Consider the following 54,847-nt stretch of genomic DNA (forward strand, 5'->3'; position numbering starts at 1 on the left):
TGGTGGACCTGCTTGGAGACAAGAAGAACTGCAAGCTGGTGATATTATTCTAAAAGTATCACAAGAGGGAGATGAGCAAGCTACAAGCATACAAGGAATGCGTCTTGATGATGCGATTAAACTTATAAAAGGACCTAAAGATACCAAGGTAATTCTTAATGTAAAACGTAAGATAGACGGAAGTATTAAGGATATAGAGATCACTAGAGATGTGGTTTTATTAGAAGAAACCTATGCACGATCTGCGGCTGTTCTTAAAGATGATCATACGTATGGCGTTATAAACCTTCCAAGTTTTTACTTTGATACAGACAATGCTGGAGGCCGAGATGCTGCATCCGATATTAAGCAAGAAATCATTCGTTTAAAAGAACAAGGAATGGAAGGTCTTGTGATAGATTTACGCAATAACGGAGGAGGATCGCTGAAAGCTGTGGTGGACATGGCAGGACTTTTTATCAAAGAAGGCCCTGTAGTTCAAGTAAAATCAAGTGATGATACCCCTGATATTTTGAATGATGAGGATAAAAGCATTTTATGGGATGGTCCTCTCGTTATTCTTGTAAATGAAAATTCGGCATCTGCAAGTGAAATTCTCGCGGCAGCTATGCAAGATTATAAAAGAGCCATTATTATAGGAGGAAAGCAGACTTTTGGAAAAGGGACTGTACAACGTTTCTTCCCACTTAATAGATGGTTACGTTCTAATGATTATGGGGATATAGGATCACTTAAAGTAACGATACAGAAGTTCTACCGTGTTAATGGAGGATCTACACAACTTGAAGGGGTTAAAAGTGACGTTGTTGTTCCAGATTTGTATAGCTATATAGATATTGGAGAACGCGATCAACAAAATCCACTGCCTTGGGATAGAATAAAGGCAGCTAGTTATGATGCTTGGGATGGATACATTGACTATGAAAAAACAATAGAAAATAGTGTGGCTCGTATCTCAAAAAGTGAACAGCTTAAATTGATTAATGATTATGCAAAATGGCTGAAAGAAAGACGTGAGGATACAAAATGGGACTTAACGTATGAAGGATATAAAGCCAAAGTATTGAAGAGTGAGGAAGAAACAAAACGCTTTGATGCCATTGATGATTATACCTCTAACCTTACATACCAATCACTACCTTACGAGTTAAAACTTTTTGAAAACGATACTGTTTTAAAAGATAAAAGAGAGCGTTGGCACAAGAGCCTTGCTAGTGATGTGTATGTAGAAGAAGCACTTAATGTCCTAGAAGATTTAAAAATAAATAATATAAGAAAGAGTAAAATTGCGGGAATAAAGGATTAATTCATGTCGCAAACCACAAATTCACTCACAAGCTTAGCGCTCCAAAAGTTTAAAAAAAACTTTTGGGGCGTTTTGAGTTTGGTGTATATCGTACTTTGTGGAATGATTGCTCTTTTTGCTTATATATTTGCTCCAGATAATAGTCAGAATGCAAATCAGATGCATCTCTCTATCCATTCTAGAGGACCTGGCTTTTCAGTGACCATGTTAACCATTCCTTCCTCTACAGAGGTAGCATCATTTACGATGTCTTCTCTTTTTTTTGGAAAGCAGAATAATGACACAGAAATTCCTATCACTTCGTATACAATTGAAAAAAATGCGATTGTATACACGCCCTATGCTGGGGATGACATTGAGGGGATTGCGAAGCGTTTAGAAATGAAGGAAGGTGTAAATGTGTCCGCTTTCGCGAAAGCGCATATAGCTTCAAGAAAATTTTTACTGGGTACTGATAAATACGGAAGGGACTTGCTAAGCCGAATGTTTGTCGGTGCTCGCATCTCATTTTCTATTGGATTTGTAGCGGTGTTTATTTCGCTCATGATTGGATTGTTTATGGGGTCGTTGGCGGGATATTTTGGAGGGAGAGTAGATGCTGCGATTATGTGGGTAATTAACGTCACTTGGTCGATTCCTACCTTATTACTGGTCATTGCTATTACCTTGGCCTTAGGCAAGGGGTTCTGGCAAGTATTTATAGCCGTAGGGCTTACGATGTGGGTCGAAGTGGCTCGTGTGGTACGAGGGCAGGTAATGGGCGTAAAGCAGATGCAGTATGTTACCGCAGCAAGAGCACTGGGGTACACACATGGACGTATTATTATAAAACATATTTTACCGAATATTATGGCGCCACTTATTGTGATATCTGCAGCAAATTTTGCAGGTGCGATTCTTATTGAAAGTGGATTGAGTTTTTTAGGAATTGGCGCACAGCCTCCTACGCCAAGCTGGGGAGCAATGATCAAAGATCATTATAGCTATATTATACTAGGAAAACCTTATTTGGCGGTGATTCCTGGGCTTGCTATTATGCTACTTGTCATGGCATTTATGTTGGTTGGGAATGCGCTTAGAGACGCGCTGGATGTGAAGCGTTGATGTGTGAATTTTAATAGTATCTATTCTAAAAAAATAAGGCAAAGTTTATTTACTTTAACACCTTGCCTTATCATATTTAAAAGTATTCTTAAAAGATTATGCAGGACCGCCACCAGTAAGACAGGCATGTACATCTTGAGTTCCTAAGCAGCATCCATTACTAAGAGGGAAGCCACCACAACCTCTACATTCTCTTGGTGTGTAGATAGGACATCTAGAGGAATTTAGACCTCCTTTAATTTCTTTTTGTTCTTTGTTGTTCAGCTTCTGAACTCCTTGTAATTTTGAAATGTTTTTTAACATAATAGTAGTATTTGTAGATTAATGGTTTGGTGAATTGATTAGAGATACTCACCATATATCTATCCTAACAATTTGCGTCGTTTATATAAATATTAACACGCGGTTTGCTGGCAATTGTCAAAACAATCTCCTAGTTCTATTCTGTCTCTAGAAACTAGCATACAATGATCATAACAGGCAATACAGGCGTTGCCCCCCGTAATGACTTGTTGATCTTTACTTCCTAAGATTCTTACTTCTTTTATTTTGGATAGATTTTTTAGCATATTAATGGGTTTTGATGTCTGTATACATTTCTTAAAGTATACGCATATATTTATATTTTTTTATACATTAATCAACACACATTCCATCCATACAGCATCCTCTTCCATCGGGACTATTTGGATTGTCATAACATGGACACCCTTCGCTTTCTGGGGTACAAAGGAAGATGTTACATCCTATCATCCCTCCATTGATTGATTTTTGTTCAGCGTTGTTTAATAGCTTACCTAATTTTTCTAAATTTTTCATGGTTAAATACATTTTGAATTTTAATGATCACCTTGATCTATTAAAGACACTCAAGGCTTGTGTCTATCCTTGCAAGAATATTTTTAAATCTGATTTTGTAGTAATTTGATAGTCAGATTGTTGTTTTATTTGGGTTGTTTCCTAAAAATAAATAAATATTGTATTTAAATTGTTGATAATCTGAATTTTAACATCATTAAACTATGAGTTTTAACATTTTCTCCTGTTTTTACAGTGCAATATGTTGTTTTTAATTAAAAACAGAAAAGCGAACTACAGATGTGTAGTTCGCTTTTTACAATAGAAATCAGAAACAATTACATAATGACTAAGCTATAAGGCATTCTCTAGCATATAAGTCTGAATCATTATGAGCTCCTGCACAGTCTGTATTTGTAGTTTCGACACATTTGCCACACTGGCCAGTCATTTCACTACAACATTGCCATCCTTTTTTAGCTGACATGGGTAGTCTTCCACCAACAATATTTTTTTGTTCTACCTTGTTTAAGGTTTTTCCTAAGTTTGAAATATTTTTTAACATGATTCTATTTTATTAAATTAAGTTTACAATGAGTATTTAATGACATTCACGACTTATGTCTTTCTTTAGAAGAATATTTCTAAAATAGCTTTGTAGTCATACAATCTATTAGAAATATAATATTCCAAGGTGTAACCTCGGAATATTATATCTAAACTTAAGTATTAATCACACTGATCATGATTTGTATAACATTGGTTGTTGACACATTTTCCACAAATACCGCACTCCCAATCTTGGCTACAATTTCCAGCCCATAATTTTCCTCCGTTTATTGTTTTTTGTTCTGCCTTTTCTAAGGTCTTTCCTAAGTTTAAAATGTTTTTTAACATGATTTATTATTTTTAAAATTACAGTTGCTGTGAACATTTAGAGACACTCACAGATTGTGTCTATTCTTCGCGAGAGAATATTGTTCATACCAATAGCCCTTTTTGAGGGCTATTTTTATATAGCTTTTTGAAGTTGAGACGAAAAAGGAATCATAGTTTCTTTCAAGGTATGTTCGTACAATTCTTCTATAAAATATTTTAAATCTTCACGTGCATATTCCGAAGGGAATGAGTGCCCATTAATTAGAATTTCTGGTGTGAAGTTGATTCCATTTTCTTTAGTCCAGTGTTGTTGGTTTATTAATGTTTGTTCATATAATGCATCTTCAGTACAATTCCCCCAGTTGTTTAACCAATTGTTAGGAAGCATACCGTTGTAAATATCATGCATAGAGCGTAAGCATTGATCTGGTCCTTCTTTATGAAAGATTTCAGTGAGTCGACTTGTTATTTTATAAACGTCAGATTCTTTATTAATTACATTTACGCTAATACGTATTGTAATGGCTACTAGGTTTCCATAATGTTTTATAATGTCTTCTACTAATGCATGGACAGATGTACAATGTTTACAGAACGGACTTGTAAAAATAACGATGGATACAGGCGCATGTATGTTTCCAAATATAATTTCTGAGGCTTCATTAATATGCGTCTCTTTTTTTGGTGTTTGGGTAAGTAACGTTTCAAAAAGGACAAAATTTCTTTTGAATTTTGTAAAGTCAATAGTTGCTTTTTTTAGTTTTTTTGATGCAAGGAATATAGGTTCGATATATAACCAAGCGACTACGGTGAGTGTATATACAATTCCTATTACCAGTAGTGCATTTATTTGTATACGATCGTTAATTTGAAAAACACCTATTCCGGTGTGTACGACTAATATTCCTGCGATAACAATGCATAATGGGCACCACGCTTTCGCGAAAGCGTACTGATAATACACCGAATAGAGCGTAATAGGAGTCGCTATAAAACTAAGTATGTATAAAGGGGTGATGGCATACTGTAGCATAGATAAGATGACGACAGAACAGGAAAGTCCTGTGAAATATAGTAGGCTTAGATCACTTAGTTTTACTCCAAATAGAGAAGCGCCCTTAGATGATAAAACGGTGTTGCAATTTTTAGTTGTATTTGCATTTGAACAGAATGCATTTCCTATACTGGTTGCTATGCCTGACTGTTGTTTTATGATCACAACACTGACAAATACTCCTAAAAAAGCGATGATGCCATAGCCTATTGTAGCGATAGTAAGTTGTGTTTGGTAGAGCAGGCCTAAAAGCAAAAACCCTAAACCTACAGATAGGCCTGTTCTCAAATATGTCGCTTTTTTGTTTTTTACAGATGGGCGGTCTGTTTCTTTTTTTTCTACAGCGACGATAATACCTGTGAAGTAGTGTAAGAACGCTTCCTTAGAATATTCTTTCTTGTCTTTAGCATCATAATAGGTAATTAATGAATTTCCTTTCTTTACAACAATACCAAAGAGTTGATCTTCTTCCATTTTCATACACGTAAGAAACACCTTAGGAAGTTGATCTAATACCTCTTCTGTTGCAGGTACAACCATAGCAAGATGATCAATGTTGAAATGCGTTAGAACTCCAGTAATGGCATGAAGACTTGGATACGAAGGATGACTTTGAATTTGAAATGTAAGTTCTTCCTGATCAAAAGCAATTTTATTTAATTTTAGTAATTGCTCAACTTGGTAAATAACTGAATTGTTCAAGGGCTTATTTTTGTGTTCCCTTTGTTGTTCCAGTAATGTGAGTTTTGTTACCCTACAATTTTATTTTTTATTTTTTTAAAATATAAAAGTGTCATAAAGACGAATATGACGATACATAAAACACCAAAAATAAGAGATGTGTTGTTCGTGTATAAAGAGTTTTCTGCTTCTCCTATCAAGATAAAAGGAGCCCAATAATAAGGAGATTGTTGTGATAGATTACTTGAAGAGATATACGCTAATTTTGCTTTATGTAAGGCATCTGATTTTGAATTTCCTTCTTTTAAATGTGCGTAAAAAGAAGTCATAATTTCTGAAGTAGCCTTGTCATTAGTTTCCCATAAGCTAGATACAACGGTATTTGCTCCTGCATAAAAGAAGCCTCTAGCCAAACTCATGACACCTTCTCCAGGGGCTATATCACCTAGAGTTGTGTTACAGGCACTGAGAGTGACTAACTCCGCTTGATTTTTATAAATATAAAGTTCTGATGCGATTAAATCCTCATCTTTAAATGCAATCCAAGGATTAGAAGTACCATCTGCATGGGTCGCAAGATGGATAATCTTAGCGTCTTTAGATTGACTTAAAAAAGCTTCTTTAGTAGCTTCTTTATTAATAAATTTATCTCCTTGAATCATTGTGTGAATCGCTTTTAACTCTTGCTCACTCTTGTTGAGGTTTTTTAGACTGTCTCTTTCAAATGTGATAGGAGCAAACCCAACAAAGGGTTTATTCGAATTCCTTGTTATGGATGCATTATGGAGTAAAAAAGACATAGAATAGGCATAACTTATTCTATAATCTTCTATAAGGTATCTAGAGGTCTCTTTTGAAGAAATAAGCGCTTCAAACGGAATGTTTTGTAGCTTTCCATCGGGTACGATCATGAGATTAGAATGACGTGCGATTGTCGTTGTAATATCTTTTGGTAAAAGATGTGCATAAAGAGTATGGGCAACTTTCTGAAAAGAATCTTTGTCATTATTATTTTCGAACGGTTTAGAAATACTCGTTTGAAATTCTTTAATGAGTATATCTATTTCTTCTGTATTGTCAATAGGATGAATAGCAATCTCTTTTTTTGAAACAAGGACCACATAGTGATTTTCTTTTTTATCATCTGTATTCCAAATATAAGAGATTACAATACTCTTATCATCTATATATTTTTGAACTTCTGAAGTAGATATAATTTGCGTTTTAGTTTTTGTAGAAAAATATTCTGGATACGCTATTTTAATAGAATCTGTAAATTTTTCTAAGATTTGCGCTGTCTTAAAGAGACTATCTTTACTTATTACATCAGTGTTTTTTTCTAGCGTAACTATTCTTTCTTTTAATATCTGTTCTCTTGTACTAATAGCATCAGGAAGTAGCGATTTTGTGTTATTATCAAGAATGCTCTCTGTGAGTAAAAACGCTTTATTCTTTTCTGTAAAATAAAATGCTAGCTCTATTTTATTAAGAATGGCACATGCTTTTACAGCTCTTAAATAAATATAGGACGCTTGATTTCTCCAAAATAATTTAGAAAGATTTTGATTAGATCTTTGTTGGATCGCGCTTATTAGATGATCTGCAACCTGTAGGTTTTGTAGGGCAAGTTCCACGTATGATATATCTTGATCTACGTCATACAACTCTAATAAAATAGTTGCTTTCTCACTAATGATATTTAAAATAACATGTTGATTCTGTAAGCCTTCTAAATCTGATAGATTTGGAATAGCATACGGATCTATTTCAAAGCCAGTAATTTTTTGAAAAGCAATTGTATTATTTAAAAGTGCTTTTTTATATTCTTTATTGTGTGAATAATAGTCAGAAAAATTAAGATATATATCTGAAATATTTTCTCTATTGTATTCAGTCTGAAATTGTAGTCCTGTATTTAGGTAATGAAAGATACTGTCTTTATAAAATTTATTTGTACGCTTTTGTTGTTTAAGAAAAAGATTGCCAATATTTAAATGTAGCGTTGTGACTTTGGAAGAATCTTGATTTTCTTTAGATATTTCTAATGATTTAATATAGTATGATTTTGCATTTTCAAAATCATAATTTTCATTAGTGTTGTAATAACTTGCCACTGTATTGTAGAGTATAAGGTGGTCAGAGGAGTTAAGGTATAAAGAGTCTTTTAACTCAAGTGCTTTATTAATGTAATAGAGTTCTTTGCTGTAATTTTCTTTACTGCGATCTTTTGTAGTAGCTATATCCTCATAAACTTGCGAGATATTAACATATGTGTGATATAATTCTAGGAGATTCTCTTGTTTTTCAAAAACAGTAATTCCCTGATTAAAAAAGATAAGTGATTTGTAGTAGTCATTTTGTTTATTATAGATAAGACCGATATCACAATAGGATCGTCCTACTTTTTCTGGGTTATTATTTAAAGTAATAACTTTGTTATAATTAGGAATGGCATCTTCATATTCAAAATTTAACCTTTGGAAAAAGGCTAGGTTAAATAGTGCATTGCTATAGGCTTCGTTGATAAGATTGTTCTTTTTATAATAAGAAGCATCCTTAGCAGCATATAGTATGGCTTTGTCATAATCTCCTTCTATAAAGTATTGAATAGAAAAATCATGAGTAATTAAAATGGCTTCTTCTATGGCATTTTCTTTTTCTGTTAGAGAAAGAAGACTATCTACCTTATGTTCTATATGTGTAAGTGATTGTGTGTTCTCTTTTTTTAGGGTAGTATAGGAATCAAAAAAACTCTGCCCATTCATCACACTTGATATAAGCATCATGAATAAACAGAGTATATGAAATGACAATTTGAAATTCAAATTATTTAGTATTAAGGTACAGGGTTACAATGATCTACATTGATATGTACCTTGCTTACGCCACTGTTACTTTCTAGATGACCTTTAGGATCTCTAGGACCTCCGCACGTGTTGCAGGGTTGAATACTTGCATACCAAATTTCAACTTCATGATTGGTGTTGGGACAATACTCAAAAGAAGATAGATTAATAAAACCATCATTTGTATAGGTAGCTCTAATCGCATTTACCTCTGCATGGGTTAGATTTGGTACATACGTAACCTGAATAGGTGTTAATGTTTGTTGAGAGATTGGATTAGAAGCTCTTTGCTCAACTTGCTCAAAGGTAGTTTGTTCGATAATTTCTTCGTTTTCTACACTGCATCCTATTGTTAAAATAAGGATAAAAAGGGTAGTTAGGGGCTTAAAAAATGTACTTTTCATAAAAAAGGGTTTAGGGTTAAAAATTACTATTAATTATTCTCTAGTTACAGAACCCTTTTGTTTGTTACCCTGTAAATATAAAAGTTTATTTTTGTTTCTCTAATTAATCTTTACAAATGCCTAATAATACAAGTTATCTTAAAGCTTTACTAGAAAATGACTCTAAAATAATAGGCATCATCTACACCAAAATCTTTCCTAAAGTAAAAAAATTTGTTATCCAGAATAAAGGGCAAGAGGCAGATGCTGAAGATATTTTTCAAAAAGCATTATTACAAATTACAGTTCGTTACCGTAGAGAACCTTTTGAAATCAAAAGTAGTTTTGAAGCTTATGTGTTTACAGCATGTAAAAATTTATGGCGTAGAGAATTAAATAGATCCAAAACGAGGGTAACAGATGATGGGATCATGGAACTTCCAAGTGAAGAACGAGATATGGCACTCGCAGCTTTTGAACAAGAACGTTGGGAATTGTTCGCAGAAAAGCTAGAAGCCATATCAGATAACTGTAAAAAAATACTCAAACTGTTTTTTGCGAAGGTTTCGTATGCACGCATTGTGAAAGAAATGGGTTATACCTCAGAAACTGTAGCAAGACAACGTGTGTTTAAATGCAAAGCCAAATTGACTCAAACCATTATAAATGACCAACGTTATAATTCCTTGAAAGAATTATGAATCCAGAAGAAGAAAATATCTACATAGAATCCTATTTGTTAGGAAATCTATCAAAAGAAGAAGTAGCCATCGTGGAAAAACGGATGTCTGAAGATGTACGCTTTCGCGAAAGCGTACTCTTGCAAAAAGAACTTTATGCATCTCTTGATGAAAGTGATTGGAGTTTTGCAAAAAACGTAACTCCTGAAAAAATTCAGGAATATGAAACCTTGTTTAAGAGCAAGGAAACAGCGCAACTCAAAGAAGCGATTCTTAAAGCACAATCTGATTATAAAAAGAATACATCTAAGAATGGACGCTCTTTGTTTTATTACTTGAGTGCTGCAGTTGTTATTGTTATGATTACTATAAGTGTATTATTATCGAAAGATCAAACTTCTCAAGATTTATATGTTACGTATTACACGACATCAGATATCCCCTCTTTAGTATCTCGCGGGGGAGAAGATGATAGCGAACTCATTAATGCAGAACGTTATTTTGAAAATGCAGAATATACAAAAGCGCTTGAAATTCTTATACCCAAAGTAGCTACCGTTACTAAAAATAAAGCTAGTGTATTACTTTATAAAGGGATTTCAGAAATGGAGTTGGGGCAGTTTGAAAAAGCACATACTAGTTTTGATCAATTGATTCATAGCGACTTACTGGACGCTCCTATGGGATTATGGTATAAGGCCTTACTGTATTTGAAAATGGATGCTCCAGAAAAAGCAAAAACAATACTTCAACAAATTAGCTCATCTTCATCAAATTATAAATACACCGAAGCAAAAGAACTTCTAGAGAAATTGTGATTGTTCATCGTGTAGACGATCTTTGCCTGAATGAAAAGAAAATATACCTATCCGCTTCTTGTGATCCTTTTTACGTTAGGCTATTTAGCCTTTGAAAAATATGCGCATCAAAAACTAGATGAACCTATTATAGAGGCTGGTGCACAAGTAAAAGAAGATACAAATACTTATTTTTTACCTACTTCTACAACAGGGCAAGTCATCCATCATCAGTATTACTCCTTAAGTTATAGTGAGACCCATGAACAAGCCGAATGGGTAGGCTATGAGCTTAAGAAATCGCAAGTAGTTAATAACGATTTTAAGCGCCCTTATTTTGAAGTAGACCCCGCTGTAGAAACTAAATCGGCACATTGGCGCAATTATAAAAATTCGGGCTATGATCGAGGTCATTTATGCCCCGCTGCCGATCGCGAGTTTAGTAAAAAGGCATACAACGAAACATTTCTCACGAGTAATATTACGCCTCAAGAACACAATTTTAACGCGGGTGTTTGGAATCGATTAGAACAAAAAGTGCGGTATTGGGCAAAAAAGTATGATGGTGTTTTTGTGGTGACTGGTGGCGTTCTAAAAGATAAAAATACTACTATAGGAACCGAACAGGTTACAGTCCCCAATTCGTTTTATAAAATTGTATATGATCGCTCTTCTGGCACACCCCGAATGATTGCCTTCCTGATGGATCACCAAGAATCTGATGCGCCATTATACAGTTTTGTGACTTCTGTAGATCAGGTAGAACAACTCACGGGAATCGATTTCTTTCCAAGCCTAGAAGATGCCTTAGAGCAACAATTGGAAGCTTCTTCAGATTATAAAGGATGGAGTTTTAGATGATTCTTGTACGCTCCTGACTGGCCAGCAAGGCAGGAGCGTATAATGACGCTTAAAATTGTTTTTTTAATTTTTAAATGGTGTTTCTCAAAAATAACAGGAGGTCTATTATCCATATTATAACAGCGTAGCGATCTATTTTCTTTTATAGATGGCTGAGCGATATTGAGTGTCGAAAATACATAGCGACTGAGAGGCACAAAATTGTATCGAAGTCACCATTCATTCACTCGATTTCCATCTAATTTAATAAGAGTAAAAGAAATTATATATGCATGGAAAGTTCGCTATAATTTGTGTTAGAAATCTACAAATTTTAGTGAACAACCACCCCGTTTTTTTTGATTAGTTATGAGTAGTCTATTATCTATATTCTAAGAGCGAAACGATCTATTTTCTTTTATAGATGGCTCAGTGATATTGAGTATCGAAAATACATAGCGACTGAGAGGCACAAAATTGTATCGAAGTCACCATTCATTCACTCGATTTCCATCTAATTTAATAAGAGTAAAAGAAATTATATATGCACGGAAAGTTCGCTATAATTTGTGTTATAAATCTACAAATTTTAGTGAACAACCACCCCGTTTTTTTGATTAGCTATGAGTAGTCTATTATCTATATTCTAAGAGCGAAGCGATCTATTTTCTTTTATAGATGGCTGAGCGATATTGAGTATCGAAAATACATAGCGACTGAGAGGCACAAAATTGTATCGAAGTCACCATTCATTCACTCGATTTCCATCTAATTTAATAAACGTAAAAAGTAGTATAGTAAACCCCCAAAAGCCGGAACCGCCGTAGCTGAAGAAGGGGAGCGGTATTCCTATAGTAGGAAGTAGACCTGTAACCATCCCTACATTTACCGTAAAGTGTATAAAAATAATACCCGCAACACTATAGCCATAAATACGACTAAAGTCATTTTTCTGTTTTTCAGAAAGCTGTATAATTCGTAGAATGAGAAGCACAAAAAGTACAACCACGAGCGCACTGCCTAAAAATCCCCATTCTTCTCCTACAGCGCTAAAAATATAATCGGTGTCTTGTTCAGGTACAAATTTACCTGTTGTTTGAGTTCCTTGTAAAAAACCTTGACCAGTCCACCCACCATTCCCAATGGCAATTTCACTTTGACGCGTATTATATCCTATACTTTGGGTGTCGACTTCCTTACCTAAAACAATATTAAAACGATCTCTGTGACGCTGTTGGAATACATTTTCAAAAATATAATTTACAGAAAAAGAGAATAAAGTACAGGCTGTGATAATGCCGATATACATCAATTTGGAAGGGCGCTTTTTTCTGTTTTTTAGAAAAAGTAATAAGGCAATAATTGCTACTCCAAGTGCAATATATAACGGTCCAAATAATAAGGTAAGCACAAATAAAGTAATCACAGAAGCACCAAAAATAAGATATACAGCAGCAATTCCTTCTCTATATAATGGGAAAAAGAAGGCAGCATAAACAAGAGCACTCCCTGGATCTGGCTGAGGAATAATTACAAGTGCAGGAATCGCAATGATAAGAAAAGCTCTGAGTTGATCGCGTAAGGTCTTTATATTAGTCTGGATGTCACTAAGGTATTTTGCTAAGGCAAGGGCTGTGGCTACTTTGGCAAATTCACTAGGTTGCAATGTAAAAGAACCAAAGGCAAACCAACTTGTAGCGCCGTTTATATTTTTACCTAACGGAAATAGGAGAAGTAATGATACAATAGCAACCACATAAATCAAACTAGAAAAACGTTCAAAAAATTTACTGTCTAGAAATAAAATAAAGGTAATGATTACAAATCCTAAACCAATCCAGATTAATTGTTTGAAATGTAGATTATCTAGGCTAAAAAAGTTCTCTACTTCAGGATTATAGGATGCCGAGTATATACTCAACCACCCTATGCTAATTAACGCTAAATACAATACAATAAGCACCCAGTCAAAACTACCTACACTTCGGGATCCAGTACTCATGGTTATTGATTTTCTTCAGCCAAAAATTTAGCACTTATTTTTTTTCCATCATTTATAGGGAAAGGTCTACCTAATAATGGTTTTTCGTATTCCTCCTCAAGGCTATGAGTAAGCACCCAGTTCTCTAGATCTTTTCGTGTCACTTCTCCTTTAATGTATTTTTCGATCATAATAGAGGCAATACGACCTCCAAATCGCGAACCCCAATATCCATTTTCAACAAAAACGGCGATAGCTATTTTAGGATCGTCTTTGGGGGCAAAAGCAATAAATACTGAGTGATCTGTGAGTTGTACCGTTCTTCCGTCAATTTTCATTTTGTTTTCAGCGGTACCTGTTTTTCCACATATCTCTATACCAGGTACTTTTAGAAAATTTGCAGTACCTGCACTATAATTGTATACATTATTAAGTCCCTCTATAACAGGTTCAAAATGTTTTGGGTCAATGGTAGTGACTTGTTTCTCTTTGTAAATGGAAGGAATGGTATCTACACCTCCAATATTTTTTATAATATGAGGCTTATAGTACCAGCCTCTATTAGCAATAGCCGCTGTAAAATTGACCATTTGCATAGGGGTCATTAATATTTCTCCTTGACCTATGGCATTTGAAATCGTTGCCGTAGTTCCCCATCTATACGTAGGATAATTATATATCTTATTGTAACGGCTTGCACTAGGGATTAACCCTCTTCTCCCCGTAGGAAGATCATATCCCATAAAATTGCCAAGTCCAAAACTTTCTAAATGTTTTCTCCAACTTTCAATACCCTCTTGCGGGGTATTATACTTGTCAATAGTATTGCGGTATACACTAGCAAAGTAGCTATTACAAGAATAAGCAATGCCATCTATAAGTTGTACAGGACTTTTATGATGGTGGCATCCCAATGGTTTTTTCCCCCCGTATCGGTAGCTTCCGTTACAATACACTTTATTTTCTGTAGTTACAACACCTTCTTGTAATGCAATAAGGGAAGTTAGTGCTTTGAAAGGAGAACCAGGAGCGTATTCTCCCAGAAGCACTCTGTCAAATAAAGGCTTTGCAATACTATCTGCGTCTAACCTAGTGTAGTTTTTAGAGCGTTCTCTTCCTACGAGTAAGGCAGGATCATAGTTGGGTGCTGCCACAAGGGCAAGAATTTCTCCAGTAGCTGGCTCTATGGCAACAATTCCTCCGCGTTTATTGACCATAAGCGCTTCTCCATATTTTTGAAGTTCTGCATCTATGGTTAATTGAATATTACGACCTGCAACTGGAAGTGTATCTAATGCTCCTTCTTTATAAGAGGCAATTACTCTATTAAATCGGTCTTTCTGAAATCTTTTAACGCCTTTTACACCTCGTAATACTTCTTCATATTGTTGTTCAACCCCTTGTCTTCCTATTAAATCCCCTGATTGATAATAAGGGTCATTTTTAATCATACTCTGGTTTACTTCTTGGATATACCCTAAAAAGTTAGCGCCAAAATCTATTTGATAATCTCGTAAAGAACGCTTTTGAATATAAAAACCTTCATATTTATGCATTTGCTCTCCGAGATACGCATAGTCCTCGGTAGACATCGTGGGAACTATCACTGCAGGAAGCCATGAGGCTCTTTTTCTTGCCCTTGTAAGTTCTCTAAGTAATTTATCTTTTTCAATCCCCAATAGTTTACATAGTCCTAGCGTGTCAAAAGGCTTTATATCTTTGGGGATAGCCATAAGGTCATACGATGGCTGATTAGAAACCAGTAATTTATTATTACGATCATAAATATGGCCACGTTGGGGATAATCATAAACTACTTTTATCGCATTGTTTTCTGATTTTATAGTAGCCGTTGTATCGTAAACCTGCAAATAGAAAAGCCTTCCCATAAATAATAGGCCGGTGCTAAGTACAATAGAAAGAAGTAATAATTTTCTCATTCTTTACGACTACTAAAAAGGATATTAAACAAGAGACATAAAATACTAGTGAATATACCTGTAAATAACGTTTTTTTCAAGATGTAAAGTATGTTTGAAGTGTTAAAAACCTCTAAAGAAAAGAGTACCAAGTGATGTATAAAAACAAGACTCGAAATGTATATGATTCGTTCGTATAAAGAAACGTTTGGAAGCTTAATAGCATTATACTCATAACTTACGCCAAAGGTAAGTCTAAGAGCAACGGGTCTAAAGTAAGCTATAAAAAGACAAGCAGCCGCATGTATGCCTCCACTATTTCCAAACATGTCTAACGTAAGTCCTGTCAAAAAAGCAATACACAGATACAGAGAGCGGTTGGCATTGAAAGGAAACACCAGAATGAATAATACGTATGGATATGGATTAATATATCCCAAAAAATCAATGTTATTAAACACAAAAATCTGTGCCAATAGTAGGGTGATGAAACGGATACTATTTGTGAGAAAGCTACTCTTCATCAGTATCGGTGTTTTCTAATGTTTTAATCTCTTTGATATCTCTATTTTCTATAACGTATACATGACCTAGGTTAGTCATGTCATTAAAAAGGCGTACAGATAATTCATAGAAATTTTTACTGTTGTCTAGTTTGAAATTTTCAATCGTTCCTACTGGGATTCCTTTCGGGAAAATAGCCGATCTCCCACTTGTTTCTATGGTGTCTCCTACTTTTACAGGAGCTTGTTCTTGCATGTCAATAACCGTTACTAGATTAGGATCTTCTCCACGCCACTCTAATGTGCCTTGATGATCTGATGAGCGTAACGTTACATTGGTTTTAAAATTAGTGTTGAGTATGGAGAGTACCGTGCTGTACTTGTTGGATGTTTTTTCGATAAACCCTACAATACCTTGACTTGTGATAACACCCATTTCTGGTCTAATACTATCTCTACGCCCTACTTTTAATGTGATAATATTATCTGTTTTGGAATAAAAATTCTTAAGCACTTTAGCAGGGGTGTAGGTAAATTGGCTTTCCGTTGCATTATAAAGCGTCAAAGAATCAACGGTAGGCATGAGTGAGCGAAGCCTTGATTCATTTTCGCGTAAGCGGGCATTTTCTTCTAATAACTGTTTATTATACGTTTTAAGATAAAAATAACCTTGTATGTTACTCACAGATTCATAGACACCTCCTGATAGGAAATTGGCCGAATTGATGAATTTACTCTTGTGATAGGAGTGTGATTGAATCGTAAATACAAGCGATAAAAAAAATAAAAAGGCAAACAGTAGGAAGTTCTTATTCCTTATCAAAAAATTGATGATCTGTTGCATGGGTCAACGACTAGTTATTTGATGAGTACGCTTTTGTATTTTGGGATATTCTTGAGGCAGATTCCTGTTCCTCGTACAACGGCTCTCAAAGGATCTTCTGCAATATATACAGGAAGATCTGTTTTTTGAGATAAACGTTTGTCAAGACCTCTAAGCATAGATCCTCCACCAGCAAGATAAATCCCTGTGTTGTAAATATCGGCAGCGAGTTCTGGAGGGGTTTGTGACAAGGTTTCCATTACAGCATCTTCAATACGTAAGATAGATTTGTCTAGTGCTTTTGCAATTTCTCTGTAGGAGATTTGTACTTGTTTTGGTTTTCCAGTAAGTAGATCACGTCCCTGTACACTCATTTCTTCTGGCGGTACTTCAAGATCTTCGGTAGCCGCTCCTATCTGAATTTTAATTTTTTCGGCACTGCGTTCTCCCACATAAAGGTTGTGTTGTGTGCGCATGTAGTATACGATGTCATTTGTAAATACATCTCCTGCAATCTTAACAGATTTATCACACACAATCCCTCCTAAGGCAATCACTGCAATCTCGGTGGTTCCCCCTCCAATATCTACAATCATGTTTCCTTTAGGTTGCATAATATCAACCCCGATACCAATGGCAGCTGCCATGGGTTCATGAATCAAATACACTTCTTTCCCATTGACACGCTCTGCACTTTCCTTTACTGCTCGCATTTCTACTTCGGTAATTCCAGAAGGAATACAGATCACCATACGTAGGGCGGGGGGGAATAATTTTTTCTTAAGGGCAGGGATTTCTTTAATAAACATACTGATCATTTGCTCACTTGCATCAAAATCAGCAATCACTCCATCTTTAAGCGGACGAATGGTTTTTATGTTCTCATGGGTTTTTCCTTGCATCTGTGCCGCTTCTTTTCCGACAGCAATAATCTTCTTTGTAGTGCGATCGCGGGCAACAATAGAGGGGCTATCTACCACCACTTTTCCGTTATGTATAATCAATGTATTTGCAGTACCAAGGTCAATGGCAATGTCTTCTGTAAGGAAATCAAAAAATCCCATAGGGCGGGTAGGGTATTAAAATTTTAAATCGGTTTGTCGTATTCTCTAAATGTACAAATAATATTATGTTTTTTACGCTTTCGCGAAAGCGTATTATCACCTAAAACAATTAATGTTTAAAATGGCGTATACCTGTCATGACCATTGCTAGGCTGTGCTCGTTGCAGTAATCTATCGTAAGTTGGTCCTTTATAGATCCTCCTGGCTGAATAACTGCTGTAATTCCTGCCTTATCTGCAATCTCTACACAATCTGGAAACGGAAAAAATGCATCACTTGCCATTACCGCTCCTTTTAGATCAAAATTAAACGAAGTTGCTTTTTCAATCGCTTGACGTAAGGCATCTACTCTTGAGGTCTGACCCGTACCACTCGCACAAAGTTGTTTGTTTTTACAAAGCACAATGGTATTAGACTTTGTATGTTTACATATTTTTGAAGCAAATAGTAAGTCTTCTAACTCATTATCTGTTGGTTTAGTATGTGTAGCGTGTTTTAAATTGTCTTCTGAGTCCGTTTGTGCATCTCTATCTTGAACCAGCGTTCCATTAAGACAGGTGCGCATCATAGTTTGCGGTAATGCAGTTTCTTTCTGAATAAGGATAATTCTGTTTTTCTTTCCTTTCAGAATAGCTAATGCGTCATCATCATAAGAAGGAGCAATGACTACTTCACAAAATAGCTTGTGGATTTCTTCGGCGGTAGCTTTGTCTATGGTATTGTTTGCAATCAGTACCCCTCCAAAAGCACTTGTTGGATCACCAGCCAATGCATCTACATAGGCGGTATGCATCGTATCACGTTGTGCAAAACCACAGGCATTGTTATGTTTTAGAATGGCAAAGGTAGGGGCTTCTCCAGTAAACTCGTTCATTAAGTTCACAGCTGCATCTACATCTAATAAGTTGTTGTAAGAAAGTTCTTTTCCATGAAGTTTATCAAACATGGCGTCAAAATCTCCAAAGAAGAAACCACGTTGGTGAGGGTTTTCTCCATAGCGAAGTACCTTTCCTTTATGCTCGCTTACTTTTAAGGCAGGAATCTCATGATCTGCATTAAAGTAATTGAATATAGCCGTATCATAATGAGAAGAAACACCAAAGGACTTCGCAGCAAATCGCTTACGATCTGCTAGTGTTGTGGTTCCTTCGCCATCAGTCATGAGTTGTAATACGTCTGCATAATCATCTACAGAAGATACACAAAGTGTGTCTTTAAAGTTTTTTGCAGCAGCACGAATTAAAGAAATTCCTCCAATGTCAATCTTTTCTATAATATCTTGTTCTGACGCTCCTGAAGCGACTGTTTTTTCAAATGGATATAAATCTACAATGACGATATCTAGCTGTGGAATCTCGTATTCTTTCATTTCAGCCACATCTCCTTCATGATCTTGTCTATTAAGAATGCCTCCAAATACTTTAGGGTGTAATGTTTTGACGCGCCCTCCTAAGATAGAAGGATAGGATGTAATATCTTCAACAGGGACGACAGGGATTCCTAGATCGTTAATAAATTTTTGAGTCCCTCCGGTAGAATATAAGGTAACTCCTAAGTCATGAAGCTTTTGAACTAGGGGTGCAAGGCCTTCTTTACTAAAAACAGAAACTAACGCGGAACTCGCTTTTTTTACGTCGCTCATTATAGAAATTTTATGTGATTTTGGATATGGGGCAAAAATAGCGATTTAACAGGTTATAGAAGGAGGTTTGATTGTATAAATTTGGCACTTTTGTAACATATTTTACCGATAGACGTCTTATCTTTAAATTTTCCAAAATATATCGATGTTTATTTACTTCCGTGTACTTAAAGAAAGCTTCCGTTTTGCAGTAAATGCATTACGTAATAATAAGCTCCGAACATTCCTTTCTCTCATGGGAGTCACGGTGGGTATTTTTTCAATCATTGGGGTACTTGCTGCGGTAGATTCTTTAGAAAGACAAATTAAAAGTAGCCTTTCATCACTTGATCAAAGCACTATTATATTATGCCACGTGTCTTTTGGGCCTACAGAAGTCCCTCGATGGAAAAGAGAGCAATTTCCTCTAGTTACATATGAAGAGTATCAGTATCTTAAACGTAGCCTATCCAATACAAAAGCAATTTCCTATGTACTAAATGTGCCTTCGCAAACCATAAAATATAACGATGAAACCCTTGAGCGTGTTCAGGTTGGAGCCACAACACATGAGTATTATGATATAGAATCATTACAGTTTCAAGAAGGTCGATTTTTTAATGAATCAGAATCTATAAGTGGATCTAATGTTATTGTTATTGGAGATGAAATCAGAAATCAACTTTTTGGAGAAGGTGGAAATGCGATAGGGAAGAAAATAAAAATATTTAGTCGAAAACTTACGGTTATAGGCGTCCTTAAAAAAGAAGGAAACGCCTTAGGAGACTCAAAAGATGAAGCTGTAATCCTCCCAGTTAATTTGACGAGAAAAATTTACGGAGATAATAATAGGTCTACATTCCCTCAAGTAATTATACTTCCAGAGTCAGATGTAGATAATGAAGAGTATCTCGCTTTGCTGGATCAAAAATTACGTTTAAAAAGAGGAATCAAAACAAGTGATATAAGTAATTTTTTTACAAATCAATTTAAAGGCCTTGCTGATTTTATAGATGGAATTATCAGTGTTCTAAAAAGCATAGGTTGGGGCATAGGAGCATTTGCTTTATTAGTTGGTGGTTTCGGAATAGCAAATATTATGTTTGTGAGCGTTAAGGAGCGTACCAATCTTATTGGGATTCAAAAGGCGCTTGGTGCCAAACGCCGTTTTATCTTATTCCAATTTCTATTTGAATCAATACTCCTCTCTATTTTTGGAGGTCTTATAGGGATGTTTTTAGTATGGCTTATTGCAGTAGGTTTAAACTCATCTGGAGTTACAGGTGATTTTAAATTTGTGCTTTCATTGGCTAATATTTTTCTAGGACTTTCAGTGACCTTTTTTATAGGAATTGTCGCTGGAATTGTTCCTGCCATAAGTGCTTCACGATTAGATCCCGTTGAAGCCATACGGACAGGAATGTAAAACATCGATACATAAAACATAAAAATCCCAAACATATGAATTAACTATTCGTACGTTTGGGATTTCTTTTTTGTGTAATTATAAGATGGTTACGACTTGTTCATTTACCCATTCTAAAAAACGCTCATCCTCTTCTGTAAAAGGGTTTGGGGTGTTTGAATCTATATCTATCTGTCCAATGTTTCTACCTTCTTTAAAAAGGGGGACTACAATCTCACTCTTTACGGTAATACTGCAGGCAATATAATTATCTTGTGCGGCAACATCTGGTACGACAAAATTTTCATTAGACACTGCCACTTGACCACAGATTCCCTTCCCAAAAGGAATCACGGTATGGTCTGTAGGTTCTCCTACATAGGCTTCCAGATGTAATGTTTGTGTATCGTGATTTGCAAAATAAAAACCTACCCAATTATAATAAGGAATAGAGCTGCGCAAAGCGCCACAGATTTCAGTCAATCTTTCTTTTGTTGATAGTGTTGTTTTTGATACAATTGCACTAACTTCTTTTTTTAAATCTTCAAAAGCCATTTTTAATGTATTTTTGGGGTATAAACTTCAGTGAGTTGTTCAAATTAATAAACAAATATAAGTCGGTATTACGTTTTATCCTTACGTTTGTGGGAAGTTATTTTATACTAGTTTTAGTCTATAATCTATACCTTACCTACGGCGCTAGCGACACGTATTACCCCGATATTATCACACATACTGTCGCGCAACAGAGTGAATCTGTGATAAATACATTGGGATATGATATAAAAGTAGAGCCTAGTAAAGTAGTGCCAGCTATGAATCTCATTATGGATAATAAGGTGTTAGCTTATGTCGTAGAAGGATGTAATGCTGTCAGTGTAATGCTTCTATTTATCTCTTTTATGCTTGCTTTTTTTGATGGTTGGAAGCGAACGTTGTTATTCATTTTTGGAGGTGTTGCCCTTATTTATGGAATGAATATCATTCGGATAGCGTTACTTACCATAGGGATTTATGAATATCCAGCATATACAGAACTGCTCCATGGGACTATTTTTCCAGCGGTTATTTACGGTACCGTATTTCTACTTTGGTTAGGGTGGATTCGGTCGTATAAAAAACAGCCTAGCATTAAAAAAGAACTTGTAGAATGAGACTAGTGCTACGCGCCTTCGTTATTTTTTTATGCTTTTTTGGGTTTGCTTTTATACGCTTTCGCGAAAGCGAACTCTTCTACGACCCCCTTATATTATTTTTTAAAAGTAATTACCAAAGCTTGTCCCTGCCAGATATGGAAATGGGAAAACTATACCTACATCTGTTTTTGAGATATCTTCTCAACACAGCACTCTCTCTAATAGTACTATGGTTCATTTTTAAGGAGCGGGGTATGATTATATTTGCAGCGCTTTTTTATGGAATGGTGTGCGTTATATTACTGCTTGTACTTAGTGTTTTGTTTAAAACACAAGAAATAGGGGAGTATCTGCCTATTTTTTATGTAAGACGATTTTTAATACAACCCATCTTGTTGTTTATGCTATTGCCTGCATTTTATTATTACCGAAAAGCGAGTAATTCTTAATCAGATTGTATCTTTGTAAGAAAGTATCTTCCGATGAAAAAATATGTATATCTTCTCGCAATAGTGGCCTTTTTTTCTTGTAAAGAAAATGCCCCTGAAACAAAAACAGCTCCTTCACAATCTGTAGAAGAGGTAACTCCCCAACAGCGTGATTTAAATGAAACTAATACGACGGTTGAGGTCGTCTTTGAAGACGAAAAATTCACAGAAATTTACAATGCGTATTTGGATTTGAAAGCCAGTTTGGTGAATACAGATGCTTCAAAAGCAAAAGAAGCAGCAATAGCCATGTCTGCTAAAGTTGGAGAAAAATACAAAGCTGAAAACTTGCAAGAAGCTTTAGGAGCTTTGCAAGGCAGTGCAACCGTAAAAGAGCTACGTATTGCTTTTGAGAATGTATCTGCAATTGTAGAAAACTTGATTGCTGATAACAAAATTATTTCGGGCGCTGTTTATAAGCAATATTGCCCAATGGCTTTCAATGGAAAAGGGGCTTACTGGCTGTCAAATTCTAATGAAGTGCGTAATCCCTATTTTGGAGATCAAATGCTTAAATGTGGGGTTGTCGAAAAGGAGATTAAATAGCTTCATTCCATTGCCTTTTTGGAATACCAACTATGAAAAAACGAAAACTGAGTACCCTTCAAATACTCACCATTGCTTTCTTTGTGATGTGCCTCATTTGGGAGCGTAACATCCAACTGTATTTAAGTGAGCATGGTTTAGAAAACACGCTACAAACGCGGAAGGATTTATGGGTGAGTCTTCCTATTCTTGCATTGGGTCTTTTCTTCTCTATCCGTCAGTGGAAAAGAAATAAAAGACAGTAGTGAGTTCTAAAAAAAATTACTCCTCTGCAATCGTGTAATTGACAAGCCCCATAAACATCTCGTCGCTACTTTGATACCCAAAGGTAACTTCTTTGGATGGGTCTGGATTTAAAGGATTCTGAAAAGAATTGTCAAACACGCCTTCAGCTTTTATTACCGTTCCTTTTGGTAAAAAAATAGGCGCTGTGTAATTGTAGACCAATTGCCAATTAAAGTCAAAATCGGGGACAGAGATCATATCCACCACTTCACCGTCAGGTTTTGTAGCCGTAATTTTCATTTGCTTGCCGCGAAAATGCATATGCGGGAAAATACTATGCACGTACACGTCTTCTGTGATCTTATCCTCTGCAGTGATAGGTATTCTTTTTTCGTAGGGTTGAATTTCAAATTCATCAGAAAAAACACCTAAGGAGTAATACTGTTTTGCAGGTTTTTCTTTATGATAGTATAGGTGAATCTTCGTTACATCTTCTTCTTCTCTTCCCGTAGTCGTATAATGCGTCTGAATGATCAATTCAATATCCTTGTCAATATAAATTCCAGAGTTTTCTGGAAAGATAGTTGACTTAGAGGTGCCGCTTGCCACTACAGCGATAAGATTATCAATCCATTGTCTTTCTGGCCGGTCAACGACAAGTTGCGGTTTTGAAGAACTCGCCAGTGTAGCATGGTGTACCACTTTGGGATTGCCTGGAACAATCGTAACGCCAGCCAACCATTTACCTTCTGGGAGATTAAATTTAATCCTTTGATGACGATAATCAATAATACCTGTTGCGGGAATGATTTCTTTTTTAAGAACAATCGTAGTGTCTGGAATCAATGTTGTTTCTGGGATAAGTGCTTCTTTGGGAATCAATCTTTTTAACGGATCGTCACCGGTTCCATACGGCATGCCCTCTTGAATCCAACGGACTAATTTGCGTCTGTCTTTTTCTGCAATCGCAAACGAATTATCAAAAGAACCGATAGCAGGATCTGCTTTCCAAGGAGGCATACGTTTGCTTAGCATGACTTGCTCTATCATCGCAGACCAACCTACTATTTTATCATAATCTGTCATCGACCATGGAGCGACACCTCCATCTACATGGCATCTCACACAATGATTGGTAAGGATGGGAGCGATATCGTGCGTAAATGTTAGCGTATCTTTTTCTAATGTTTTCCGTCTCGTCACGCGACAACCTCTTGCAACTTCTTCTTTGGCAATGGGAGTTTGATTAGTGGCAATCGCATTCAAAGCATCTCTCAAATACGTTTCGGTAGGCGTTGCTTTCTGAGTTTCATAATCCAACCGATTATTTAATGGCCCTCTATACATAATTTCTCTAGAAGTGGGATCTAGAACAATAGCCTCTGCTGTGATGGTGATATCTAAGGCGTCTGCAATAAGTTGTGCATCATCATACAGCACAGGAACCTCAAACTTGAAATCAGTGAGTTCTTTTGCAATGGATGCACGATCATCTTGCATATTACTATTAACCATAAAAAACGTAAAACCTTTTGATTGATAGTCATCTACAATTTTATGAAAATCTGTTAATGCATTTCGCACGATAGGACAGCTATTTCCTTGAACAAATAAAACAATCGCTTTACTGTCATTATAGGTTGAGAGTCTATGAAAATCACCTTGGGCATCATATAATGCGTAATCGTTTATTCTCGCATCAGGGATGGCTACGGGAGTTTCTTGACAAGAAAGAAAGCAACAGCATATAATACAGAAGTAAAAGAGTTTTTGCGTCATCATTAGTGCAAAAATAATTAAAAAGGAATGGAAGTTCCGTATCTATTTATTCATATTGCGATATCCTAGTTTTATTAGATAAAAAAAGGTCTTTACTTAGCGTAAAGACCCTTTTGAAAACTTGTAAATTGGCAATTAGCTGCTTTTTGAGAGTGAAGCTATAGATTTGCCTGCCGTGTTACGGCATTACATCATGCCTGGCATCCCGCCGCCGCCCATAGGAGGCATTGCAGGTGCATCTTCTTTAATATCTGTAAGCGCACACTCAGTGGTAAGGATCATTCCAGATACAGAAGCTGCGTTTTCTAAAGCAACACGTGTTACTTTTTTAGGATCGATAATCCCCGCTTTAATCATATCAGTATATTCTCCATTTTTTGCATTGTAACCAAAGTCTTTTTTACCTTCCATTACTTTTGCAATCACCACAGAACCTTCGCCACCTGCGTTTGAAACAATGGTGCGTAAAGGCGCTTCGATAGCACGATTTACTATTTGAACACCTGTTGCCTCATCTGCATTGATCGTTTTTATTTTGTCTAGAGCTGCTTTTGCACGTACAAGTGCTACACCTCCACCAGCAACAATACCTTCTTCTACAGCAGCGCGTGTTGCATGTAAAGCATCGTCTACACGGTCTTTTTTCTCTTTCATTTCAACTTCAGAAGCTGCGCCTACATAAAGCACCGCAACACCTCCTGCTAATTTTGCAAGACGTTCTTGAAGCTTTTCTTTGTCATAGTCACTAGTAGTCGTTTCTATCTGAGATTTGATTTCGCCTACACGTGCTTTGATCATTTTCTTATCTCCAGCTCCGTTAACAACTGTTGTGTTATCTTTATCTATAGTCACTGTTTCAGCAGTACCAAGCATATCGATTGTAGCATTTTCTAAGGTAAACCCACGCTCTTCAGAGATGACAGTTCCTCCTGTTAAAATAGCAATATCTTCTAGCATTGCTTTGCGACGATCTCCAAAACCAGGTGCCTTTACAGCGGCGATTTTAAGAGCTCCACGAAGTTTGTTTACCACAAGCGTTGCAAGTGCTTCTCCGTCTACATCTTCAGCGATGATAAGAAGTGGTTTTCCTGTTTGAGCAACTGGCTCTAACACAGGAAGTAAATCCTTCATAGAAGAGATTTTCTTGTCAAAAAGTAAGATGTATGGGTTGTCTAATTCTGCATGCATTTTTTCGCTATTTGTCACAAAGTATGGAGATAAAAATCCACGGTCAAATTGCATTCCTTCTACAACATCTACGTAGGTTTCTGTTCCTTTGGCTTCTTCTACGGTGATCACACCTTCTTTCCCTACTTTTCCAAAAGCTTCTGCAATCAATTCTCCAATCACACTATCGTTATTGGCAGAGATGGCAGCTACTTGTTGTATTTTTTCTGAAGAGTTGCCCACTTTTGTTGTTTGCTTCTCTAGGTGTTCTGTGATGGCAAGAACGGCTTTGTCGATACCGCGTTTTAGATCCATTGGATTAGCGCCAGCTGCAACATTTTTAAGTCCTTCTTTTACGATGGCTTGTGCAAGTACGGTTGCTGTTGTTGTTCCGTCTCCTGCAAGATCGTTGGTTTTAGACGCTACTTCTTTTACCATTTGAGCCCCCATATTTTCTAGAGGATCCTCTAATTCTATTTCTTTTGCAACGGTCACCCCATCTTTGGTTACTTGTGGTGCACCAAATGATTTACTTATAATTACATTACGACCTTTAGGACCTAATGTTACTTTTACTGCGTTTGCTAATGCATCTACTCCGCGCTTAATACCGTCACGTGCTTCGATGTCAAATTTTATATCTTTTGCCATGATAATTATTTGTTGTCATTTCCGCGAATGCGGAAATCTTATAATTTGTTAATTGAGTTTTAATCACGATTTATACGCTTTCGCGAAAGCGGACTATGTTATACACTAAAATAGTCTGGTGATTGAGGTATTATACGATTGCAAGAATGTCATCTTCTTTCATGATCATATAATCTTTACCGTCTAGTTTAAGCTCGGTACCAGCGTATTTTCCATAAATAACAATATCACCTGTTTTTACAGTCATATCGTGGTCTTTTTTTCCAGAGCCTACGGCAACAACTTTTCCTTTTTGTTGTTTTTCTTGTGCGCTATCTGGGATATAAAGTCCAGATGCTGTTTGAGTCTCTGCTGGTAGTGGTTCTATCACTACACGATCAGCAAGTGGTTTAATGTTTAAAGCCATTTTTTGATTCGTATTTATTAAGGTTAAATAAGTTAAATTTTGTCTGCTGTTTACAAGTCAGAAACTATGCCAGTAGTGGTATGCTGACAAATTTACAGCGGTCAATGACAAAGGGTGTCAAACAAAAAATGCCAACTTGAAAAGTTGGCATTTTGTTAGTTGTATTTACTACTGATTTCTTAACCTTCAGGTTGCGTTGTTGTGTCATCACCAGTAGTGGTAGGGATGTCAATAGGAGCTTCAATAGGCGTCGCATTTTCATCTAGTATTTGTGACTCACCTTCTCTATCTCCAAAAATAGAAATGTTACTGAGTAAGATCAATACTAATAAAAGTGTTGCTAGTCCCCACGTTGCTTTATCTAAAAAGTCTGTTGTTTTTTGAACACCTCCAAGTTGTTGGGTTCCTCCTCCTCCAAAAGAAGAAGATAATCCTCCGCCTTTAGGATTTTGTACCATAATTACTACGACTAGTAAAAAAGCTACTATGACGATTAATACTAAAAATATATAAAATGCAGTACTCATAATTCTTTATTTTCTTCTAATTGATCTATTGCTCGAATTTGGTCTGCAAAGAAACTACTTTTTTCCGGATATTTCAAACTTAAAATTCGATAAGCTTGCTTTGCTTTTTTGTAATTTTTTTGTTCTACGTAAACGCGCGCCAAAGTCTCTGTCATAAGGGCTTCAGAGGGCATGAGGGATTCTTTTGCAAGGTTTTTTTTAGAGGAAACCGTAGATGGCGAAAATGCTATCTTAGGATTGGACGCTATAAAAGAGTCGATAATCTCTTGTTTGCGTTTTTTATCTGTGATGGTTGTTTCCCCTTTGTTAGATTCCTCAGGTGTCTGATCTTCGCTGTCTTTATCTGAGGATGAAGGTGTCGTTTTTTCTGGCTGTGTTTCTTGTGTTGGAGTGTCTCTCTCAATAGGAGAAAATCGAGATAGTTGCAACCATTCCTGAAAAGAATGCACTTCATTTGTGTTAAATGCTAACGGTTTTCCAACAGAGAGCACTTCTTTTGGAGAGCGTTTTGTGATTTCAGAATTCTCTTTTTCTACAAATAAATTAGGATCGAGAATTTTTGAAGCTTTTTCTTGTTCCTCTTTTTGCACTTGTAAGGATACATCTTGTAAGTCATCTACCTCTAGTGTTCGTAGATGTGTGTCTTGCGCTTTTATTTGGGTACTGATTTCATTTTGCTCAAACAACTCAGAAGTGATGTATTCAAATAATACAGCTCTGTCAGTTGTATGAGCAGCAGTCACTTTTAAGGCTTTGTTATACGCAAAACTTTCTTCGTTTTTCAGTCCCTTGAGATAAAGTGCATGCGCGCTTTGAAAATAAGGAAACTCAGCGATCAAACTTCGTATAGCTGTCGTATGTGAACTTGAGATATGTTCAGGATGTTCTAGTAGGTATGTGAGTGCTTGCGTATTCATTACCATTTTGCCAATGATTCATTGACAATATCTTGTGTGATACGTTCAAAAATTTCTTCTAGCGCTATGTCAAGATCAGTCCCAATTAACTGCGTAGTGGCTGGAACATCAGCAAAGAAAGAAAATCGTTTTTCAAAATCATCTTCGCCATCTGTTTTTGTATTGTTGTAATAGCGCACATTTACAGCAATTGTGAGTCTGTTTTGTGCAGCGGTGTTTTCTGAAGTAGAAGCTTGTGGTGCAATATAATACTCTACTATTTCTCCTTCAAAAAGAAGTTCTCCATTATCAGAAACTAGACTTAAATTGGTTTGATCTTGAATCAAATCTTGTAATGCAAATGTGAAGGTACGATCAATACCTGGCTCTACAATAGGCGCCTGATTTTGAAAGAAGTTGACCTGAAATGTTTTGATGTCTTCACTTATAGATATTCCACTAAAGGAATAAAAGCCGCACCCTTGAAAGGTGAGGCAACATAAAAAGGCACATAGTATCGTTGTTGTTTTTTTCATGTTTATTTTTATACCGATATAACGGCTAGGGTCTGTTAAAGTTCGTTAAGTAATATACAAGGATCTTGTAAATTTATAAATCAAATTGTTTAATCTTTCTGTATAAGGTGCGTTCGCTTATTCCTAACTCATCTGCAGCTGCTTTACGCTTTCCTTTATGACGTTCTAGAGATTTTTTAATAAGCTCTAATTCTTTGTCATGTAAAGAAAGGGTTTCCTCTTCCTCAATTTCTTCAGCAAAGTGATAGGGGTCTTCTTTAGTGTCTAGGGTAGGCGGTGCTTTTACTGGCGTTGCTTGTTCTGGAATTTGTAATACTTCCATTACCTCTTCAGCGGTGTCATAGGAGTCTTCCTTTTTGTAAATTTTATTAATCAAGGATTCGTTTTCCTCTCTCACATCTTCTGTATTCCCATGTTTCATGAGTTCTAGTGTGAGTTTTTTGAGATCGTTCAGATCAGATTTCATATCAAATAATACTTTATATAAAATCTCACGTTCATTTGAAAAATCTGAGGATTCTTTTTTGTTATTAATAACTGCAGGAAGTTTACTTCCTGAGTCTGGTAAATAATTACTGATGGTGTCTGCGGTGATAGAGCGATTTTGTTCTAAAACAGAGATTTGCTCTGCGACATTACGGAGTTGCCTGATATTACCCGGCCATCTGTATTGGGTGAGTAGCTTTGTAGCCTCTTCGTCAAGACGAATCGTTGGCATTTTATACTTCATAGCAAAGTCTGAAGCAAACTTTCTGAAGAGTAAATGAATATCATTTCTACGTTCTCTTAAAGGTGGGAGTCCAATCTCTACCGTACTTAATCTATAATAGAGATCTTCTCTAAATTTACCCTCTTTAATCGCTTCAAACATTTCTACATTGGTAGCAGCTACGATGCGAACATCTGTTTTTTGGGTTTTGGAAGATCCTACTTTTAAGAATTCTCCATTTTCAAGGACACGAAGTAATCGTACTTGTGTGGGTAGTGGGAGTTCACCAACTTCATCCAAGAAGATAGTTCCTCCATCGGCGACTTCAAAGTAACCACTTCTGGTTTGAGTTGCACCCGTAAAAGCTCCTTTTTCGTGACCAAAAAGTTCACTATCTATCGTTCCTTCGGGGATAGCCCCACAGTTAACAGCAATATATTTATTGTGTTTTCTATGTGATAAGGAATGGATAATTTTTGGAATACTTTCTTTACCCACACCTGATTCACCTGTGACCAATACTGAAATATCTGTTGGAGCCACTTGAATGGCTTTTTCAATAGCACGGTTGAGTTTAGGATCATCTCCTATGATCCCGAATCGTTGTTTTGTGGTTTGTATTCCTTCCATATGTGTTCCCTTGTAGAGGGTGTCTTTTTATACGCTTTCGCGAAAGCGTACGTATTCTTTTTACCATTTATTCCTGCCAGTACGGAGCATATCCAGTAGCTTCTCCTATGAGTGTCCCAGTGGTACATTCCGTTACTTTGACGGTTACATAATCACCAATTTTATAATTGCCTTTTGGGAAAACCGCAACAATGTTTTGATCATTACGACCGCTCCATTCGTCAGCGTTTTTCTTAGATTCCTTTTCTATAAGAATTTCAATGTTTTGGTGTAAGTAATTTTTTAGATTTTTTCTTGAAAGTTCTCTCTGTAAATCAATCACTTCTTGCAAGCGACGTTTTTTAGTCTCCAACGGAATATCATCTTCCATTTTACGCTCTGCCAGTGTGCCAGGACGTTCTGAATAGTAAAACATAAAACCGTAGTCGTACTTTACGTAGTTCATTAAGTCTAGGGTATCTTGATGATCTGCCTCGGTTTCTGTAGGAAATCCAGTGATCATATCTTGGCTGATTCCAATATCTGGGATAATACGTTTAATATTATCTATAAGTGTTCTGTACTCGGCAGCGGTGTGCTGGCGATTCATTAATTTTAATATACGATCGCTTCCGCTTTGTACAGGTAAGTGAATGTAATTGCAAATGTTTTTATGTTTAGCCATCACCTCAATGACATCTAGGGTCATGTCTTGGGGATTACTTGTAGAAAAACGGATCCGTAATTTAGGATACGCCTTTGCTACCATGTCCATAAGCTGTGCAAAATTTACAGATGTAGCTTTTGCCATTTCGCTCGCTTTTTCAAAATCCTTTTTAAGACCGCCGCCATACCATAGGTATGAATCTACGTTTTGTCCAAGAAGTGTCACTTCTTTATATCCTTTGGATACAAGATCTTTTACTTCTTCTAGGATAGATTGCGGGTCCCGACTACGCTCTCTCCCGCGTGTAAAGGGAACAACGCAAAATGTACACATATTATCACATCCTCTGGTGATGGATACAAATGCAGTGACTCCATTAGTTTGTAAACGTACAGGTGAAATATCTCCGTAGGTTTCTTCTTTGGATAAAATCACGTTAATCGCATCTCTACCTTCTTCTACTTCGCTTAAAAGATTTGGGATGTCTTTATAAGCGTCAGGTCCTACAACAAGGTCTACAATTTTTTCTTCTTCTAAAAATTTGCTTTTTAAACGCTCAGCCATACATCCTAAAACGCCTACTTTCATGTTTGGGTTTTCCTTTCTTTTTATGGCTTGATACTTTTCTAGGCGCTTGCGTACAGTTATTTCTGCTTTTTCTCTAATAGAGCAGGTGTTGACAAGCACTAAATCTGCTTCTTCAAGTTTTTGGGTAGTGTTGTATCCCTGTTCTGCAAGTATAGAGGCTACCACTTCACTATCGGAAAAATTCATTTGGCACCCGTAACTTTCTATAAAAAGCTTTTTAGTGTTACTTGCATTTCCTGTTACGGTTAACGCTTCTCCTTGTTTATGTTCGTCGATTATTTTTTCCATTCTATTGATTGACACTCTAATAATTGTCAATGATCATGCAAAGATACAGATTAGATTGTATTGTGACAAAGTGTCAGTTTTATTTTTGAAGCTAGTTTTTACTATTTTAGGGTTTTATTTGGTAGAATCATCAAAAAACAAATTAGCTGGTATGCGTAAAGGACTTTTTTTAATAGCAATTGCTTTTTTTTTATTTTCTTGTAAAGAGTCCTCTGTAAATCCTCCAAAATCTTATATATACGTGGCGCATACGCGACTCAATACGAATGATAGTGTGTATCACAAAGTGTATGATATTGATTTTTCAACATATGATATGACATTGTTAGGAGGTGATCTGGCTTTAAGCTCTTTTTCTGGAAAAACGATAACACCTCATTTAGATAGTATTTTTGATTTTAAAAGCCCTACAACACTTTGGAGTGTAGGAAATCACGATAATACATCTGATAAGAAATTTTATGCAACGACACTCAAGAAAAAATATCATGCATATCAGAAAGATGATGTAACCTTTATCACTTTAAATTCTCAGGATAGCCTAAGTTCTATAGTAGGAGGTCAAAAGGATTTTTTGTTTTCAGTGCTTGATACTATTCAGACGCGCTCTGTATTATTAATGTCGCATAAGTTGATTTTTATGAATGATCATCCCATACTAGATGCAAGAATAGCCAAAGTGTGTAATGCAAATAAAGGGGAATGTTATCATTGTCATAATGTCAATAATTTTTATCAAGACATATATCCCAAGCTCTTAGAAGTAAAAAATAGAGGGATTCAAGTGTTATGGGTTGGTGGAGATTTAGGGTATAAAACTTCTGAATTTGAATATGTAGATGACCAAGGAATTGTCTTTTTAGGAAATGGGTTTTGGTTTCCAAAAGATTGGAATAAGGCACTGATTTTTTCAAAAGCAACCGAAGAGCAACTTTCCTATAAATTTGTTCACATAGATTCTTTATTGAAAAATCAGGGAAGCAAATAAAAATCACTTTCTAAATAATTTTCTATTTTTTTTCGACAAACAAATCGTTATCATTTTAATTTTATAAAAAATAGTTGTTGTATGTGTACATTCTTAAATGTTGATCTATTTTGAGAAATATAATATTCTTGCTTATTTTTCCATGTATGTCTCTTTTTTCTCAAGAGCCCTATAAACAGCAAGTGCTACTACAACATGATAATGACTTTCTTTTTGCAATAGACCGTTATTATACCGCAGGAACTTTTATAGGGTATAGTCGTTTGCTTGAAGGGAGTTTTATATTCAATAAGGGAGAAGATACACCTATCCAATTAGACCTTAGATTAGGACAGGAAACCTATACGCCTAGAGAATTATTTGAAAGAGATTTTGATCTTTTAGAAAGACCGTATGCAGGGTATTTATTTGTATCAGGAATGGTGTCTAAAGTTCAAAAATCTCACATGTGGACATTGCAAGGAGAGCTTGGGCTGGCAGGGCCTCAATCTTTGGCTGGAGATTTTCAAATAAAATATCATAAAATCATTGATACATTTATTCCTGTCTGGGAAGGAGAAATAGCCAATAGCGTTCACCTTAATTTTAAGGGAACGTATAGTGCAGACATTTCTCTAGATGCAGCATATTGGCTTAAGGATATTTTTCTGAAATCGACAGTTTCTCTAGGAACTCGACTCACATTTTTGGAGCAAGAAGTGCGGGCATTTATAGGAAAACGTTCATCTTTAGCAACAAGTAGTGCTTTTAATCGAATAGGCTCCGAACGTGAATTTTATGGATATATAGGCATTGCATATCGCTATGTAATCAACAATGCGCTCATAGAAGGACATCCTCTTGGAGATGACTCTCCATTTACATTAGATGCAGTTTCTTCTATTGGAAAGTTTACTTCTGGGATTGTGTACAGAAAAGACCAGATGACGTATAGTATGGCGTATCATTTTACCACTAAGGAAACAGCGAGAGAAGGTCGTTTACAATATGCAACAATAACAATAGCTAGATTGTTCTAGTTTAAGTAAATGTTAACAATTGTATTAAAGACGCAACCATTTTATTGTTCTGGAGTCTTAAATAGTATATACTATTAAGATATTAAGACTAAAGCAATCATGAAAAAAAATACGTTCCTTTTATTCATAAGTGTACTCACCTTGTTTCTTTCTTGTAAGGATGATGATACTAGATTTGAAACTAGAATTATTGCCAATGCTGTACTTGAGAGCAAGGATGTAGTTCGGGCCTCTGTTGCAGTGGAGACAGAGCGTCCTATCAACGAATCGGGAAAAATATATACCTATACAAATTATGTTTTTGTAAATGATCGTAATCTAGGCGTGCATGTTATTGATAATCGTATTCCTGAAAATCCTCAAAAAATAGCTTTCCTGAAAATTCCAGGAAATTTTGATATTGAGGTACGTAATGACATTTTATATGCTGATAGTTATACTGACTTAGTCTTGTTTAATATTGCTGATATAGATAATATTACTCTTATAGATAGGTATGAAGATGTATTTAATGATTTTGGTTTCTCACTAGCTGCTATCACAGAATCTTTTGATCAAATAGATTATGGGAATTATAATCCTTCAGAGTCTTTTGTAGTGGGTTGGACATATTCAGAAATCCAAGTTGAGATTCAGGATTTTGGAGATGATATTTTTCTGGAAGATGCAGCAGTTACTTCTGGTGATGTAACTGGACAGGGAGGGTCTTTTGCTAGATTCAAGATTGTAGATTCATATCTATATGTAGTAGATTTTTCAGATCTCTATGTTTTTGACATTAGTACACTAGGTGTTTCAAGCTTAGTTGGACAGCAAGGAATTGGATGGCAAATAGAAACGATCTTTAACAGAGATGATTACCTCTATATTGGTAGTCAAAATGGAATGCTTATATACAATATAGAAGATAGAACACAACCTCAATATGCTTCAGAAATTAATCATTTGCAAGGATGTGATCCCGTGGTAGTAGATGGCGATTATGCGTATCTTACACTAAGAGGTGGAAATACCTGTGGTCAACAATTAAGCATCCTAGAAGTCATTAATATAGCTGATAAAAACAATCCATACAGTGTTCGTGAATATAGCATGCAAGAACCTTACGGGTTAGGTATTAAAGAAGATTTATTATTTGTGAGTGATGGTCCTAATGGATTTCATATCTATGATAAAAGTAGTCCTGAAGAATTAGTGCTTCTCGAAGTCATAGAGGATATTAATGTATTTGATGTGATTCCTCTTGAAGATAAACTACTGGCTATTGCAAACAATACACTATATCAATATACATACGAAGAAAATGGACTTTCATTACTTAGTGAGTATGTGATTAATTAAAATTGCTATAAAATCGTAAAAAGAGTGCTGTTCTATACGGCACTCTTTTTTATGTCATATATTCTATTATTTTTGCTCAAAATTCACATAATGACATTTTTGCAAATCCAAGAAAAAATAAATAAAAACAACCCAGTTGATTTTGGGGATGTATTTGGTGAGGCTATTAATTTATTTCAGAAGGTATGGCTTCAGGGGTTTTTGCTATTAGTGTTAAGTTTTCTTATTCAATATGGACTGTCTTTACTTATGTACATTCCAGCGATAGCATTAGAGTTTATTGTAGACGATCAAGCCCTTGAGGGAGATTTTAATATTGTAGCAATTCTTGTAATGATATTGTTTTTAGTGTTGTATTTGGTCACATTGATTGTTGTAACAACATTTAACTTTGGACTTCAAGCTGCTTTTTACAGAATAGTTAGAGTAAAAGAAAGAAACAAACGAGCAGAACTAGGTATTAATTTTGGTATGTTTTTTAAAAAGAAGCATATTAAAAAACTATTTATATTTTCTATGGCTCAGGCAGGAATTGGGATTTTAGCTTTTATGCTCTGCGTTATCCCGATTCTCTATGTTTTTATACCATTACAGTTTGCTCTTATCATTTTTGCATTTCATCCAGATTTAACCATTAATGAGATCTACAAAGCAGCCTTCAATTTAGGAAATGCCAAGTGGGGCGTCACTTTTGGACTCGTATTTGTTTCTGGGATATTGGCATCTATAGTAGGACTCGTAGCTTGTTTTATTGGGATTTATTTTACGCTTTCATTTGTATACCTTCCTGCGTATTTAGTGTATAAACGAGTAGTCGGATTCTATGAAGATGACGATGCGATAGCTCAAATTGGGGCCTAGTATTTTTCTTTTTTATACGCTTTCGCGAAAGCGTATATAATTTAAAATCAATAATTTAGTGTACTTTTTTTTAAAGTATTTTTCAATGATTTGCACTACTTAGATTTTTTAATTAAATATTTCATCTACTTTTGTAATCCCAAAAAAAAGAAAAGTATGGCAAAGAATCTCGTCATTGTAGAGTCACCAGCAAAGGCAAAAACTATTGAAAAATTTTTAGGAGAAGACTATAAAGTGGAAAGTAGTTTTGGTCACATTGCAGATTTACCCTCTAAGGAATTAGGGGTGAATGTAGATGGTGATTTTAAGGCAAATTATATTGTCTCAGACGATAAGAAAAAAGTAGTCAAGAAGCTAAAAGATCTCGCTAAGAAAGCAGAAATGGTCTGGTTAGCAAGTGATGAAGACCGAGAAGGAGAAGCTATTGCTTGGCACTTAGAGCAAGAACTTGGATTAGTGCCAGAACGTACAAAACGTATTGTTTTTCATGAGATTACCAAGACTGCCATTCAGAGAGCTATAGAGAATCCAAGAAAAATAGATTACCACCTTGTAGATGCACAACAAGCAAGACGTGTATTAGATCGACTTGTAGGATATGAGTTATCTCCAGTATTATGGCGTAAAGTCAAAGGAGGTTTGTCTGCGGGTAGGGTACAGTCTGTTTCTGTGCGTCTTATTGTAGAAAGAGAGCGTGAAATTCAAGATTTTACTGCCGAAGCTTCCTATAGAGTTGATGCTACATTTATTAATGAAGAAGGAAAAGTATTCAAGGCGAAACTTCCTAAAAATATTACGAGTAAAGCACTAGCAAAAGCATTTCTCGAGAAAAATGCAAATGCCCAATTTAAGGTAGAATCACTTACAAAAAAACCAGCTACAAAATCTCCAGCACCTCCATTTACCACATCAACATTACAGCAAGAGGCAAGTCGTAAACTATACTTCTCAGTAAGTAAAACAATGACGATGGCACAGCGTCTTTATGAAGCGGGGCTTATTACCTATATGCGTACTGATAGTGTGAACTTATCTGTAGATGCAAAAAACGCAGCGAAAGCAGAAATTATTTCTGCTTACGGTGAAGAGTTTAGTAAAGAACGTAATTATAAAGGAAAATCAAAAGGAGCGCAAGAAGCTCACGAAGCGATACGTCCAACAGATTTCTCCCGCCACTCAGTGAATATAGATAGAGATCAGGCAAGATTGTATGAGCTTATTTGGAAACGCGCTATTGCTTCCCAGATGAGTGAAGCAAAACTAGAGCGTACCAATGTTCAAATAGCATCCTCTGCAGGAACAGATAACTTTACTTCTAACGGAGAAGTGCTGAAATTTGAAGGGTTTTTAAAAGTATACCTTGAAGGACAGGACGACGAAGAGACTGATTCAGAAGACACCGGATTGCTTCCAGCATTACGAAAAGGAGAAGCTCTCAAAAATAGAGTGATCACAGCAACAGAAAGATTTACAAGGCCACCTTACCGATATACAGAAGCATCTCTCGTTAAAAAATTAGAAGAACTAGGTATTGGAAGACCGTCTACCTATGCACCTACCATTACGACAATTCAAAATCGTAAATATGTGGAAAAAGGAACAGTTGATGGGACTGAGCGATCATATGATGTATTAAAACTTTCTAAAGGAGCTGTCACTGAAAAGAAACTAACAGAGACCGTAGGGTCAGATAAAGGAAAATTAGTGCCCACAGATGTAGGAATGGTGGTGAATGATTTTTTAGTAAATCACTTTGAAAATATTCTTGACTATAATTTTACGGCAAAAGTCGAGCAAGATTTTGATGATATCGCCGAAGGAAAGCAGGAGTGGACCACCATGATGAAAGCCTTCTATAAAGATTTTCACCCGCATGTGAAGGATGTTGAAGAAAATGCTGATAGAGAAGTAGGAGAGCGTATTTTAGGAACAGATCCTAAAACAGGAAAGCCTGTGAGTGTTCGCCTAGGTAAATTTGGACCCATGGTTCAGATAGGATCGGTAGAAGACGAGGAGAAACCTCAATTTGCTAGTCTTGGACCAGACCAACAATTAGGAAGTATTACCTATGAGGAGGCAATGGATCTCTTTAAATTACCTAAAGATTTAGGAGAGTATGAAAACGAAGAGGTGCAAGTGAACAATGGTCGTTTTGGTCCTTATGTTCGTTTTGGGAAAATGTTTGTCTCCCTGCCTAAAGGAAGGGATCCTATGGATGTAGATCTTGATGAGGCAATTACCTATATCAAAGAGAAGCAAGCCGCAGATGCCCCTATATACGTATATGAGGATTTGCCTGTCCAAAAAGGAACAGGTCGTTTTGGTCCCTTCATAAAGTGGAACGGAATGTTTATCAATGTCAACAAAAAGTACGATTTTGATAACCTTTCTGAAGAAGATATTATTCAACTTATTGAGGATAAGAAACAAAAAGAAATAGATAAGGTCATTCATAATTTTGAGGCAGAAGGCATACGAGTCGAAAAAGCACGCTGGGGAAGGTCAAATATCATAAAAGGTAAAACTAAAATCGAATTGCCTAAAACGGTAGATGCAACAAAACTCACCTTGCAAGAAGTGCTAGATATTATAGAGAAGCAAGCGCCAAAAAAGAAGACAACACGTAAAAAAGCAACAACGAAAAAGAAATAAATAATGATATTTGATTTTTTGTTGCCGGTCACAGATGTTGCAATAGCACACATTCAGTTGCTACATCATCAATGTATAGGTAATACAATTAGAGTGCATAGTGAACGAGAGGGTTTTCCAGATCTAGAGGATGTTGCAATAGCCATTATTGGGGTACGCGAAAACAGACGAGACCTCAATCATTTAGGGGAAACCGTTTGTTTTACAGAGATTCGGAGAGCTTTTTATGAACTATTTCCTGGAAATTGGCATACTCAAATAGCAGATTTAGGGGATGTTGATAAAGGTGATACAGTCGAGGACACTTATTTTGCAGTGAGAAGTATCACGGAAACCCTCGTAAAAAAGAACATCATCCCTGTTTTTATAGGAGGTAGTCAAGATCTAGTATATCCAATGTATAGATCATACGATAAGTTAGATCAAATGGTAAATCTAGTTAATGTAGATAGCCGATTTGATTTAGGAGACACAAGTAAGCCCTTAGAACACCATTCGTATGTTGGTAAGATTATTGTCGACAAGCCGTATAATTTATTTAATTATAGTAATATAGGGTTTCAGACCTACTTTAATTCGCAAGATGAGATAGATCTTATGGATCGATTGTATTTTGATGCCTATCGTCTCGGAAATGTGACTGCAAATATTAAAAGTGTAGAGCCTGTAATGCGAGATGCAGATATTGTGGTAGTGGATATGGGATGTATAAAAAGTAGTGAATTAAGCTACAGACATAGTAAAATCCCTAATGGTTTTGAAGGAAAAGAGATTTGTGCCATTTGTCGTTACGCAGGAATAAGTGATAAAGTAAGTTCATTCGGAATCTTTGAATATAAGAATGATGCACATGAAGAAACTGCCGCAATGTTAGTAGCTCAAATGCTTTGGTATTTTATGGAGGGAGTGAATTATAGGACAAATGAAGATTTGGATGTAGAAAAAGGAAGCTTCATTACATATCAGGTGCCCATTGATGATGAGGTGCTTACCTATTACAAGAGTAAAAAAACAGAGAGATGGTGGATTGAAATCCCATTTATTTCGAATTTGAATAATAAATTGAAAAGGCATACGTTATTACCTTGCACGCATCAAGACTATCTAGATGGCTGTAACCAGAATATACCAGAAAGATGGTACAAGGCGCGCAAAAAGAATGAGGTATAACCAGTACTAACTAAAAATAGAATGAAAGGTTTTAGACAAATAAATTGTTTATTTGAAAATAAATAAATAGGTTTACGTCCTAAAATCTAGAATACTTAACCTATATCCTATGAAAAAATGTGTTGCATTTATTGCGATATTGACATTGCTATACAGTTGTGGCAAAGGAAATGATCGTGGAGAACTTGTCGGAGTTAAAGGCAAGAGCTGGCATCCAGAGAAGCCCTATGGAATGACCCTCATATCTGGAGGAGCCTTCATAATGGGAAAAAGTGATGACGACATCGCTGCTGTAGAAGACGCCCCTACTAAGACAGTGACAGTACGTTCATTCTACATGGACGAAACCGAAATTACAAATTCAGAATACAGACAGTTTGTAAATTGGGTAAGAGACTCAATCATTAGAACCAAATTGGCTATTATGGCAGACGACTTGGGTGAGACCCCAGGAAGTGGCGGTATTGGAGACTTTGCATTTGCAGATGGTGATACAGATAACTTAAATCCATATCAGCAGTACATGTATGATAACTATTACGGATTAGGCGAGACTGGTTTTGAAGGTCGTAAACTCAATAAAGAAATAGACATTATTTGGGATACGAATGATTATCCAGACGAGTACTACTCAGAAGTAATGGATACAATGTACATTCCTGTTGAAGAAGCATACAACGGTCAACGTACAATTGATGTAGATAAACTTGAATTCAGATATACATATCTAGATATAGAAGCTGCAGCAAGAGTAAAAGGTAAGCGTAAAGATCATATCAAAACAGAAAAAGTAAAAGTATATCCAGATACTACTGTATGGATTAAAGACTTTGCGTATTCCTACAATGAGCCTATGCATAATGATTATTTCTGGCATGATGCTTATGGAGATTATCCTGTAGTTGGCGTAGATTGGATGCAAGCAAAAGCATTTTGTGAGTGGAGAACACTTCATAAAAATGAATATCAAAAAACTAAAAAGAAACAATTTGTAAATCGTTTTAGACTTCCTGGCGAAGCTGAGTGGGAATATGCTGCTCGTGGTGGACTAGAGGGAGGTGATTTTCCATGGGGAGGTCCTTACGCTAAAAACGATAGAGGCTGTTTCTTAGCTAATTTTAAACCTTTACGAGGTGATTATGGTGCAGATCAAGCACTGTACACGGTAGAGGCAGATGCTTACGAGCCTAACGATTACAACTTATACAACATGGCTGGTAATGTTTCAGAATGGGTAGCGTCTTCCTACGACCCTAACTCATATGAATATATGTCTACAATGAACCCTAACGTGAATGACGCTTCTAACCGAAGAAAAGTGATACGTGGAGGTTCTTGGAAAGATGTTGCTTATTTTCTTCAAGTAAGTTCTCGTGATTATGAATACCAAGACTCAGCTAGAAGCTACATTGGATTCAGAACTGTACAAGATTTCTTAGGGCTTGATGAAAAAGTAAACCTACGTAAAGCACCTAAATAACCCCGTATTTTAATTACCCCAAATTTATAATTAACTAAATCTAAACCTTAACAAAAAAACTAAATTATCATGGCAAAATCAAAATCTGGCAAGAAACTAATGAATATGGTCTACGGACTAGGAGCAGCAGTAGTAATTGTAGGTGCTTTATTTAAAATTATGCACTGGCCTTATGGAAATGAAATGCTGATCGTTGGATTACTTACAGAAGCAGCTGTATTTGTTGTTTCAGCTTTTGAATCAGTAGACGAAGACCTAGATTGGTCATTAGTATATCCTGAATTAGCAGGAGGTCAAACAAAAGGAAAAAAAGAAGCTCCTAAAGATGCTGAAGGATTACTTTCGCAAAAATTAGATAGCATGCTTAAAGAAGCAAAAATTGACGGTGAGTTAATGGCAAGCTTAGGAAGCAGTATTCGTAATTTTGAAGGAGCAGCAAAAGAGATTTCTCCGACAGTAGAAGCAATGAATTCTACTAAAAAATACAGTGAGGAAATGGCACTTGCAGCAGCTCAAATGGAATCTTTAAATAGCCTTTACAAAGTACAAGTTGAATCTTCTAGCCGTCAGGCTGAAATCAATGAGCAAGTAACTGCTAATGCAGGGAAACTTAAAGAGCAAATGGAAAGTCTTGCAACTAACCTATCTTCTTTGAATGGAGTATACGGAGGTATGTTATCTGCAATGGCTAAGAACTAATTTTAGTTTGATAATTATTCATTAACTAAAACTAAAAATTAGAACTTATGGCAGGAGGAAAATTATCTGCAAGGCAGAAAATGATTAACCTGATGTACTTAGTGTTTATAGCGATGCTAGCACTGAATATGTCAAAAGAAGTATTATCGGCGTTTGGATCGATAAATGAAAAATTAGCACAATCAAACACTAGTTTTGAGTCTAAAAATGATTTGGCTCTAAATAATCTTAGAGATAAAGCTAGCGAAAATGATGAGTTTGCTAAAGCGGCTTCTACAGCTCAGCAAGCTGCTCAATTATCTAAAACATTTTACGATTATCTTGAGGCACAAAAAAATGCTATATATGAAGGTAATAAAATAGAGGACAGAAAAGATTATGAGTCTATGGATAAGACTCAATATCTTGATGAAACCTATTACAAAAGCGGAAAAGTATCAGCAGAAGGACAAGAATTTTTGGACCAAATGAATGCTTATAGAACGGGTATGGTGGCTCTTGTGAGTGAAAGCAACAAAGGGTTAGCTGACCAAATTAAAAATGATTTTAGTACTGCTGATATTGAAGATAGTGAAGGCATTAAGAAAGATTATATAGGATACCACTTTGTTGGTTTTCCAATGGTTTCCTCTATCACAAAAATGACTCAAATTCAAAATGATATTAAAGTCGTTGAGAACGAGTTATTATCTAAGTTACTTTCAGGGAATCTTAAAGAATTAGCAAAATTAGATAACTATGAAACTGTAATGACGACTTCTAAAGGAGCATATTACACAGGATCTACGTTTGATGGAGTACTTTCTTTAGGTCGTGTAGACGCCTCTACAAAGCCATCTCGTGTGGAATTAAAATTAGATGGTCGTGCTATTCCTCAGGATAAAATTAGTTATGACGGAGGTAAATTAGTTCTAGGAGTAAATACAGGTGGTGTAGGTGATCATGATATCACAGGAACTTTAGTGTATCTTCAAGATGGAAAAGAAGTTCCAGTAGATGTAAAGCAATCTTTTACTACAATCAATAAACCTAACTCTGCTATTATTGCTGCAGATAAAATGAATGTAGTCTATAGAGGCGTGCAAAACCCAATGACAATTACATTTGCTGGTGTTGACGATAGTAAGGTAAGAGCCAGCGGGACAGGTCTAAATCCAGTTAAAGGATCTAAATATGTGATGTCTCCCGGTAAAGGAAAAGAAGTAACTATTAACGTAACTGCAACATTACCTGATGGTGGAGGAACAGTTAGTGATAAAGCAACCTTCCGTATCAAAGATATTCCACGTCCTGTAGGAACCATGCGTAATGATGACTCAGGGTCATTAAAAATGACAAGAGAGGCGGTAGGAGCAGCTCCAGTAGGGGCAGCGTTACCAGACTTTGACTTTGAACTAAACCTAAAAGTAAATAGCTTTAAGTTCAAAGCACCAGGAGCGGCTACTGTTCTGGTACAAGGAAATAAATTAAACGATGCCGCTAGAAATGCACTCAAAAAGGTAAGAAGGGGTGATGTAGTTCAAATTTTTGATATTAAAGCAAAAATACAAGGGAACTCAACATACAATTTAAGAAAGATTTCTCCCGTTCTTATTGAGTTAACAAACTAATAATTTATAATTATGAATCTCAAGAATTTAATTCTAATCGCATTTGCTTTTGTAATGACAACGTCAGTGTTTGCCCAAGGAAATATCCTCAATGCAAAAACACCAGACGAAATGTTTGAAATTACAGAAGAGCAAAAAGCAAATGATAATGATACGCCGCTTCCGTATGGGTATGTAGAAAAAAGAGATGTTCTTTGGTCTAAAAATACGTGGGAAGTAATCGATCTTGATGAACGCGTTAATTTCCCTTTGTACTATCCTATAGATACACTTAACATAGGGTCAGACAGACGTTCATTGTATCAAGTTTTAATGAAAAACATTAAAAACGGTAAAATTGATGCGATCTATGATGATTCATATTTTACTAATAAAATTACATTAGATGATATTTCTGCGGCTCTTAAAGTAGTAGATACGACAGACGACGGTAAAAGAGAGCAAAACGAAGGTTTACCTATCTCTGATTATAATATCGAAACCAGACGTATTACAGCTCAAGACATCAATGCGTATCACATACGTGGGTATTGGTATGTTGATAAACGTCAAGGCGAATTAAAGTATCGTTTGTTAGGAATCGCGCCAGTTTCTGGAGATGTCAACTTCCTAGACGATCCTACTCAAGAAGACATCGAACTTTTCTGGGTATGGTTCCCAGGTGCAAGAGAAATATTGCACAAAGCAAAAGCGTTTAATCGTAAAAATACGTCTATGCCTATATCATTTGACCATTTGTTGAATAGTAGGCGATTCAGTGGAGTGATTTATCGAGAAGATAATGTGCAAGGCGATAGACAAGTGAAAGATTATATCAATAATAATGCAATGATGCAATTATTAGAGTCGACTCGTATCAAAGAAACCATACGTAATCTAGAACAAGACCTCTGGAATTATTAATGTAATTTCAATCAAAATAAAAACCCATTTAGAATGTATTTTCTAAATGGGTTTTTTTCTGTTTCAATTTTTGAGTATATATCTGCTTTTCTTTTTAACATTGACGTATTTTCTCAAATGGCGTACTAATCACTATAGGTCCCAATAAATATGAAAGTCCTAATATTTAGTTTCTATAGTACTATATAATTCAAATTTTATAGACTTTTTTTAAAATCCATTTCGTATAATACATTAGTATCTTTGCAGCCTATGCAAGAAGTAGATTATATTATTGTTGGTTTAGGATTAGCAGGGATTGCTTTTTGTGAGCAATTAGAAAATGCAAACAAAACCTTTATTGTTTTTGACAATGGAATGAATGGCGCTAGTCGCGTAGCTGCAGGGCTCTATAATCCTGTGATCTTAAAAAGATACACGCTTCCTTGGAAAGCAACCGAGCAGTTAGATATCGCAGTGCCGTATTTTAAAAAAATAGCACAAAAAATAAAAGCTAATTGTATTCATGAGATGCCTGTTCAAAAGGTATTTTATTCCGCTGAAGATCAAAATAATTGGTTTGCAGCGTCAGATCAACCTGAGCTAAATCGGTTTATTTCTACTGAGCTTATTCCAGATGATAACCCTAATATTCATGCACCCTATGCTTATGGTCGGGTCCTAGAGACGGGGAGGATTGATATTAAAAAGCTTCAAAAAAATTACCAAGCATATTTGGAGTCTAAGCACGCTTTCGCGAAAGCGGACTTTGAACATTCCCAATTAAAATGCACAGATCAAGGAGTTGAGTATAAAGGAATCCAAGCCAAACACATCGTTTTTGCCGAAGGATACGGACTTAAAAAGAACCCTTATTTTAAACATTTGCCACTTGTAGGGAATAAAGGAGAATATCTTATCATAAAAGCAAAAGAGTTACAATTAACTTCTGCGATTAAATCCTCATTCTTTATTGTTCCTTTGGAAGATGATTTGTATAAAGTGGGCGCTACATTTAATTGGAAAGATAAAGACACCCTCCCTACAAAAGAAGCAAGAATTGAACTTACAGAAAAACTGTCTTCTCTTATTACATGTGATTATGAAATTGTAGATCAGGAAGTAGGTGTGCGTCCTACTGTAGGTGATCGTAGAGCGTTATTGGGAGTACATCCAGAATACCCGCAATTGGCGGTTTTAAATGGACTAGGAACTCGTGGGATTATGATGTCTGCTATGCTCGCGATGTATCTTTTTGATTATCTAGAATATGGGAAAGAACTCCCAGTGGAGATCAATATTACACGTTTTGGTAAAAAGAAATAAGTTAAGAGCCTGTAAGTTGATCCTTAGTCTTATCATAACTCATAAAAAAGTTAATCCAGATATTTCGCGAAAGCCTCATAATCACGGGTAAAAATACAACCATTGTACCTACTATCGCTAAAAAGGTATTTACCAAAGTGGCCCCAATAAAAAAATACGTAATGGTAAACGCTGCAGTAGCAAACGCAATACCCACAGGATAACTTACGTACATGGCTCCATAAAAAAAAGAAGGCTCAATTTTATATTTGGTGTCACAATGTGAACAACGTTCATGCATTTTTAAAGTCTGTGAGAGTTTGTAAGGATTTGGCTGCACGTACATGGATTCGTTTTGACAAACAGGACATTTGCCAAATAGAATGCTGTTCAATTTTGTTCCTTTTAAAATTGCCATACGTAATGTTGATTTACAATGCAAATTTAAGCATCTTTGCAGCAAAATTGCCGTAAGAAATGCTCAATATTCACAATCTTTCAGTATCCTTTCAGGGAGAGTACCTTTTTGAAGAAATAACCTTTAGACTTAACGGGGGAGATCGTGTAGGGCTAGTAGGGAAGAATGGGGCTGGTAAGTCAACCTTGTTGCGCATCATTTCTGGAGAACAAGAGTACGATACAGGATCTATTGCCATTGAAAAAGAAATCCAAATAGGATTTTTAAAACAAGATATTGACTTTGTAGAAGGACGAACTGTCCTAGAAGAATCCTACGAAGCCTTTGCAGAAATAAAGAGACTAGAAAAACAATTAGAAGAGATTAATACCCAGCTTTCAGAACGAACCGATTATGAAACTGATAGTTATAATCAGCTCATGATTGATCTCAACGATATTCAACATCAGTATGAGATTCATGGAGGATACAACTATCAGGGCGATACAGAGCGTATTCTTCAAGGACTAGGTTTTAAAAGAGAAGATTTTGACAAACTTACAGACACCTTCTCTGGTGGATGGCGTATGCGTATTGAGTTAGCAAAGCTATTACTTCAAAGTAATGATATTCTTTTGCTGGATGAGCCAACCAACCACTTGGATATAGAATCTATTATATGGTTAGAAGGGTTTTTGAAAAATTACTCAGGCGCTGTCGTGATTGTTTCTCACGATAAAATGTTTTTGGATAATGTGACCAATCGTACTATTGAGATATCGCTAGGACGCATCTATGACTACCCAAAAGCGTATAGTGATTATTTGGTGTTACGTCAAGAATTGAGAGAACAACAATTAGCTTCTCAGAAAAATCAACAAAAACAGATTGAGCAAACCGAAAAACTTATAGAGAAATTTCGAGCTAAAGCCTCAAAAGCAACCATGGCGCAATCGCTTATCAAAAAACTAGATAAGATTGATCGCATTGAAGTAGATGAGGATGATAATAGCGTAATGACGCTTAAATTCCCTATTTCTTTAACCCCTGGAAAAGTAGTGATAGAAACCGAAGGTATTGCCAAAAGTTATGGTGACAAAAAAGTATTGCAAAATATAGATCTTCTCGTAGAGAGAGATACCAAAACAGCTTTTGTAGGACAGAACGGGCAAGGCAAGTCTACACTTGCAAAAATTATCGTGGGAGAACTGGAGCATCAAGGCCATCTCAAACTGGGGCATAATGTGCAAATAGGGTATTTTGCCCAAAATCAAGCCGAATATCTAGACGGTAGCAAAACAGTAGAAGACACTATGATTGATGCTGCCGATGAGAAAACAAGACCAAGAGTACGTGATATTTTAGGGTCTTTTCTCTTTAGGGGGGAAGAAGTAGATAAATATGTGCGTGTCCTTTCGGGGGGAGAGCGCAATAGACTCGCGCTGGCAAAGATGATGTTGCAACCTTTTAATGTCTTGGTAATGGATGAGCCTACCAATCACCTTGATATAAAATCCAAAAATGTACTTAAAGCTGCCTTAAAGAGTTTTGGAGGAACGCTTATTGTGGTGTCACACGATAGAGATTTTTTACAAGGCCTGACAGATCGGGTTTATGAATTTAAAGATCATCGTATTAAAGAATATTTAGGTGATATCGACTATTATCTAGAAAGTAGAGAAGTAGATAGCTTACGCGAAATTGAAAAAAGAGATGATCAACCCGTAAAAGCGGAAACCAAGAAAGACAATAAGCAATCCTATGAAGATCAAAAAAAGCTAAAAGGGCTTCATAATAAGCTAAGCAAGATAGAAGCTCAGATCAATAAACTGGAACGAGAAATAAAGGCCATCGATGTAGAGATGGAAATCAATTACGATGCGACGGTAGCGCAACCAAATTTCTTTGATAATTATCAAAATAAAAAGAAAGCTCTCGATCAATTAATGGAAGATTGGGAGGTAACCTCAGAGCAAATTGATCAATTGGGATAGAAAAAGAAGTGCATCATCTATTGGTTGATGTGTTTTTTTCTTGAGTGAGAGGATGAGCAACTCAGATAATGAATTAGATAAGGGGTTCTAAAAGGAAACTCTATTTAAATTATGAGTTTTTTAACGATATGATACAAAGAGCCTGCATACTTTTGTGTCGATTCGTTTTTATGGAATTTCATTGAATACGGTCAACTCACCATAACCAACCCAAAATTTATGAGAATATTTTTACAAATTGTTGTTAGTCTTCTAATTGTGGCCTTAGGTGGCTTTGCTATGGTGAAGCTTTTTGGCTTGGATAAAAAAGAAAGACCAAAGCCAAAACCTGTGGTAAAAACTGTGTTTGTAGACACGGTACAAAATGGTTTGGTACCTATAGTTATAGAGGCAAACGGTAATCTTACTGCAAAACGTAGGGTAGAGTTATACTCAGAAGTACAAGGCGTTCTCATTGGAGGTGCCAAAGTTTTTAAGCCAGGACAGGTTTTTAGAAAAGGAGAAACCCTTTTGCGATTAGATGCTGATGAGTTTAGGGCAAGTGTCAATTCTCAGAAAAGTAATTTGATCAATCAAATTACAGCCATATTACCTGATTTAAGAATAGATTACCCAAATGCTTTTCCAAAATGGGAAACGTATGTGAATACGTTTGATATTAATACATCTTTACCAGAATTACCGCAAATTACTTCAGACAAAGAACGCTATTTTATCACAGGACGTAATATTCTTACTTCTTATTATAATGTAAAAAACTTAGAACAAAGACTATATAAATATCGTATCGTAGCTCCTTTTACTGGAATATTGACAGAAGCTAATGTCACGGAAGGTGCTTTAGTGAGAAGTGGACAAAAAATAGGTGAATTCATAGAAACAGGTATTTATGAACTTCCTGTAGCGATTAGCAAGAGTTATGCAGATTTGTTAAAAGTAGGTAAAGAGGTTACATTAAAAAATCTAGATGATTCAAAACAATACAAAGGAATCGTTACCCGTATCAATGGGAATATTGAACAAGCTTCTCAAACTATTACTGCTTTTATAGAAGTAAAAGACGAAGCTCTAAGAGAAGGGATGTATCTCGAGGCAAGACTCAATGCCCGTGAAGAGGCGGATGCTATTACCGTAAATAGAAACCTACTGCAATCAGAAAGACAATTGTTTGTGCTTAAAGACTCCGTTTTAGATATTATAGATGTTAAACCTGTTTATTTTTCTGAAAAGTCGGTGGTTGTTAAGGGGGTGCCTGATGGGACTATTTTGGTAAACAAACCTGTTCCTGGGGCTTATGCAGGAATGAGGGTAAAAGTATATGAACAAACTAGTGCAGCTAAAAACGAATAAGTCATGAGAAAATTAATCTCTTACTTTATAAGGTATCACGTTGCTGTAAATGTAATCGTTATTGCTTTTGCCGTATTAGGAATATTGGGTGCGTTATCTATGCGCTCTTCATTTTTTCCTTTAGTAGATTCAAAAAATATAGTAATCACTATTGTATATCCTGGAGCTTCTCCTCAAGAGGTAGAAGAAGGGATTGTCTTAAAAATAGAAGATAATCTTAAAGGATTGGCTGGAGTAGATAGGGTAACATCGACTTCAAGAGAAAATAGCGGAAGTATCAATGTTGAAATAGAAAAAGGAGAAAATATTGATTTCATGCTTCTCGAAGTGAAGAATGCGGTAGATCGAGTGCCGTCATTCCCTTCTGGCATGGAGCCTCTGGTGGTGTCAAAACTAGAATCGATACGACAGACCATTTCTTTCGCGGTAAGCGGGAAAGACATTCCACTAGCGACCCTTAAACAGATAGGACGTCAAATTGAAAACGACCTTAGGGGAATAGAAGGGATTTCACAGATTAGTATCTCTGGCTATCCTGATGAAGAAATTGAAATAGCTGTCAATGAAAATAATTTACTCGCTTATAATATTTCTTTTGATGAAGTATCGCAAGCTGTTTCAAGAACCAATATCTTAACTACAGGAGGAACTGTAAAAGCAGATGCTGAAGAGTATTTAATACGAGCCAATAACCGATCGTATTATGGTAACGAACTTGAAAATATCATAGTTAGGGCAGATGCCTCTGGACGTACCATACGTTTGAAAGATATTGCGACGGTAAGAGATCGCTTTTCTGAAACTCCCAATGCTACTTTTTACAACGGAGAAACGGCTCTTAATGTAGAGATTACGAGTACCAACTCAGAAGATCTTATCTCTAGTGCTGAAAAAGTAAAAGAATACATAGAAGATTTTAATGTAAAGTATAATAATGTTCAGTTAAGTGTGATTTCTGACCTTTCCAAAACATTAGTGCAACGTACAGAACTCCTCACGGAAAATGCAATTATAGGAATGATCCTCGTGCTCATTTTCTTAAGCCTTTTCTTAAATACACGTTTAGCTTTTTGGGTAGCTTTTGGATTGCCAATAGCGTTTTTAGGAATGTTTATGTTGGCGCCTTACTTTAATGTGACCATTAATGTGCTCTCCTTGTTCGGGATGATTATTGTTATAGGTATTTTGGTAGATGATGGGATTGTTATTGCAGAAAACATATATCAACATTATGAAAAAGGAAAAGAACCTATTCAAGCTGCCATAGACGGCACCATGGAAGTAATTCCTCCTATCGTATCTGCAATCATCACCACGGTCTTAGCCTTTGGAATTTTTCTTTTTCTAGACGGTCGTATTGGAGAATTTTTTGGGGAAGTATCTGTCGTTGTTATATTAACGCTAGCAGTATCGCTGGTAGAAGCGTTGATTATTCTTCCCGCGCATTTAGCGCATTCAAAGGCCCTGCGCAAAGAGGGGAAGAAACCAACCACAACGATCGGGAGATTGTTTTCAAAATTGAGATACATCAATACCTTTGGAGATGCCATCATGACTTGGCTGAGAGATCGAGTGTATAGTCCTATCTTACGAACTACCCTCAGATACAAATTTATTACGGTTTCCTTATTTCTGTTTATCGCTTTATTAACTGCAGGGAGTTTTGGAGCAGGAATTATACGAGGTGCTTTCTTTCCGCAAATAGCAAGTGACCGTGTTCAGATTACGTTGAATATGCCTAATGGTACCAACGAGAAAGTAACAGATAGCATTATTTCTTTTATTGAGGAAAAGGCAATAGAAGTAAATAAAGAACTTACTGAAAAGTATCTAGCAGGCACAGGGAAAGAACTTACCGAAAATATTATCAAAAATTTAGGTCCAGGAACGGCAGCAGCAACGTTAACCATGAACTTATTGCCTGGTGAAGAACGACCGGATGCTATTACCTCGGCATTAGTCACTAGTAGCTTGCGCGAAAAAGTAGGAGAGGTGATTGGAGCTGAGAGTCTGGTTTTTGGAGGAGGTGGTAACTTTGGGGGAAGCCCCGTTTCGGTTTCTTTGTTGGGAAATAATATTGAAGAACTGAAAGCAGTAAAAAAAGAGCTGAAAGATGTCATGCTAGCTAATGAGCTTTTAAAAGATGTGACAGATAATGACCCTGCAGGAATCAAAGAAATACGCATAGAGTTAAGAGAACAAGCCTATTCATTAGGCCTTAATCTCAGTACAGTAATGGCGCAAGTAAGATCTGCATTTTTTGGTGCACAAGCTCAACGTTTTCAAAGAGGGCAAGATGAGATACGCGTATGGGTACGCTATGATAAAGAAGATCGCTCATCTATTGCAGATATGGATGCCATGCGTATCTTATTGCCAAATGGCGATCGGGTACCTCTTCAAGAAATTGCAACCTATACGATACAAAGAGGGGATGTAGCGGTAAACCATCTCGAGGGGCAAAGAGAAATACAAATATCTGCAGATCTTAAAGATGTAAAAACGACAGATCCTACAGATATTCTAGCAGAGATACGTAACGAGATTATGCCAGAGATACTCTCTAAATATCCAACGGTAACCCCTTCTTATGAAGGTCAAAATAGAGAGGCAAATAAGCTTACAGATTCCTTAGGGCCTGTGGGACTTATAGTAATACTTCTTATTTATATCACGATAGCATTTACATTTCGTAGTTATAGTCAGCCTATATTATTGATATTATTAGTGCCGTTTAGTTTGCCAGCAGTTGCCTGGGGGCACTGGGTGCATGATTTTCCAGTAAATATCTTGTCTATGTTAGGTATCATTGCGCTTATTGGGATTATGGTAAATGATGGGCTTGTCCTTATTGGAAAGTTCAACACCAATCTCAAAGAAGGAATGTTGTTTGATAAAGCCATTTATGAAGCAGGTAGATCACGTTTTAGAGCGATCTTTTTGACCTCTATTACTACGATAGCTGGACTCGCACCCTTAATCTTTGAAACCAGTAGGCAAGCACAATTCTTGATTCCGATGGCAATTTCTATCGCCTATGGGATTGGATTTGCAACCATTTTAACGCTGATTCTTTTACCCATCTTTTTATCCTTCAGTAATAGTATTAAAGTAGCACTGAGATGGATATACCACGGTGGAGAAGTTACCAAAGAAGAGGTAGAAAGAGCTATCAAAGAACAAAAAGAAAGCGAGTCGCACTTACATTCAGATGAAGAGCTAAGTCATGCTTTAGAAGAGAATGAAAAATCACATCCACAACCTATTACAGAACAACCCCATGAGTCTTAAGCAGTATTACATATTTTTTGTTCTCGTTGTATTCGCTTTCGCGAAAGCGTACTCACAGGAAACCCCTTCTAAAGTACTTTCTAAAGAAGAGGCTGTCTCCTTGATGCTTGAAAATAATTTTGGAATTAAATTAGCGAATAATCAAGTTGAAATTTCTGAAAATAACACTAGTATCCTTAATGCTGACTATCTACCTACAGTAACAGGAAATGCAGGAGCAAATTTTGATAGAACCACTAGTAATACGGATTTTGGAGGTGCTTTAAATCAAGAAGGCGTTCCAAGACCTGACATAGAAATTGTAGGAGCAGAGACCACTCGATATAATGCTTCTATAAATCTAGACTATACGTTGTTTGATGGATTAGGGCGGTATTACAATTATAAACAGCTGAAAGAGCAGTATAATCTCACGCAATTACAAGCCCGTGAAACCATAGAAAATACGATGCTACAGCTTTTTTCTGTCTATTATGAAGTTGCCAGACTTAAAGAGAACGTTATTATTTTAGAAGAAGCGCTTCGGGTAAGTAAGGATAGAGAAGTCAGGGCGCAGTATCAATTTGAGTATGGGCAAGTTAATAAGCTTCAAGTGCTTAATGCAAAAGTAGATATCACTACAGATAGTATTAATGTTTTAAATGCTAGGCAGAATCTGCAAAATGCGCAACGCGATCTCAATGTAGTTCTCAATAGAGATTTAGAAAACAAGTTTCAAGCAGACACAACGGTTACTTTTGTAAACAAGCTTCTTATGGATAGTCATATAGAGCAGGCATTGCAAAATAATGTAACACTGCTTCAGTCAGAAAAAGATATAATGATTAGTGATTATCAAATCAAAACAGCAAGAGCCTTGTTTTTGCCTACGGTTGGTTTGACAGGAAGTTATGGTTGGAATCTTTCTAACAACCCTGCTTCTGCCTTTTTTCCAAGCACGACAAGTACTTCTAATTCTCTTGCAGCAGGAGCTACACTACGATGGAATCTTTTTGATGGTGGTAGATCTATTATCGCTTTAAAAAATGCTAAGATTTTTAGAGAAAATCAAGAGCTAGCCAAAGAGCAATTAAAACAACAAGTGCAACGAGATATTGCAAATGCAAAAGGAAATTATAAAAATGCACTTGCCATTTATGAAATGCAAACACAAAACGTGAGAACAAATCAGGATAATTTTGAACGTTCTCAAGAACAGTTAAAACTTGGACAAATTTCAAGCATTGAGTTTAGACAAGCGCAATTAAATCTTTTGAATGCTGAAGTGACTAAGAATGCAGCAAAATACACAGCAAAATTAGCTGAATTACAACTGTTGCAATTGACAGGGCAACTTTTGAATGTAGCTTTCTAAGTGTCTCAAGGTTTATAAGAGTAATATATATATATATATATATATAATATAGTATAGGCATGTTTGAGCATTTTTTTCAATGTCCGTATTGTTGGGAAGATATTTCCATGCTGATAGATCCATCGGTAAATGCATCCTATGTAGAAGACTGTGAGGTGTGTTGTAACCCTATTCAAGTAACTGTTAGTTTTGATCAAGGAGAACTCCAGTCTTTTCAAGCGGAGAGTATAGAGCAGTAATGGTACCTTTCCTTTGTATAAGGCTCAACATAATCAAAACACGATGGTTTGTCTTTGTAATATACCCCTCTATTTTCCAATCCTTTAAAATTATTTCAAAAAATCTTTTCATTTTTAGTTTTTGATTGTGAAATACGTGTTATCTTTGCTGTCCGCTTTTTGGTAAGCGCGTTCTTTTAGATAGTGTTTGGTTTGTTTTTAGGTAGGGATAAAAAAATAAAAATATTTATTTTTTTTGTTTGTTTAGAAGTAAAATTAAATTGTACATTTGCACCCGCTTTGAGAGGGAGTATATGGATAGAGATTTAAAAGC

50 protein-coding genes (1 of these 50 running past the window's edge) are annotated in these 54,847 nt (G+C 36.1%); 26 read left to right on the forward strand and 24 right to left on the reverse strand.

Going from position 1 to position 54,847, the window contains the following annotated elements:
• Nucleotides 1-1,306: the 3' portion of a carboxy terminal-processing peptidase gene (locus ACFO3O_RS12870; RefSeq protein ID WP_379979422.1), read on the forward strand. It extends 833 nt beyond the left edge of the window; the window shows 1,306 of its 2,139 coding nt (coding positions 834-2,139); its start codon lies beyond the left edge, outside the window; its stop codon occupies nucleotides 1,304-1,306.
• Between the two features lie 3 nt (nucleotides 1,307-1,309).
• A complete protein-coding gene (locus tag ACFO3O_RS12875; RefSeq protein WP_379979424.1) occupies nucleotides 1,310-2,410 on the forward strand; it encodes an ABC transporter permease in 1,101 nt (366 codons plus the stop codon).
• A gap of 96 nt (nucleotides 2,411-2,506) precedes the next feature.
• Here the strand turns inward: ACFO3O_RS12875 and ACFO3O_RS12880 are convergent, their stop codons facing one another.
• The 8 genes from ACFO3O_RS12880 to ACFO3O_RS12915 all read right to left on the reverse strand — a co-directional run bounded on the left by ACFO3O_RS12880 (nucleotide 2,507) and on the right by ACFO3O_RS12915 (nucleotide 9,072).
• Nucleotides 2,507-2,713: a hypothetical protein gene (locus ACFO3O_RS12880; protein WP_379979426.1), complete on the reverse strand. Its 207-nt coding sequence runs from the start codon at nucleotides 2,711-2,713 to the stop codon at nucleotides 2,507-2,509.
• Between the two features lie 92 nt (nucleotides 2,714-2,805).
• Nucleotides 2,806-2,979: a hypothetical protein gene (locus ACFO3O_RS12885; protein ID WP_379979428.1), complete on the reverse strand. Its 174-nt coding sequence runs from the start codon at nucleotides 2,977-2,979 to the stop codon at nucleotides 2,806-2,808.
• A gap of 67 nt (nucleotides 2,980-3,046) precedes the next feature.
• Complete coding sequence (locus ACFO3O_RS12890) at nucleotides 3,047-3,241, reverse strand: hypothetical protein (protein WP_379979430.1); 195 nt, start codon at nucleotides 3,239-3,241, stop codon at nucleotides 3,047-3,049.
• A 316-nt stretch (nucleotides 3,242-3,557) separates the two neighbouring features.
• Nucleotides 3,558-3,773, reverse strand: coding sequence for a hypothetical protein (locus ACFO3O_RS12895; protein WP_379979432.1), 216 nt, complete (start codon nucleotides 3,771-3,773; stop codon nucleotides 3,558-3,560).
• 164 nt (nucleotides 3,774-3,937) lie between these two features.
• Complete coding sequence (locus tag ACFO3O_RS12900) at nucleotides 3,938-4,105, reverse strand: hypothetical protein (protein ID WP_379979434.1); 168 nt, start codon at nucleotides 4,103-4,105, stop codon at nucleotides 3,938-3,940.
• Between the two features lie 115 nt (nucleotides 4,106-4,220).
• Nucleotides 4,221-5,843, reverse strand: coding sequence for a vitamin K epoxide reductase family protein (locus tag ACFO3O_RS12905; RefSeq protein WP_379979436.1), 1,623 nt, complete (start codon nucleotides 5,841-5,843; stop codon nucleotides 4,221-4,223).
• A gap of 47 nt (nucleotides 5,844-5,890) precedes the next feature.
• Nucleotides 5,891-8,608, reverse strand: a complete 2,718-nt coding sequence (locus tag ACFO3O_RS12910) for a CHAT domain-containing protein (RefSeq protein WP_379979438.1) — start codon at nucleotides 8,606-8,608, stop codon at nucleotides 5,891-5,893.
• A 50-nt stretch (nucleotides 8,609-8,658) separates the two neighbouring features.
• Entirely contained in the window at nucleotides 8,659-9,072 is a 414-nt protein-coding gene (locus ACFO3O_RS12915; protein WP_379979440.1) for a hypothetical protein, read from the reverse strand.
• A 116-nt stretch (nucleotides 9,073-9,188) separates the two neighbouring features.
• On the opposite strand from ACFO3O_RS12915, the gene ACFO3O_RS12920 reads away from it, so the two are divergent.
• Genes ACFO3O_RS12920 through ACFO3O_RS12930 form a run of 3 tightly spaced genes read left to right on the forward strand, consistent with a single transcriptional unit; the run spans nucleotide 9,189 to nucleotide 11,389 of the window.
• Nucleotides 9,189-9,752: an RNA polymerase sigma factor gene (locus ACFO3O_RS12920; RefSeq protein WP_379979442.1), complete on the forward strand. Its 564-nt coding sequence runs from the start codon at nucleotides 9,189-9,191 to the stop codon at nucleotides 9,750-9,752.
• The gene (locus ACFO3O_RS12925; RefSeq protein WP_379979444.1) at nucleotides 9,749-10,549 is read left to right on the forward strand and encodes a tetratricopeptide repeat protein; all 801 of its coding nucleotides are present in this window, start codon (nucleotides 9,749-9,751) and stop codon (nucleotides 10,547-10,549) included. The genes ACFO3O_RS12920 and ACFO3O_RS12925 overlap by 4 nt, the downstream gene beginning before the upstream one ends.
• A 30-nt stretch (nucleotides 10,550-10,579) precedes the next feature.
• Nucleotides 10,580-11,389 (forward strand): DNA/RNA non-specific endonuclease, encoded by an 810-nt coding sequence (locus ACFO3O_RS12930; RefSeq protein ID WP_379979446.1) that lies wholly within the window; start codon nucleotides 10,580-10,582, stop codon nucleotides 11,387-11,389.
• Between the two features lie 721 nt (nucleotides 11,390-12,110).
• Here the strand turns inward: ACFO3O_RS12930 and rodA are convergent.
• The 6 genes from rodA to purH all read right to left on the reverse strand — a co-directional run bounded on the left by rodA (nucleotide 12,111) and on the right by purH (nucleotide 19,300).
• Nucleotides 12,111-13,370, reverse strand: a complete 1,260-nt coding sequence (rodA, locus tag ACFO3O_RS12935; RefSeq protein WP_379979448.1) for a rod shape-determining protein RodA — start codon at nucleotides 13,368-13,370, stop codon at nucleotides 12,111-12,113.
• Between the two features lie 2 nt (nucleotides 13,371-13,372).
• Nucleotides 13,373-15,289 carry a penicillin-binding protein 2 gene (gene mrdA / locus ACFO3O_RS12940; protein WP_379979450.1) on the reverse strand — a complete coding sequence of 639 codons (1,917 nt, stop codon included), beginning with the start codon at nucleotides 15,287-15,289 and terminating at the stop codon, nucleotides 13,373-13,375.
• Nucleotides 15,286-15,792: a rod shape-determining protein MreD gene (locus ACFO3O_RS12945; RefSeq protein WP_379979452.1), complete on the reverse strand. Its 507-nt coding sequence runs from the start codon at nucleotides 15,790-15,792 to the stop codon at nucleotides 15,286-15,288. The genes mrdA and ACFO3O_RS12945 overlap by 4 nt, the downstream gene beginning before the upstream one ends.
• Nucleotides 15,782-16,615, reverse strand: a complete 834-nt coding sequence (gene mreC, locus ACFO3O_RS12950) for a rod shape-determining protein MreC (protein WP_379979454.1) — start codon at nucleotides 16,613-16,615, stop codon at nucleotides 15,782-15,784. Before mreC ends, ACFO3O_RS12945 begins: the two co-directional genes overlap by 11 nt.
• 14 nt (nucleotides 16,616-16,629) lie before the next feature.
• The gene (locus ACFO3O_RS12955) at nucleotides 16,630-17,658 is read right to left on the reverse strand and encodes a rod shape-determining protein (RefSeq protein ID WP_379979456.1); all 1,029 of its coding nucleotides are present in this window, start codon (nucleotides 17,656-17,658) and stop codon (nucleotides 16,630-16,632) included.
• Between the two features lie 109 nt (nucleotides 17,659-17,767).
• Entirely contained in the window at nucleotides 17,768-19,300 is a 1,533-nt protein-coding gene (gene purH, locus ACFO3O_RS12960) for a bifunctional phosphoribosylaminoimidazolecarboxamide formyltransferase/IMP cyclohydrolase (protein ID WP_379979458.1), read from the reverse strand.
• Between the two features lie 145 nt (nucleotides 19,301-19,445).
• On the opposite strand from purH, the gene ACFO3O_RS12965 reads away from it, so the two are divergent.
• Complete coding sequence (locus tag ACFO3O_RS12965; RefSeq protein ID WP_379979460.1) at nucleotides 19,446-20,705, forward strand: ABC transporter permease; 1,260 nt, start codon at nucleotides 19,446-19,448, stop codon at nucleotides 20,703-20,705.
• A gap of 78 nt (nucleotides 20,706-20,783) precedes the next feature.
• On the opposite strand, the gene ACFO3O_RS12970 is transcribed toward ACFO3O_RS12965, so the two are convergent.
• On the reverse strand, nucleotides 20,784-21,239 hold the full coding sequence (locus ACFO3O_RS12970) for a GAF domain-containing protein (protein WP_379979462.1): 456 nt from the start codon (nucleotides 21,237-21,239) through the stop codon (nucleotides 20,784-20,786).
• Between the two features lie 35 nt (nucleotides 21,240-21,274).
• Between ACFO3O_RS12970 and xrtF the strand changes: the two genes are divergently transcribed.
• Genes xrtF through ACFO3O_RS12990 form a run of 4 tightly spaced genes read left to right on the forward strand, consistent with a single transcriptional unit; the run spans nucleotide 21,275 to nucleotide 23,099 of the window.
• Nucleotides 21,275-21,838, forward strand: a complete 564-nt coding sequence (xrtF, locus tag ACFO3O_RS12975) for an exosortase family protein XrtF (RefSeq protein ID WP_379979464.1) — start codon at nucleotides 21,275-21,277, stop codon at nucleotides 21,836-21,838.
• Nucleotides 21,835-22,269 carry an exosortase F system-associated membrane protein gene (locus ACFO3O_RS12980; protein WP_379979466.1) on the forward strand — a complete coding sequence of 145 codons (435 nt, stop codon included), beginning with the start codon at nucleotides 21,835-21,837 and terminating at the stop codon, nucleotides 22,267-22,269. The genes xrtF and ACFO3O_RS12980 overlap by 4 nt, the downstream gene beginning before the upstream one ends.
• A gap of 33 nt (nucleotides 22,270-22,302) precedes the next feature.
• Nucleotides 22,303-22,854, forward strand: coding sequence for a DUF3347 domain-containing protein (locus tag ACFO3O_RS12985; protein ID WP_379979468.1), 552 nt, complete (start codon nucleotides 22,303-22,305; stop codon nucleotides 22,852-22,854).
• A gap of 32 nt (nucleotides 22,855-22,886) precedes the next feature.
• Nucleotides 22,887-23,099 (forward strand): hypothetical protein, encoded by a 213-nt coding sequence (locus ACFO3O_RS12990; protein WP_379979470.1) that lies wholly within the window; start codon nucleotides 22,887-22,889, stop codon nucleotides 23,097-23,099.
• A gap of 16 nt (nucleotides 23,100-23,115) precedes the next feature.
• Here the strand turns inward: ACFO3O_RS12990 and ACFO3O_RS12995 are convergent, their stop codons facing one another.
• The 8 genes from ACFO3O_RS12995 to miaB form a co-directional block, all read right to left on the reverse strand.
• Nucleotides 23,116-24,861, reverse strand: a complete 1,746-nt coding sequence (locus ACFO3O_RS12995; RefSeq protein WP_379979472.1) for a redoxin domain-containing protein — start codon at nucleotides 24,859-24,861, stop codon at nucleotides 23,116-23,118.
• Between the two features lie 183 nt (nucleotides 24,862-25,044).
• Nucleotides 25,045-26,676, reverse strand: a complete 1,632-nt coding sequence (gene groL, locus ACFO3O_RS13000; protein ID WP_379979474.1) for a chaperonin GroEL — start codon at nucleotides 26,674-26,676, stop codon at nucleotides 25,045-25,047.
• Nucleotides 26,677-26,806: 130 nt separating this feature from the next.
• A complete protein-coding gene (locus tag ACFO3O_RS13005) occupies nucleotides 26,807-27,082 on the reverse strand; it encodes a co-chaperone GroES (RefSeq protein ID WP_379979476.1) in 276 nt (91 codons plus the stop codon).
• A 179-nt stretch (nucleotides 27,083-27,261) separates the two neighbouring features.
• A complete protein-coding gene (secG, locus tag ACFO3O_RS13010) occupies nucleotides 27,262-27,609 on the reverse strand; it encodes a preprotein translocase subunit SecG (protein WP_379979478.1) in 348 nt (115 codons plus the stop codon).
• On the reverse strand, nucleotides 27,606-28,526 hold the full coding sequence (locus ACFO3O_RS13015) for a hypothetical protein (RefSeq protein WP_379979480.1): 921 nt from the start codon (nucleotides 28,524-28,526) through the stop codon (nucleotides 27,606-27,608). The genes secG and ACFO3O_RS13015 overlap by 4 nt, the downstream gene beginning before the upstream one ends.
• Nucleotides 28,526-29,041 (reverse strand): LptE family protein, encoded by a 516-nt coding sequence (locus ACFO3O_RS13020; protein WP_379979482.1) that lies wholly within the window; start codon nucleotides 29,039-29,041, stop codon nucleotides 28,526-28,528. The genes ACFO3O_RS13015 and ACFO3O_RS13020 overlap by 1 nt, the downstream gene beginning before the upstream one ends.
• A gap of 73 nt (nucleotides 29,042-29,114) precedes the next feature.
• Complete coding sequence (locus tag ACFO3O_RS13025; RefSeq protein WP_379979484.1) at nucleotides 29,115-30,380, reverse strand: sigma-54 interaction domain-containing protein; 1,266 nt, start codon at nucleotides 30,378-30,380, stop codon at nucleotides 29,115-29,117.
• A gap of 67 nt (nucleotides 30,381-30,447) precedes the next feature.
• Nucleotides 30,448-31,902, reverse strand: a complete 1,455-nt coding sequence (miaB, locus tag ACFO3O_RS13030) for a tRNA (N6-isopentenyl adenosine(37)-C2)-methylthiotransferase MiaB (protein ID WP_379979486.1) — start codon at nucleotides 31,900-31,902, stop codon at nucleotides 30,448-30,450.
• Nucleotides 31,903-32,053: 151 nt separating this feature from the next.
• Here miaB and ACFO3O_RS13035 point away from each other — a divergent pair, with 151 nt between their 5' ends.
• The 11 genes from ACFO3O_RS13035 (at nucleotide 32,054) to ACFO3O_RS13085 (ending at nucleotide 45,930) form a co-directional block, all read left to right on the forward strand.
• Nucleotides 32,054-32,890, forward strand: coding sequence for a hypothetical protein (locus ACFO3O_RS13035; protein ID WP_379979488.1), 837 nt, complete (start codon nucleotides 32,054-32,056; stop codon nucleotides 32,888-32,890).
• A 128-nt stretch (nucleotides 32,891-33,018) separates the two neighbouring features.
• Nucleotides 33,019-33,909: a lipid A-modifier LpxR family protein gene (locus ACFO3O_RS13040; RefSeq protein WP_379979490.1), complete on the forward strand. Its 891-nt coding sequence runs from the start codon at nucleotides 33,019-33,021 to the stop codon at nucleotides 33,907-33,909.
• 99 nt (nucleotides 33,910-34,008) lie between these two features.
• Nucleotides 34,009-35,250 (forward strand): LVIVD repeat-containing protein, encoded by a 1,242-nt coding sequence (locus ACFO3O_RS13045; protein WP_379979492.1) that lies wholly within the window; start codon nucleotides 34,009-34,011, stop codon nucleotides 35,248-35,250.
• A 90-nt stretch (nucleotides 35,251-35,340) separates the two neighbouring features.
• A complete protein-coding gene (locus ACFO3O_RS13050; protein WP_379979494.1) occupies nucleotides 35,341-36,111 on the forward strand; it encodes a hypothetical protein in 771 nt (256 codons plus the stop codon).
• Nucleotides 36,112-36,267: 156 nt separating this feature from the next.
• The gene (gene topA / locus ACFO3O_RS13055; protein ID WP_379979496.1) at nucleotides 36,268-38,763 is read left to right on the forward strand and encodes a type I DNA topoisomerase; all 2,496 of its coding nucleotides are present in this window, start codon (nucleotides 36,268-36,270) and stop codon (nucleotides 38,761-38,763) included.
• A gap of 3 nt (nucleotides 38,764-38,766) precedes the next feature.
• On the forward strand, nucleotides 38,767-39,933 hold the full coding sequence (locus ACFO3O_RS13060; RefSeq protein ID WP_379979498.1) for a formimidoylglutamase: 1,167 nt from the start codon (nucleotides 38,767-38,769) through the stop codon (nucleotides 39,931-39,933).
• 109 nt (nucleotides 39,934-40,042) lie between these two features.
• Nucleotides 40,043-41,413 carry a T9SS ring complex lipoprotein PorK/GldK gene (porK, locus tag ACFO3O_RS13065; RefSeq protein ID WP_379979500.1) on the forward strand — a complete coding sequence of 457 codons (1,371 nt, stop codon included), beginning with the start codon at nucleotides 40,043-40,045 and terminating at the stop codon, nucleotides 41,411-41,413.
• 69 nt (nucleotides 41,414-41,482) lie between these two features.
• Nucleotides 41,483-42,112, forward strand: coding sequence for a type IX secretion system motor protein PorL/GldL (porL, locus tag ACFO3O_RS13070; RefSeq protein WP_379979502.1), 630 nt, complete (start codon nucleotides 41,483-41,485; stop codon nucleotides 42,110-42,112).
• 47 nt (nucleotides 42,113-42,159) lie between these two features.
• Nucleotides 42,160-43,722 carry a type IX secretion system motor protein PorM/GldM gene (porM, locus tag ACFO3O_RS13075; protein ID WP_379979504.1) on the forward strand — a complete coding sequence of 521 codons (1,563 nt, stop codon included), beginning with the start codon at nucleotides 42,160-42,162 and terminating at the stop codon, nucleotides 43,720-43,722.
• A gap of 12 nt (nucleotides 43,723-43,734) precedes the next feature.
• A complete protein-coding gene (gene porN, locus ACFO3O_RS13080; RefSeq protein ID WP_379979506.1) occupies nucleotides 43,735-44,625 on the forward strand; it encodes a type IX secretion system ring subunit PorN/GldN in 891 nt (296 codons plus the stop codon).
• Between the two features lie 252 nt (nucleotides 44,626-44,877).
• Complete coding sequence (locus ACFO3O_RS13085; RefSeq protein ID WP_379979508.1) at nucleotides 44,878-45,930, forward strand: NAD(P)/FAD-dependent oxidoreductase; 1,053 nt, start codon at nucleotides 44,878-44,880, stop codon at nucleotides 45,928-45,930.
• A 1-nt stretch (nucleotide 45,931) separates the two neighbouring features.
• On the opposite strand, the gene ACFO3O_RS13090 is transcribed toward ACFO3O_RS13085, so the two are convergent.
• Entirely contained in the window at nucleotides 45,932-46,327 is a 396-nt protein-coding gene (locus tag ACFO3O_RS13090) for a DUF983 domain-containing protein (RefSeq protein WP_379979510.1), read from the reverse strand.
• Between the two features lie 59 nt (nucleotides 46,328-46,386).
• Between ACFO3O_RS13090 and ACFO3O_RS13095 the strand changes: the two genes are divergently transcribed.
• The 5 genes from ACFO3O_RS13095 (at nucleotide 46,387) to ACFO3O_RS13115 (ending at nucleotide 54,534) form a co-directional block, all read left to right on the forward strand.
• Entirely contained in the window at nucleotides 46,387-48,300 is a 1,914-nt protein-coding gene (locus ACFO3O_RS13095) for an ABC-F family ATP-binding cassette domain-containing protein (RefSeq protein WP_379979512.1), read from the forward strand.
• A 219-nt stretch (nucleotides 48,301-48,519) separates the two neighbouring features.
• On the forward strand, nucleotides 48,520-49,650 hold the full coding sequence (locus ACFO3O_RS13100) for an efflux RND transporter periplasmic adaptor subunit (RefSeq protein ID WP_379979514.1): 1,131 nt from the start codon (nucleotides 48,520-48,522) through the stop codon (nucleotides 49,648-49,650).
• Nucleotides 49,651-49,653: 3 nt separating this feature from the next.
• The gene (locus ACFO3O_RS13105; RefSeq protein ID WP_379979516.1) at nucleotides 49,654-52,941 is read left to right on the forward strand and encodes an efflux RND transporter permease subunit; all 3,288 of its coding nucleotides are present in this window, start codon (nucleotides 49,654-49,656) and stop codon (nucleotides 52,939-52,941) included.
• Nucleotides 52,892-54,295: a TolC family protein gene (locus tag ACFO3O_RS13110; RefSeq protein ID WP_379979518.1), complete on the forward strand. Its 1,404-nt coding sequence runs from the start codon at nucleotides 52,892-52,894 to the stop codon at nucleotides 54,293-54,295. Before ACFO3O_RS13105 ends, ACFO3O_RS13110 begins: the two co-directional genes overlap by 50 nt.
• Before the next feature lie 59 nt (nucleotides 54,296-54,354).
• Nucleotides 54,355-54,534, forward strand: coding sequence for a CPXCG motif-containing cysteine-rich protein (locus ACFO3O_RS13115; protein ID WP_379979520.1), 180 nt, complete (start codon nucleotides 54,355-54,357; stop codon nucleotides 54,532-54,534).
• Nucleotides 54,535-54,847 lie beyond the last annotated feature (313 nt).

Origin of the sequence: Dokdonia ponticola (assembly GCF_042653865.1) — a bacterium.
Classification (GTDB): Bacteria; Bacteroidota; Bacteroidia; order Flavobacteriales; family Flavobacteriaceae; genus Dokdonia; species Dokdonia ponticola.

Coding starts and splice junctions, on each gene's coding strand:
- ACFO3O_RS12875 (WP_379979424.1), top strand. CDS start 1,310: ATGTCGCAAACCACAAATTCACTCACAAGCTTAGCGCTCCAAAAGTTT.
- ACFO3O_RS12880 (WP_379979426.1), bottom strand. CDS start 2,713: ATGTTAAAAAACATTTCAAAATTACAAGGAGTTCAGAAGCTGAACAAC.
- ACFO3O_RS12885 (WP_379979428.1), bottom strand. CDS start 2,979: ATGCTAAAAAATCTATCCAAAATAAAAGAAGTAAGAATCTTAGGAAGT.
- ACFO3O_RS12890 (WP_379979430.1), bottom strand. CDS start 3,241: ATGTATTTAACCATGAAAAATTTAGAAAAATTAGGTAAGCTATTAAAC.
- ACFO3O_RS12895 (WP_379979432.1), bottom strand. CDS start 3,773: ATGTTAAAAAATATTTCAAACTTAGGAAAAACCTTAAACAAGGTAGAA.
- ACFO3O_RS12900 (WP_379979434.1), bottom strand. CDS start 4,105: ATGTTAAAAAACATTTTAAACTTAGGAAAGACCTTAGAAAAGGCAGAA.
- ACFO3O_RS12910 (WP_379979438.1), bottom strand. CDS start 8,608: ATGATGCTTATATCAAGTGTGATGAATGGGCAGAGTTTTTTTGATTCC.
- ACFO3O_RS12915 (WP_379979440.1), bottom strand. CDS start 9,072: ATGAAAAGTACATTTTTTAAGCCCCTAACTACCCTTTTTATCCTTATT.
- ACFO3O_RS12920 (WP_379979442.1), top strand. CDS start 9,189: ATGCCTAATAATACAAGTTATCTTAAAGCTTTACTAGAAAATGACTCT.
- ACFO3O_RS12925 (WP_379979444.1), top strand. CDS start 9,749: ATGAATCCAGAAGAAGAAAATATCTACATAGAATCCTATTTGTTAGGA.
- ACFO3O_RS12930 (WP_379979446.1), top strand. CDS start 10,580: ATGAAAAGAAAATATACCTATCCGCTTCTTGTGATCCTTTTTACGTTA.
- rodA (WP_379979448.1), bottom strand. CDS start 13,370: ATGAGTACTGGATCCCGAAGTGTAGGTAGTTTTGACTGGGTGCTTATT.
- mrdA (WP_379979450.1), bottom strand. CDS start 15,289: ATGAGAAAATTATTACTTCTTTCTATTGTACTTAGCACCGGCCTATTA.
- ACFO3O_RS12945 (WP_379979452.1), bottom strand. CDS start 15,792: ATGAAGAGTAGCTTTCTCACAAATAGTATCCGTTTCATCACCCTACTA.
- mreC (WP_379979454.1), bottom strand. CDS start 16,615: ATGCAACAGATCATCAATTTTTTGATAAGGAATAAGAACTTCCTACTG.
- ACFO3O_RS12955 (WP_379979456.1), bottom strand. CDS start 17,658: ATGGGATTTTTTGATTTCCTTACAGAAGACATTGCCATTGACCTTGGT.
- purH (WP_379979458.1), bottom strand. CDS start 19,300: ATGAGCGACGTAAAAAAAGCGAGTTCCGCGTTAGTTTCTGTTTTTAGT.
- ACFO3O_RS12965 (WP_379979460.1), top strand. CDS start 19,446: ATGTTTATTTACTTCCGTGTACTTAAAGAAAGCTTCCGTTTTGCAGTA.
- ACFO3O_RS12970 (WP_379979462.1), bottom strand. CDS start 21,239: ATGGCTTTTGAAGATTTAAAAAAAGAAGTTAGTGCAATTGTATCAAAA.
- ACFO3O_RS12980 (WP_379979466.1), top strand. CDS start 21,835: ATGAGACTAGTGCTACGCGCCTTCGTTATTTTTTTATGCTTTTTTGGG.
- ACFO3O_RS12985 (WP_379979468.1), top strand. CDS start 22,303: ATGAAAAAATATGTATATCTTCTCGCAATAGTGGCCTTTTTTTCTTGT.
- ACFO3O_RS12990 (WP_379979470.1), top strand. CDS start 22,887: ATGAAAAAACGAAAACTGAGTACCCTTCAAATACTCACCATTGCTTTC.
- ACFO3O_RS12995 (WP_379979472.1), bottom strand. CDS start 24,861: ATGATGACGCAAAAACTCTTTTACTTCTGTATTATATGCTGTTGCTTT.
- groL (WP_379979474.1), bottom strand. CDS start 26,676: ATGGCAAAAGATATAAAATTTGACATCGAAGCACGTGACGGTATTAAG.
- ACFO3O_RS13005 (WP_379979476.1), bottom strand. CDS start 27,082: ATGGCTTTAAACATTAAACCACTTGCTGATCGTGTAGTGATAGAACCA.
- secG (WP_379979478.1), bottom strand. CDS start 27,609: ATGAGTACTGCATTTTATATATTTTTAGTATTAATCGTCATAGTAGCT.
- ACFO3O_RS13015 (WP_379979480.1), bottom strand. CDS start 28,526: ATGAATACGCAAGCACTCACATACCTACTAGAACATCCTGAACATATC.
- ACFO3O_RS13020 (WP_379979482.1), bottom strand. CDS start 29,041: ATGAAAAAAACAACAACGATACTATGTGCCTTTTTATGTTGCCTCACC.
- ACFO3O_RS13025 (WP_379979484.1), bottom strand. CDS start 30,380: ATGGAAGGAATACAAACCACAAAACAACGATTCGGGATCATAGGAGAT.
- miaB (WP_379979486.1), bottom strand. CDS start 31,902: ATGGAAAAAATAATCGACGAACATAAACAAGGAGAAGCGTTAACCGTA.
- ACFO3O_RS13035 (WP_379979488.1), top strand. CDS start 32,054: ATGCGTAAAGGACTTTTTTTAATAGCAATTGCTTTTTTTTTATTTTCT.
- ACFO3O_RS13045 (WP_379979492.1), top strand. CDS start 34,009: ATGAAAAAAAATACGTTCCTTTTATTCATAAGTGTACTCACCTTGTTT.
- ACFO3O_RS13050 (WP_379979494.1), top strand. CDS start 35,341: ATGACATTTTTGCAAATCCAAGAAAAAATAAATAAAAACAACCCAGTT.
- topA (WP_379979496.1), top strand. CDS start 36,268: ATGGCAAAGAATCTCGTCATTGTAGAGTCACCAGCAAAGGCAAAAACT.
- ACFO3O_RS13060 (WP_379979498.1), top strand. CDS start 38,767: ATGATATTTGATTTTTTGTTGCCGGTCACAGATGTTGCAATAGCACAC.
- porK (WP_379979500.1), top strand. CDS start 40,043: ATGAAAAAATGTGTTGCATTTATTGCGATATTGACATTGCTATACAGT.
- porL (WP_379979502.1), top strand. CDS start 41,483: ATGGCAAAATCAAAATCTGGCAAGAAACTAATGAATATGGTCTACGGA.
- porM (WP_379979504.1), top strand. CDS start 42,160: ATGGCAGGAGGAAAATTATCTGCAAGGCAGAAAATGATTAACCTGATG.
- porN (WP_379979506.1), top strand. CDS start 43,735: ATGAATCTCAAGAATTTAATTCTAATCGCATTTGCTTTTGTAATGACA.
- ACFO3O_RS13085 (WP_379979508.1), top strand. CDS start 44,878: ATGCAAGAAGTAGATTATATTATTGTTGGTTTAGGATTAGCAGGGATT.
- ACFO3O_RS13090 (WP_379979510.1), bottom strand. CDS start 46,327: ATGGCAATTTTAAAAGGAACAAAATTGAACAGCATTCTATTTGGCAAA.
- ACFO3O_RS13095 (WP_379979512.1), top strand. CDS start 46,387: ATGCTCAATATTCACAATCTTTCAGTATCCTTTCAGGGAGAGTACCTT.
- ACFO3O_RS13100 (WP_379979514.1), top strand. CDS start 48,520: ATGAGAATATTTTTACAAATTGTTGTTAGTCTTCTAATTGTGGCCTTA.
- ACFO3O_RS13105 (WP_379979516.1), top strand. CDS start 49,654: ATGAGAAAATTAATCTCTTACTTTATAAGGTATCACGTTGCTGTAAAT.
- ACFO3O_RS13110 (WP_379979518.1), top strand. CDS start 52,892: ATGAAAAATCACATCCACAACCTATTACAGAACAACCCCATGAGTCTT.
- ACFO3O_RS13115 (WP_379979520.1), top strand. CDS start 54,355: ATGTTTGAGCATTTTTTTCAATGTCCGTATTGTTGGGAAGATATTTCC.